The 57,671-nt window shown below is 72.0% G+C and carries 47 protein-coding genes and 2 tRNA genes (1 of these 49 running past the window's edge); 29 read left to right on the top strand and 20 right to left on the bottom strand.

The genetic code is table 11. From position 1 onward, the window contains the following. Positions 1 to 514, top strand: partial view of a ScbR family autoregulator-binding transcription factor gene (locus tag DEJ32_RS10370; RefSeq protein ID WP_110901226.1) — the 3' portion only. It extends 134 nt beyond the left edge of the window; 514 of the gene's 648 nt are visible here — the last part of the coding sequence; the start codon falls outside the window, past its left edge; the stop codon is at positions 512 to 514. 151 nt (positions 515 to 665) lie between these two features. Here DEJ32_RS10370 and DEJ32_RS10365 read toward each other — a convergent pair whose 3' ends face one another. Together DEJ32_RS10365 and DEJ32_RS10360 are read right to left on the bottom strand one after the other, a co-directional pair. After that, positions 666 to 1,931 carry an AI-2E family transporter gene (locus DEJ32_RS10365; protein WP_110901225.1) on the bottom strand — a complete coding sequence of 422 codons (1,266 nt, stop codon included), beginning with the start codon at positions 1,929 to 1,931 and terminating at the stop codon, positions 666 to 668. A gap of 84 nt (positions 1,932 to 2,015) precedes the next feature. Further along, on the bottom strand, positions 2,016 to 2,444 hold the full coding sequence (locus DEJ32_RS10360; RefSeq protein ID WP_181420648.1) for a BLUF domain-containing protein: 429 nt from the start codon (positions 2,442 to 2,444) through the stop codon (positions 2,016 to 2,018). 82 nt (positions 2,445 to 2,526) lie between these two features. On the opposite strand from DEJ32_RS10360, the gene DEJ32_RS10355 reads away from it, so the two are divergent. From DEJ32_RS10355 to DEJ32_RS10345, 3 genes are read left to right on the top strand one after another with little or no spacing between them, the layout of a single operon-like run. Then, positions 2,527 to 3,237 (top strand): MSMEG_4193 family putative phosphomutase, encoded by a 711-nt coding sequence (locus tag DEJ32_RS10355; protein ID WP_110825997.1) that lies wholly within the window; start codon positions 2,527 to 2,529, stop codon positions 3,235 to 3,237. A gap of 33 nt (positions 3,238 to 3,270) precedes the next feature. Beyond that, on the top strand, positions 3,271 to 3,804 hold the full coding sequence (locus DEJ32_RS10350) for a DUF3090 domain-containing protein (RefSeq protein ID WP_110891047.1): 534 nt from the start codon (positions 3,271 to 3,273) through the stop codon (positions 3,802 to 3,804). Beyond that, positions 3,801 to 4,631 (top strand): SCO1664 family protein, encoded by an 831-nt coding sequence (locus DEJ32_RS10345; RefSeq protein ID WP_110901223.1) that lies wholly within the window; start codon positions 3,801 to 3,803, stop codon positions 4,629 to 4,631. Before DEJ32_RS10350 ends, DEJ32_RS10345 begins: the two co-directional genes overlap by 4 nt. Positions 4,632 to 4,701: 70 nt before the next feature. Here DEJ32_RS10345 and DEJ32_RS10340 read toward each other — a convergent pair whose 3' ends face one another. The 3 genes from DEJ32_RS10340 to DEJ32_RS10330 form a co-directional block, all read right to left on the bottom strand. Beyond that, positions 4,702 to 6,747 (bottom strand): VWA domain-containing protein, encoded by a 2,046-nt coding sequence (locus tag DEJ32_RS10340; RefSeq protein WP_110901222.1) that lies wholly within the window; start codon positions 6,745 to 6,747, stop codon positions 4,702 to 4,704. A 32-nt stretch (positions 6,748 to 6,779) separates the two neighbouring features. Continuing rightward, complete coding sequence (locus DEJ32_RS10335; protein WP_110901221.1) at positions 6,780 to 8,168, bottom strand: magnesium chelatase; 1,389 nt, start codon at positions 8,166 to 8,168, stop codon at positions 6,780 to 6,782. A 71-nt stretch (positions 8,169 to 8,239) separates the two neighbouring features. Then, a complete protein-coding gene (locus DEJ32_RS10330) occupies positions 8,240 to 9,439 on the bottom strand; it encodes a cobalamin-independent methionine synthase II family protein (protein ID WP_258368993.1) in 1,200 nt (399 codons plus the stop codon). Between the two features lie 293 nt (positions 9,440 to 9,732). Here DEJ32_RS10330 and DEJ32_RS10325 point away from each other — a divergent pair, with 293 nt between their 5' ends. From DEJ32_RS10325 to DEJ32_RS10260, 14 genes are all read left to right on the top strand, one after another. Then, a complete protein-coding gene (locus DEJ32_RS10325) occupies positions 9,733 to 11,214 on the top strand; it encodes an MFS transporter (RefSeq protein WP_110826002.1) in 1,482 nt (493 codons plus the stop codon). A 226-nt stretch (positions 11,215 to 11,440) separates the two neighbouring features. Then, positions 11,441 to 12,127, top strand: a complete 687-nt coding sequence (locus tag DEJ32_RS10320) for a GntR family transcriptional regulator (protein WP_181420647.1) — start codon at positions 11,441 to 11,443, stop codon at positions 12,125 to 12,127. A gap of 317 nt (positions 12,128 to 12,444) precedes the next feature. After that, positions 12,445 to 12,533, top strand: a tRNA-Ser gene (locus DEJ32_RS10315). A 381-nt stretch (positions 12,534 to 12,914) separates the two neighbouring features. Continuing rightward, positions 12,915 to 13,892, top strand: a complete 978-nt coding sequence (gene pstC / locus DEJ32_RS10310) for a phosphate ABC transporter permease subunit PstC (RefSeq protein WP_220033018.1) — start codon at positions 12,915 to 12,917, stop codon at positions 13,890 to 13,892. Between the two features lie 2 nt (positions 13,893 to 13,894). Next, positions 13,895 to 15,256, top strand: coding sequence for a phosphate ABC transporter permease PstA (gene pstA, locus DEJ32_RS10305; RefSeq protein ID WP_258368992.1), 1,362 nt, complete (start codon positions 13,895 to 13,897; stop codon positions 15,254 to 15,256). Beyond that, positions 15,253 to 16,938: a phosphate ABC transporter substrate-binding protein PstS gene (pstS, locus tag DEJ32_RS10300; RefSeq protein ID WP_258368991.1), complete on the top strand. Its 1,686-nt coding sequence runs from the start codon at positions 15,253 to 15,255 to the stop codon at positions 16,936 to 16,938. The genes pstA and pstS overlap by 4 nt, the downstream gene beginning before the upstream one ends. Then, positions 16,935 to 19,526, top strand: coding sequence for a hypothetical protein (locus tag DEJ32_RS10295; RefSeq protein WP_110901218.1), 2,592 nt, complete (start codon positions 16,935 to 16,937; stop codon positions 19,524 to 19,526). The genes pstS and DEJ32_RS10295 overlap by 4 nt, the downstream gene beginning before the upstream one ends. Before the next feature lie 67 nt (positions 19,527 to 19,593). Further along, a complete protein-coding gene (locus tag DEJ32_RS10290; protein WP_110901217.1) occupies positions 19,594 to 21,651 on the top strand; it encodes an Ig-like domain repeat protein in 2,058 nt (685 codons plus the stop codon). Between the two features lie 67 nt (positions 21,652 to 21,718). Further along, the gene (locus DEJ32_RS10285; protein WP_110901216.1) at positions 21,719 to 22,732 is read left to right on the top strand and encodes a sortase; all 1,014 of its coding nucleotides are present in this window, start codon (positions 21,719 to 21,721) and stop codon (positions 22,730 to 22,732) included. 17 nt (positions 22,733 to 22,749) lie between these two features. Beyond that, positions 22,750 to 23,613 carry a phosphate ABC transporter ATP-binding protein gene (locus DEJ32_RS10280; protein ID WP_110901215.1) on the top strand — a complete coding sequence of 288 codons (864 nt, stop codon included), beginning with the start codon at positions 22,750 to 22,752 and terminating at the stop codon, positions 23,611 to 23,613. Between the two features lie 54 nt (positions 23,614 to 23,667). Further along, positions 23,668 to 24,678 carry a glycosyl hydrolase family 18 protein gene (locus DEJ32_RS10275; protein ID WP_110901214.1) on the top strand — a complete coding sequence of 337 codons (1,011 nt, stop codon included), beginning with the start codon at positions 23,668 to 23,670 and terminating at the stop codon, positions 24,676 to 24,678. A gap of 72 nt (positions 24,679 to 24,750) precedes the next feature. Beyond that, positions 24,751 to 25,743 (top strand): AAA family ATPase, encoded by a 993-nt coding sequence (locus DEJ32_RS10270; RefSeq protein WP_375342317.1) that lies wholly within the window; start codon positions 24,751 to 24,753, stop codon positions 25,741 to 25,743. Then, complete coding sequence (locus tag DEJ32_RS10265) at positions 25,743 to 27,077, top strand: DUF58 domain-containing protein (protein ID WP_110901213.1); 1,335 nt, start codon at positions 25,743 to 25,745, stop codon at positions 27,075 to 27,077. The genes DEJ32_RS10270 and DEJ32_RS10265 overlap by 1 nt, the downstream gene beginning before the upstream one ends. Positions 27,078 to 27,108: 31 nt before the next feature. Then, positions 27,109 to 29,454 carry a DUF3488 and transglutaminase-like domain-containing protein gene (locus DEJ32_RS10260; RefSeq protein WP_110901212.1) on the top strand — a complete coding sequence of 782 codons (2,346 nt, stop codon included), beginning with the start codon at positions 27,109 to 27,111 and terminating at the stop codon, positions 29,452 to 29,454. Here the strand turns inward: DEJ32_RS10260 and DEJ32_RS16395 are convergent. From DEJ32_RS16395 to DEJ32_RS10230, 6 genes are all read right to left on the bottom strand, one after another. Further along, complete coding sequence (locus tag DEJ32_RS16395) at positions 29,438 to 30,070, bottom strand: TetR/AcrR family transcriptional regulator (protein WP_110901211.1); 633 nt, start codon at positions 30,068 to 30,070, stop codon at positions 29,438 to 29,440. The genes DEJ32_RS10260 and DEJ32_RS16395 overlap by 17 nt on opposite strands. A gap of 245 nt (positions 30,071 to 30,315) precedes the next feature. Next, the gene (locus DEJ32_RS10250) at positions 30,316 to 31,119 is read right to left on the bottom strand and encodes a trimeric intracellular cation channel family protein (RefSeq protein ID WP_110901281.1); all 804 of its coding nucleotides are present in this window, start codon (positions 31,117 to 31,119) and stop codon (positions 30,316 to 30,318) included. Positions 31,120 to 31,421: 302 nt separating this feature from the next. Then, positions 31,422 to 33,818, bottom strand: a complete 2,397-nt coding sequence (locus DEJ32_RS10245) for a bifunctional UDP-sugar hydrolase/5'-nucleotidase (protein WP_110901210.1) — start codon at positions 33,816 to 33,818, stop codon at positions 31,422 to 31,424. A gap of 156 nt (positions 33,819 to 33,974) precedes the next feature. Further along, positions 33,975 to 35,789, bottom strand: a complete 1,815-nt coding sequence (locus DEJ32_RS10240; RefSeq protein WP_110901209.1) for a thiamine pyrophosphate-requiring protein — start codon at positions 35,787 to 35,789, stop codon at positions 33,975 to 33,977. Positions 35,790 to 35,910: 121 nt separating this feature from the next. Next, a complete protein-coding gene (locus DEJ32_RS10235; RefSeq protein ID WP_110891031.1) occupies positions 35,911 to 36,834 on the bottom strand; it encodes a sugar phosphate isomerase/epimerase in 924 nt (307 codons plus the stop codon). Next, positions 36,831 to 38,048: a Gfo/Idh/MocA family protein gene (locus DEJ32_RS10230; protein WP_110901208.1), complete on the bottom strand. Its 1,218-nt coding sequence runs from the start codon at positions 38,046 to 38,048 to the stop codon at positions 36,831 to 36,833. Before DEJ32_RS10230 ends, DEJ32_RS10235 begins: the two co-directional genes overlap by 4 nt. A gap of 97 nt (positions 38,049 to 38,145) precedes the next feature. Here DEJ32_RS10230 and DEJ32_RS10225 point away from each other — a divergent pair, with 97 nt between their 5' ends. The 4 genes from DEJ32_RS10225 (at position 38,146) to DEJ32_RS10210 (ending at position 42,148) form a co-directional block, all read left to right on the top strand. Then, positions 38,146 to 39,567 carry a glucose-6-phosphate dehydrogenase gene (locus DEJ32_RS10225; RefSeq protein ID WP_110901207.1) on the top strand — a complete coding sequence of 474 codons (1,422 nt, stop codon included), beginning with the start codon at positions 38,146 to 38,148 and terminating at the stop codon, positions 39,565 to 39,567. A gap of 39 nt (positions 39,568 to 39,606) precedes the next feature. After that, the gene (locus DEJ32_RS10220; protein ID WP_110901206.1) at positions 39,607 to 40,392 is read left to right on the top strand and encodes a dienelactone hydrolase family protein; all 786 of its coding nucleotides are present in this window, start codon (positions 39,607 to 39,609) and stop codon (positions 40,390 to 40,392) included. A gap of 94 nt (positions 40,393 to 40,486) precedes the next feature. Next, positions 40,487 to 40,559 (top strand) — tRNA-Arg (locus DEJ32_RS10215). Positions 40,560 to 40,669: 110 nt separating this feature from the next. Further along, positions 40,670 to 42,148: an aminotransferase class I/II-fold pyridoxal phosphate-dependent enzyme gene (locus DEJ32_RS10210; RefSeq protein ID WP_110901205.1), complete on the top strand. Its 1,479-nt coding sequence runs from the start codon at positions 40,670 to 40,672 to the stop codon at positions 42,146 to 42,148. A 69-nt stretch (positions 42,149 to 42,217) separates the two neighbouring features. On the opposite strand, the gene DEJ32_RS10205 is transcribed toward DEJ32_RS10210, so the two are convergent. The 7 genes from DEJ32_RS10205 to DEJ32_RS10175 all read right to left on the bottom strand — a co-directional run bounded on the left by DEJ32_RS10205 (position 42,218) and on the right by DEJ32_RS10175 (position 49,326). After that, a complete protein-coding gene (locus DEJ32_RS10205; protein ID WP_110901204.1) occupies positions 42,218 to 42,835 on the bottom strand; it encodes a pyridoxal 5'-phosphate synthase in 618 nt (205 codons plus the stop codon). Next, positions 42,832 to 43,620: a creatininase family protein gene (locus DEJ32_RS10200; protein WP_110901203.1), complete on the bottom strand. Its 789-nt coding sequence runs from the start codon at positions 43,618 to 43,620 to the stop codon at positions 42,832 to 42,834. The genes DEJ32_RS10205 and DEJ32_RS10200 overlap by 4 nt, the downstream gene beginning before the upstream one ends. Beyond that, the gene (locus tag DEJ32_RS10195; protein WP_110901202.1) at positions 43,617 to 44,996 is read right to left on the bottom strand and encodes an FAD-binding oxidoreductase; all 1,380 of its coding nucleotides are present in this window, start codon (positions 44,994 to 44,996) and stop codon (positions 43,617 to 43,619) included. The genes DEJ32_RS10200 and DEJ32_RS10195 overlap by 4 nt, the downstream gene beginning before the upstream one ends. Before the next feature lie 100 nt (positions 44,997 to 45,096). After that, a complete protein-coding gene (locus tag DEJ32_RS10190) occupies positions 45,097 to 46,287 on the bottom strand; it encodes an ABC transporter substrate-binding protein (RefSeq protein WP_110901201.1) in 1,191 nt (396 codons plus the stop codon). Positions 46,288 to 46,364: 77 nt separating this feature from the next. Further along, the gene (locus DEJ32_RS10185) at positions 46,365 to 47,234 is read right to left on the bottom strand and encodes an ABC transporter permease (RefSeq protein ID WP_110901200.1); all 870 of its coding nucleotides are present in this window, start codon (positions 47,232 to 47,234) and stop codon (positions 46,365 to 46,367) included. Next, positions 47,234 to 48,001 carry an ABC transporter ATP-binding protein gene (locus DEJ32_RS10180; protein WP_220033017.1) on the bottom strand — a complete coding sequence of 256 codons (768 nt, stop codon included), beginning with the start codon at positions 47,999 to 48,001 and terminating at the stop codon, positions 47,234 to 47,236. Before DEJ32_RS10180 ends, DEJ32_RS10185 begins: the two co-directional genes overlap by 1 nt. Before the next feature lie 35 nt (positions 48,002 to 48,036). Next, positions 48,037 to 49,326 carry an amidohydrolase family protein gene (locus DEJ32_RS10175; protein WP_110901199.1) on the bottom strand — a complete coding sequence of 430 codons (1,290 nt, stop codon included), beginning with the start codon at positions 49,324 to 49,326 and terminating at the stop codon, positions 48,037 to 48,039. 153 nt (positions 49,327 to 49,479) lie between these two features. On the opposite strand from DEJ32_RS10175, the gene DEJ32_RS10170 reads away from it, so the two are divergent. Both DEJ32_RS10170 and DEJ32_RS10165 read left to right on the top strand, forming a co-directional pair. Beyond that, the gene (locus DEJ32_RS10170; protein WP_110901198.1) at positions 49,480 to 50,136 is read left to right on the top strand and encodes a helix-turn-helix domain-containing protein; all 657 of its coding nucleotides are present in this window, start codon (positions 49,480 to 49,482) and stop codon (positions 50,134 to 50,136) included. Then, positions 50,133 to 51,125, top strand: a complete 993-nt coding sequence (locus DEJ32_RS10165; protein WP_258368990.1) for a PDR/VanB family oxidoreductase — start codon at positions 50,133 to 50,135, stop codon at positions 51,123 to 51,125. Before DEJ32_RS10170 ends, DEJ32_RS10165 begins: the two co-directional genes overlap by 4 nt. Before the next feature lie 79 nt (positions 51,126 to 51,204). On the opposite strand, the gene DEJ32_RS10160 is transcribed toward DEJ32_RS10165, so the two are convergent. Then, positions 51,205 to 52,602: an amidohydrolase family protein gene (locus DEJ32_RS10160; RefSeq protein ID WP_110901197.1), complete on the bottom strand. Its 1,398-nt coding sequence runs from the start codon at positions 52,600 to 52,602 to the stop codon at positions 51,205 to 51,207. Positions 52,603 to 52,802: 200 nt separating this feature from the next. Here DEJ32_RS10160 and DEJ32_RS10155 point away from each other — a divergent pair, with 200 nt between their 5' ends. From DEJ32_RS10155 to DEJ32_RS10135, 5 genes are all read left to right on the top strand, one after another. Further along, the gene (locus DEJ32_RS10155; protein ID WP_146234134.1) at positions 52,803 to 53,585 is read left to right on the top strand and encodes a hypothetical protein; all 783 of its coding nucleotides are present in this window, start codon (positions 52,803 to 52,805) and stop codon (positions 53,583 to 53,585) included. Between the two features lie 79 nt (positions 53,586 to 53,664). Continuing rightward, positions 53,665 to 54,162: an SdpA family antimicrobial peptide system protein gene (locus DEJ32_RS10150; RefSeq protein ID WP_181420646.1), complete on the top strand. Its 498-nt coding sequence runs from the start codon at positions 53,665 to 53,667 to the stop codon at positions 54,160 to 54,162. Next, positions 54,156 to 55,088 carry an HTTM domain-containing protein gene (locus DEJ32_RS10145; RefSeq protein ID WP_181420645.1) on the top strand — a complete coding sequence of 311 codons (933 nt, stop codon included), beginning with the start codon at positions 54,156 to 54,158 and terminating at the stop codon, positions 55,086 to 55,088. The genes DEJ32_RS10150 and DEJ32_RS10145 overlap by 7 nt, the downstream gene beginning before the upstream one ends. Next, positions 55,085 to 55,549: a hypothetical protein gene (locus DEJ32_RS10140; protein ID WP_110891016.1), complete on the top strand. Its 465-nt coding sequence runs from the start codon at positions 55,085 to 55,087 to the stop codon at positions 55,547 to 55,549. Before DEJ32_RS10145 ends, DEJ32_RS10140 begins: the two co-directional genes overlap by 4 nt. A gap of 189 nt (positions 55,550 to 55,738) precedes the next feature. Beyond that, positions 55,739 to 57,031 carry an amidohydrolase family protein gene (locus DEJ32_RS10135; RefSeq protein ID WP_110901193.1) on the top strand — a complete coding sequence of 431 codons (1,293 nt, stop codon included), beginning with the start codon at positions 55,739 to 55,741 and terminating at the stop codon, positions 57,029 to 57,031. 39 nt (positions 57,032 to 57,070) lie between these two features. Here DEJ32_RS10135 and DEJ32_RS10130 read toward each other — a convergent pair whose 3' ends face one another. Beyond that, positions 57,071 to 57,295: a PLDc N-terminal domain-containing protein gene (locus DEJ32_RS10130; protein ID WP_110901192.1), complete on the bottom strand. Its 225-nt coding sequence runs from the start codon at positions 57,293 to 57,295 to the stop codon at positions 57,071 to 57,073. Positions 57,296 to 57,671 lie beyond the last annotated feature (376 nt).

The following is a 57,671-nucleotide window of genomic DNA, read 5'->3' as shown; positions in this document are numbered from 1 at the left end:
CAGCCAGGGCGCGATCCACTTCCACTTCCGGACGAAGCAGGCGATCGCGCTCGGCGTGATCCACGAACAGAACGCCCGGACCTTCGCCGCCGTCACGTTCGCCGACCCCTCACCGCTCGGCGGACTCGTCGTGGCGTCGCGGACGATCGCCGGGCTCCTGCTCGAGGACCCCGTGGTGCGTGCCGGCATCCGGCTCTCGCTCGAGAACCGCGTTTTCTCCGGCGCCACCTCCGCCTTCTACGACCAGTGGATCGCGAGCGTCGTCGACGTCTTCCGGCTCGCCGTCGCCGCGGGCGAGGTCGACTCGACCGTCAGCGCCGATGCGCTCGGCGCCACCGTCGTGCCGTGGTTCACCGGCGTGCAGCTCGTCTCGGACGTCCGTGCTGCCCGGACGGACCTGCTCCCGGCGGTCGGGACGATGTGGCGCGTGCTCGCCCACGCCTGCGTGGCCCCGGCCCACCGCGCCCGCCTGCTGGCGGTCGTCGACCGCTCGTTCGCCTGCCCGCCGGTCTGACACCGACGCCTCGGGCGCGACCACCGCGACCGACGGCACGCATCGTGCAGCCGCGAGAGTGAGCACCACGGGCGAGCGCGCGGAAGCACCGGAGGCCCGGACCGGCCCCGGCGGGCTGGTCCGGGCCTCCTGTCCGGAGCCGGTGGCGGCGTCAGTCCGCCTTGGCGGCCTTCGCGGCCTGCTTCGCGCGGGCCTTCTCCGCCTTCTCGCGGCGTTCCGTGCGGGCCTTCTGTGCCTTCTCGCGACGCTTCGCGCGCTTGTTCGCGCGCTCGTGGTCCTCGACGTCCTCGGAACGCTTCTGACGCCACGGCTCGGCGGCCAGGTCCGGGCCGTCCCAGACCTTCACCGCACCCCACGCGGCGGCGAGGAGCGGCACCGAGATGATCGCCCCGGTGATGCCGGCCAGCACGGTGCCGGCGGTCAGGCCGATCAGGATGACCAGACCGTGCAGGCGGAGCGTCTTGCCCATGAGCACCGGCTGGAGGAAGTTGCCCTCGAGCTGGTTGACGACCACGACGATGCCGACCACGAACAGCGCCTGGACCGGACCGAGCGCGACGAGGGCGACCAGCGCGGCCAGGATGCCCGCCGCGGTGGCGCCGACGATCGGGATGAACGCCGTGATGAACACGATGACGGCCAGGGGCAGGGCGAGGGGGACACCGACGATGGCGATGCCCACCCCGATGCCGATCGCGTCGACGGCCGCGACGGTGGCGGTGCCACGGACGTAGCCGCCCAGGGTGGAGACGACGCGGTCACCGACGCGGCGGGCGCGGGTGTATGAGGCGCCGGTGAAGGGACGGAGCAGGAACTCCCAGATGCGGGGCCCGTCCTTGAGGAAGAAGAACAACACGACGATCATCAGCACGAGGCCGGTGAGGAAGTTCGCGGTGGCGGAGGCACCGGCGAGTGCGCCCGAGCCGAACTGCGCGCTCGTGACGAAGTCCGTCGCGGTCTTCACCGCGTCGTCCACCTGCGAGTCGGAGACCGCGAACGGCAGGGTCGTGCTGAAGTCCTGCAGCTGCTGGAACCCCTGCACGGCGGACTTCTGCAGGCTCGACCACTGGTTCTCGACGGCGACGACGATCAGGTAGCCGAGCAGTCCGAGCACGACGAGGACACCGAGGAGCACCGTCAGCGTCGCGAAGACGGACGGGAAGCCGTGCCGACGGAGCCAGGACACGACCGGGTGCATGGCCGAGGCGATGATGAGCGCGAGGAGCACCGGGATCGTGACGACGCTGAGCACCTGGCTCGCGTACACGATGCCCGCGACGATGACCAGGATGATGATGACCTGGAGGCACCGGGTCGCGAGCTTGCCGAACGAATCGGACCACGCGGCCCGCGCGCCGGTCAACGGCTCCGTCGGGGGAGTCGCGGGCGGGGCTGGGGTGGCACGGAAGAACGGCATGTCGCCGACCGTACAGACAGAACGGTGAGCGCGCCGCGGTGGAGCGCGTCGCGGTGGACAGTGCAGACCTGTGGACGGGAGGCGTCAGTCCTCGACCAGGTCCCGGTCGCGGAACCACTTCAGGAGCCAGGCGGCGCCGGTGCGGTCGAAGGACGGCGCGAACTCGAGCGTGCCGGACAGGAAGGGGCTGAAGCCCTCCTCGGCCGCGATGTCGGCGTCGTCGAGGCCGCGGTACGCGATCGACCAGCCGTCGAACCGGCGGTGCTCGATGTCCTCACGGATCAACGACCGGATCGTGTGGTGGCGCGGGTCCCGCTCGATCGCGGCGAACCGGTCGTCCACGCTCCACGCCGGGCCCTCCAGGAGCTGCATGAACCGGCCGCCCTTGACGACGAGCAGCCCGGAGACGCCGAGCGCCTCGTTGCGCAGGCGTGCACCGGCGAGCATCTCGGCGAGCTCGTCCTCTCGGAACTCGTGCGTCGCGACGCTCATGTAGACGATGGAGACCAGCACACCTCGATTCTCGCGGGTCCGCGGATCGCGCGCACGTGCCTGTCCGCTGGTCGCACCGTCGGGCGCGCCTAGGATCGTCCCCATGGCGACCGTCCTCCTCGTCCGGCACGGGCGCACCACCGCGAACGCGACCGGACTCCTCGCGGGCCGGACCGCCGGCGTCGCCCTCGACTCCGTCGGCAAGCGCCAGGCAGCTGCGACCGCCGAGCGGATCGCCGCGGTGCCCCTCGCCGCGGTCGTGTCCAGTCCGCTGGAGCGCTGCCGACAGACGGCCCGCGCGATCACGGCGTTCCAGCCGGGCGAGCCGCAGCAGCTCGTCGAGCGGGGCATCATCGAGGCGGACTACGGCGACTGGCAGAACCGGGCGATCAGCGACCTGGCGAAGGAGCCGCTCTGGCGGGTGGTGCAGGCGAACCCGAGTGCCGTGGTCTTCCCGGGCGGGGAGTCGATGCAGACCATGCAGTCCCGAGCGGTCGCGGCGGTCCGGCGCCTCGACGCGCAGATCGAGGCCGAGCACGGCGCGCACGCGGTCTGGGTCGCGGTGAGCCACGGCGACATCATCAAGTCCGTCCTCGCCGACGCGCTCGGCATGCACCTCGACCTCTTCCAGCGCATCGCCGTCGGGCCGGCCTCGGTGTCGATCGTCCGGTACGGCGAGCAGCGGCCCGAGGTCGTCGCGACGAACACCGAGTCGGGTGACCTCTCGTGGTTGGCACGGGCAGCGGCGCCGACGGGGGACGCACCGGTCGGCGGCGGCGCGGGGCACGAGGACACCGAGCGACCGACTCCCTGAACGGACGGAGGCGGTCGCTCCTACAATGCGGGTATGCCCCCCATCGTCCACGGCTTCGACTGGCCGGACAGACTCGTCGTCGGAACGATCGGGCTCCCGGGCGAGCGGTCGTTCTACATCCAGGCCCGCGACGGCCGCCGCGTCGTGAGCGTCGCCATCGAGAAGGAACAGTCGGCCGTCCTCGCCGACAAGATCGACGAACTCCTCGACGAGGTCGCGACGGTGGAGGACAACCGCTTCAGCGTCCCCGACGCCGCACCCGCCGAACTCCGCGACGGCGACCCCCTCGACCAACCGGTCGAGCCCGAGTTCCGCGCCGGTGCCCTGAGCCTCGGGTTCGACCCCGCGACCGCGCAGGTGGTCATCGAGGCCTACCCGATCGAGGAGGACCTCGAGGTCTTCACCGAGACCACCGGCGACGGCGACGAGGTCGAAGCGGTCGTCGAACTCCCCGAGCCGACCGAACTCCTGCAGGTGAAGATCCCGGTCGGCACCGCCCGTGCGTTCGTCGAGCGGACCCGTGAAGTCGTCGCAGCCGGTCGGCCGAACCCGCCCGAACTCGGATGACGGTCCAGCGCGGCCGCGGTGACGGCTCCACCGGCCTCGACGCCGCCAGCGCCGCGGTGCCGAGCGCTCCGGGGGAGCTCCGGATCACCGGACGCATCCGCGAAGCGTCGAACGCCACCTTCATCGCCCGGCTCGACGGCGAAAACGTCGTGTACAAGCCGATCGAAGGCGAGAAGCCGCTGTGGGACTTCCCGGACGGCACGCTCGCCGGCCGCGAGGTGTCCGCCTACCTGGTCTCCGAGGCCCTCGGGTGGAACGTCGTCCCGCCGACCTGGCTCGGGGACGGCCCCTTCGGTCCCGGCATGGTCCAGCGGTGGCAGGACATCGACCCGGCGCAGGACGCCGTCGACCTGCTCCCGAGCGAGGAGGCCGCGGCCGCGATCGCCGAGGGGACCATGCGCGAGGTGCTCGACGCCGTCGACGAGAACGAGCAGGCGGTCACCCTGGTGCACGAGGACACGGCCGTGCTCCGGCGGATGGCGGTCTTCGACGTCGTCACGAACAACGCGGACCGCAAGGGCGGCCACGTCCTCGCGATGCCGGACGGCCACCGCTTCGGCGTCGACCACGGTCTGACCTTCCACGCCGACCACAAGCTCCGGACCGTGCTCTGGGGATGGATCGGCGAGCCCCTCACCGACGACGAGGTCGCCGGGCTCCAGCGGCTGTCCGAGGCGCTGCGCGGCGAGCTCGGCGAGACCCTCCGGGAGCACCTGACGGACGACGAGCTCGCCGCCCTCCGTGGTCGGTGCGCTGCGCTCGCCGCGGTGCGGGCGTTCCCGCCGCCGGCCGGGTCCGGGCCGGCCGTGCCCTGGCCCGTCTTCTGACGCTGGCCGGTCGCCGGCCGGGAGGCGCGCCTCCCGGCCGGCAGCCGGCACCCGTCGGTCCCGTCGCCGCTCAGGCGAAGCGCCCGAAGGCGCTGCCCCACAGCCCGTCGTCGCCGGAGGCCGAGCCGGACCCGCGCCTGGCCCCCAGGTAGGAGCCGACCACCGCGACGCCGAGGTCCTCGTTCTCCGGAGCGGTCACCGTGCCGTCGACGCGGCGGGCCATGCCGTCGACGAAGCGTGCCAGACCGGGGTCGTCGCCGAGGCGGAAGAACGTCGTCTTCGCGCCGAGACGGTGGGCGTTCTCCAACTCGCGGACGCTCAGGGCGATGGTCACCGGGTCCGGCGGGTAGCTGAAGTACACCTGCCCGTTCGGCTCGAGGTGCGACGTCGGCTCGCCGTCCGTGACGATGAGCAGGACCGGCTGCGCGTTCGGGTGCTTCCGGAAGTGCCGGTTCGCGAGCAGCAGGGCGTGGTGCAGGTTCGTCCCCTTGTCCCACATCGCGTCGAGGCCGACGAGCTGTTCGACGTCCATCACCTCGGCTTCGCGGCCGAAGGCGATGAGCTGCAGGTCGTCCCCGCGGAACCTGGTGGAGATGAGCGTGTGCAGGGCCAGTGCGGTCCGCTTCATCGGGACCCACCGGTCCTCCATCGCCATCGAGAACGAGGTGTCGACGAGCAGCGCGACGGCGGCCTGCGTGCGGGCCTCCGTCTCCTGCACCTCGACGTCCTCGATCTGCAGGCGCACACTCGCACCGGTCCGCGCTCCGTCGCCCGCGGTCCTGGTCAGGGCGTTCGTGATCGAGCGCGTGACGTCCCACGGCTCGGTGTCGCCGAACTCCCACGGACGCGTCGAGCCCGAACGGTCACCGGCGGCTCCGGCCCGGCGCAGGTCACGCGCGCCCTGCCGACCGGACATCCGCTCGGCGACGTCCTTGAGCAGGCTCTTCCCGAGCTGCCGCATGGCCCTGGGGGTGAGCCGGAGTTGCCCGTCCGCGCCACGGCGCATCGATCCGGAGTTCCGGAGTGCTTTCTCGAGCTGCTGCAGGGTGCGGGCGTCCACGGCGGCCTGGTCGCCGAGCTGCTGCGCGAGGGCGTACAGGTCCAGGTCGTCGAGTTCGGAGCCCGGACCGACCTGGGCCAGCTGGTCGGCGAGGGCGTCGAGGTCCGCGATGTCCTGGAAGACCCCGGTGCCGTCGCCGAGCCCGAGGCCCTGCTCGCCGTCCATCCCCTCGGACCCGCCCCAGTCCTCGCCGGGGCGGAGGGCGCGGAGGTTCTCGTCCAGCTGGGAGAGCGCGCCCATCAGGGCTGGCGAGCCGAACGCCTGCTCGGCGAGGGCGTCGAGTTCGTCGCGCTGCTCCTGTGTCATCGAGTTCCGCATCCGCTGGGCGGCGGCGGCCCGGGCAGCGAAGTCGTCGAGGAGCTCGTCGACGTTCTGCGGGTTGCTCGGGAACTGGGCACCGTGCTGCGCCATGAACGCGTCGAACTGCTCCGAGGTGTCCTCGCCCCGACGGTGGGCGTCGAGCAACTCGTTGAGGTCCTGCATCATCTGCGCGACCGCGGCCCGGTCCTCGTCGGTGGCGTTCTCGAGCGCCTGCTTCATGCCCGCGAAGCGCTGGTCGAGCATCTCGCGGCCGAGCAGGTCCTTGATCTGCTCGTACTTCTGGCGTGCCGCGGGGCTCTTCCAGTCGTAGCTGCTGAGCTCGCGCACCGCGGCCGCGGGTGACGCCGGCAGGCTGTCGAGCTGCATCTCGGCGAGTGCCCGGTCGCCGTCGTCCATCGCGGTGTCGCGCGCGAGTTGTCCGCGCTCGGCGAGGACGGCCTCGTCGAGGAGCTGTCGGACCTCCTGCAACGTGCCGTCGAGGTTGTTCCGGCTGGTGAGCTCCCGGCGCTTCTCGGCGACGAGCCGGGCGAGGTCGTCGAGCCCGCGCTGCGTGCGGCCACCGCGGCGGAGGAACTCCCGCATCGCGCGCTCGGGGGAGGTGCCGGCCATGACGTCCTCGCCGATGGCGTCGAGCGCCTCGGCGAGGTCGACTGGCGGTGCGAGGGGGTCCGGCCCGCCCTCGTACCGGCCGTAGCGGCTGTCCCGCCCGAGCCGACGGTTCGGCCGGCTAGCCACGGGACACCCCGCCGCTGTTCGGGCCCACGACGTCAGATCCCATACGCTGCTTCGCCTCCGCCGGACTCTTTGCTGATGCGCCGGGCGAGGAACAGCCCCTCGAGCGCCAACTCCACGGCGCCCGCCCGCTCGCCGTCGTTCGTGGCCCCGACGCGTTCACCGATCTGGTCGTACAGGTCCGACTCGCCGAGCGACGGCAGACCGGCGAGGAAGTCCCGTGCACTGACCTGCTCGCCCGTGGTGACCATCGTGCCGGCCTCGAGCGCGTCGACGAGGACACCGAAGTCGAGTCCGCGGAAGCGCGAGCGGACGGTCTCGGCGGTGGCGGTGCGGAGCAGGTGTTCGAGCACCTCGTCGGCGCGGTCCTCTTCCCCGGACTCGAACTCGATCTTGCCGCCGAGCACGTCGACCGCGGTCTCGAGGTCGATCGGACGGGCGACCGCCTCGGGCTCGCCCTGTCGGGCGGCGCGGTGCACGGCCGCCGCCGACACGGTCTCCGCCCCGGCGATCGAGAAGCGGGCGCTGACGCCGCTGCGCTGGTCGACGGCGCTCGACTCCCGGAGCGCCCGGGTGAAGCGGGCGAGGATCTCGATGAGCGGGTCCGGGACGTCGGCGGTGAGCTGCGCCTCCTGCCGGATCACCGCGATCTCGTCCTCGAGTTCGATCGGGTAGTGCGTGCGGATCTCCGCACCGAAGCGGTCCTTGAGCGGCGTGATGATCCGCCCGCGGTTCGTGTAGTCCTCGGGGTTCGCGCTCGCGACGATGAGCACGTCGAGGGGTAGCCGGAGGACGTACCCGCGGATCTGGACGTCCCGCTCCTCCATCACGTTGAGCATCGCGACCTGGATGCGCTCGGCGAGGTCGGGCAACTCGTTGATCGCGACGATGCCCCGGTGTCCGCGCGGGATGAGACCGAAGTGGATGGTCTCGGGGTCGCCCAGGCTGCGGCCCTCCGCGACCTTCATCGGGTCGACGTCGCCGATGAGGTCCGCGACGGAGGTGTCCGGCGTCGCCAGCTTCTCGACGTAGCGCTCGGCGCGGTGCACCCACGAGATCGGCAGCGCGTCGCCGAGGTCCTCCGCGCGACGGATGCTCGCCGTGGTGATCGGTTCGTACGGGTGCTCGCCGAGCTCGGACCCGGCGATGACCGGCGTCCACTCGTCCATCAGGCCGTTCATCGTGCGGAGCAGTCGGGTCTTGCCCTGGCCGCGCTCGCCGAGCAGGACGACGTCGTGCCCGGCGATGAGGGCGCGCTCGAGCTGCGGGATGACGGTGGTCCGGAAGCCGTGCAGGCCGGGCCAGGGGTCGCGGCCCTCGCGGAGGGCGGTCAGCAGGTTGTCGCGGATCTCGGCGCGGACCGACTTCTGGACGTGCCCAGCAGCGCGGAGCTCGCCGACCGTGGAGATGTCAGGTCGGTTCACGGGCGCCACGGTACGCCTGCCCGCCGACGCTGGCGACCCTCCGGCCGCGGGCCGCGTCCGCCGGAGCGGGGTCAGCCGAACAGGCGGCGCGACGCGATCTCGGCGCCCTCGGTGAGCGCGCGCAGCTTCGCCCACGCGACGTCCGACGCGACGAACTCGTAGCTCGCGAAGGTCGCCAGTCCGCAGTCCGTGCCGGCGACGACACGGGTGGGGTCGCCCACCGCCTCGGCGGCCTCGACGATGCGGTTCGCGACGAGTTGCGGGTGTTCGAGGTAGTTCGTCGTCACGTCGATGACGCCCGGCACGAGCACGGCGTCCTCGGGCAGCGGCAGGTCGCGGAACGCCGGGAACTCGTGCGCGTGCCGCGGGTTGCCGAACGGGATGCTGAAGGACCCGACTTCTGCCCGGTACAGGTGCGGGAGCAGCACGTCGACCGGCACGTCGTCCTGGTGCGGACCCTGCCAGTTGCCGTAGCAGACGTGCAGTCGGGTCTGCTCCTTCGGGATGTTCCGCAGGGCGTGGTTGAGGGCGTCGACGTGCAGGTCCACCGCCGCGAGGAACTCGTCGAGGGTCGCGTCGCCGAAGTGGATCACGCGCTCCATCGCCAGGTCCGGGGCGTCGAGCTGGAGCACGTGGCCGCGGGCGACGATCTCCTCGTACTCGACCCGGAGCTGCTCGGCGAGGGCGAACACGTACTCGCGGTGGTCGGCGTAGTGCGGGTTGGCGTCGTCGAGCAGCAGGGTCGTGGCGACGATGCCGGGCGTCGCGGCGGAGATGAAGGTCCCCTCAGGAACACGTCCGGCCGCGGCGTTCCGCGCCAGTTCGCGCTCGAACCCGTCCAGGTCCTCGCGGATCCCGGTCCGTTCCGCGTCGTACTGCAGCAGGCCCTGCGCCACCGGGGTGTCCCACACACGGGCGAACTCGGCACCCTCGTCGATCTGTCGCGCCTGGAACGCGGCGTACCCGGGGAACTTCACCGAGTCGAGCGTCGGCTTGCGGTGGCCGGTCCCGCCGAAGCCGGTCAGTCGTTCGCGGATGTAGGTCGAGAACCCGACGCGGGGGACCTCGCCGTCGTTCACGACGTCGAGCCCGGCATCGAGCTGCGCGTCCACGGTCGCGGCGAGCACGGCGGCCGTCTCCTCGCGGAGTGCCCGCTCGTCGAAGGGTTTCCCCTGGTCACGGGCCACCAGGAGGGCGGTCAGCTCCGGCGTCCGGGGGAGCGAACCGGTGTGGGTCGTGAGGATGCGGTCGGTCGAGTTCTGCAGCGGCACGCGACCACGCTACTGGCCGGGAGGCTCGTGGCGGGGTCCGCCACGGGCCTCCCGGCCGGCGGTCCGAGCGATCCGGGAGTTGTGAGGATCCCTAGCATCCTGGAGGATGAGGGCAGAGCGGCGGAGCCTGATCGACATAGGGGGATCCGGCTCCGCCCCGCTCGACCCCCCCTCCTGCCGGTCGACGGGCGCGGTCGATCCGCACGTCCTGGCCGAGAACCCGGGCGGTGGCGCAGGCGTACGGTCCTGCCTTGCGGCAGGCCGAGGGCGTCCGCCGCGGGAGGAGCATGCGCATGACGAGCGCCAGCGGAACGAGGGACGGCACGGTCACGAGCCTGGTCCCGGCGAGGATGGACCGGCTCCCGTGGACCAAGTTCCACTGGAGCGTCGTGGTCGGCCTCGGGGTGTCGTGGATCCTGGACGGACTCGAGATCCAGATCGTCTCCAACGCCGGCTTCAAGGCGGACCTGGGATTGTCGAACCAGGACGTGACGTCGCTCGGCAGTGTCTACCTGGTCGGCCAGGTCGTCGGTGCCCTGGTCTTCGGACGCATGTCCGACCGGCTCGGTCGACGCAAGCTCTTCATCCTGACGCTCGCGATCTACCTCATCGGGTCGGGCGTCGCGGGCCTGGCGCAGGACTTCTGGTTCCTCGCGGTGTTCCGCTTCGTCGCCGGGCTCGGGATCGGTGGCGAGTACGCGGCGATCAACTCTGCGATCGACGAGCTGATCCCGTCGAAGTACCGCGGGCACGTCGACATCGCCATCAACGGCACCTACTGGGGCGGCGCGGCACTCGGCGCGGCCGCGAACATCTACCTGCTCGACACCGCGCACTTCGCCGAGGACGTCGGATGGCGGATCGGGTTCTTCCTCGGCCCGGTGCTCGGCATCGCGATCATCTTCCTGCGTCGGCACATCCCCGAGAGTCCCCGGTGGCTGATGACCCACGGCAAGGAGCAGGAGGCGGAGGAGACCGTCTCGCGCATCGAGGCCGAGGTCGAGCGGGAGTCGGGGCGGAAGCTCGAAGTGGTGCCGCAGTCGAAGGCGATGACCGTGACGCCGATGGACCGAGTCGGGTTCCTCACCATCGCCCGCGTGCTGCTCAAGCAGTACCCGACCCGCACGCTGGTCGGCGCGACCATGATGATCACGCAGGCGTTCCTGTACAACGCGATCTTCTTCACGTACGCGTTGGTGTTGACGAACTTCTTCGACATGGAGACCGCGCAGACCAGCCTGTACTTCTTCCCGTTCGCGATCGGCAACCTGCTCGGTCCGCTCATCCTCGGTCGGTTCTTCGACACCTGGGGCCGGCGACAGATGATCTTCCTGACGTACCTGGTGTCCGGGCTCGTGCTCGCGACATCCGCGTTCCTGTTCCGCGCCGACGCCATCAGTGCCACCGTGCAGGTCGCGTTCTGGTGCGTGTCGTTCTTTTTCGCGTCGGCCGGAGCGTCGAGCGCCTACCTGACGGTGAGCGAGATCTTCCCGCTCGAACTCCGGTCGCAGGCGATCTCGTACTTCTTCGCCCTCGCGCAGGTCTTCGGCGCGATCGCTCCGCTGGTCTACGGCGCCTTCATCGGGGACGGGTCGTCGCGCGAGCCGCTCTTCTGGGGCTACCTGCTCGGGTCCGGGGTGATGGTCCTCGGCGGCGTCGTGGCACTCGTGTTCGGGGTCGACGCCGCGCGGAAGGGACTCGAGGACATCACGCAGCCGCTGTCCGTCCTGACCGCGAAGGACGGGGCGGGGGCGTCGTCCTCGCGAAACTCCTGATGCAACATGTTTAGCGGTGAGCGTCACGTCCTGTGATCCTCGTGGCCACGGCCCGTCCTGGAGGGCCGTGGTCACGGAGGCGCCATGCGGAACGCGAGAACGACGAATGGACGACGGGCGACGGCCGAACGGGCCGTCGCCCTCCACATGCAACTGAACAGGGCCGTTGTCCACCGTGCCGTCGGGGTGGTGTCCCGTCAGGGCCGCCATGCGTGACGGTGACGTGATGACCGGCCTCCTGCGCCCCGATCGTGATGTCGCCCATCCCGGCGACCCCATCGCCGTCCCGCGCAACCTGCTGCGCGACGCCGTCTTCGCGCGGATGCTCCGGAGCATCCTGCGCGGTGACTACCGGCGCGGCCAGCGCCTCCGGCTCGATGCGCTGGCGGACGACATGCAGGTCTCGCGGACGCCCGTCCGTGAAGCCCTCGTCCCGCTGGAGGCCATGCGGCTCGTGGTCGTCCAGCGGTACGTCGGCGTCGTCATCGCGCCGTGGACCGTCGGGCAGATGGTGGAGCGCACGCGCATCGCCCGGTCGATGCTCGTCGACCCGCCGACCAGCTGTGCGCCCACCGACGAGCCGTTCGACGCCGTGGTCCTGCGCGACTGCCAGTCCGAGGCGGGGGCGTTCGTCGAACTCGCCGTGTGGGTGCTCCGCCGCTCGGGAGCACCGGTGAGCGCGGACTGGCTCCGGTCGCAGCAGCCGGTGCTCGACGTCTTCCACACGGACGACATCGCCCGCGCGAACGGCATCGACGTCGCCGCGGACTGGACCAGTCGCATGCACCTGGTCAAGGCGGCCCGTGCCGCTGCCCTGGCCGACGACGTCCTCCGGTGTGCGGCCCGCTTGATCGAGCTCGCCGAACTCCTCATCGCCCTGCCCGAACGGTTCCGGAGCGCGGAGTCCGCCTAGCGCCGCCGGGCACGCGGTCGCTGCTGCGTGCTGGCAGAGACGACGTCGCTCCCCGGGCGGGCACCGGGCGAACGGGGACGCCGGGCCCAGGCCACGGGGAGCGACGTCTGGGTGCTGTGTCGTAGCGACAGGGCACGGATGCCCCGGAATGTGATCGCCACGTCCCGACGAGACTATGCAGCGGGGTACACGCTGGCAAGCCCCCGTCGTCCCCACTTCGGGGGACCGACCGCGCCGGGGTCGGGTGGAGCGCTGCCGGGCCGTTTCGTCCCGGCCCTCGTCCTCCTGTATGGTGGTCTGAGTGCCGTCAGGCACCTGGAGACGTCGCATAGTCAGGCCGAGTGCACCACCCTGCTAAGGTGGAGTCCCCTCTAGGGGACCGAGGGTTCAAATCCCTCCGTCTCCGCACTCCTCGAAGCCCCGGTTCCGCAGCAGCGGACCGGGGCTTCGTCGTCGGCCGAGCTCCTCGGTGCGCGGGCTACGACGCGGATCAAGTTAGCACCCGGAACGAAACTGCCTCCTGACCAGGGCTTTGCCGCGGACCTGCAGGACGCCCGCGTTCGGCGTACCCCGGGGGACAGATCCTGACCCCCGATCCGGGGACTGTTGCATCGGAGATTCCCCAGAATCCGCTAGGAGTCCCCTGTTGTTCATTTCCGGGTCACGGATCGGTTGATCTCGGGAGGGCTGCGGTTCGCCATCCGACTGCCACTGTGATGCCGCCGAACCGGAGAGCAGCACTCCGTCGGTCGCCCGAGCAGCTGCCCCGGAATCCCGAAGGATCACGTTGTCCACAGATTCGCCCCGTCTCCTCACGGTCGTGCGGGACCCGTCGGACGTCAGGTTCCGGATCATCGCCCGAGCTGGCGGGGTCGCGGTCCTCACGATCATGTCGCTGGTCGGCCTGTTCCTGGCGTTCCGCGCCTCCGAGGCCCTCCGCGTCGCCGGTTTCAGCTTCCTCACCACGCAGGCCTGGGACCCGGATGCCCACCGCTTCGGCATCGCGGCCGTCCTGGTCGGCACGATCCTCATCGCCTGTGTCGCGATCGCCCTCGCCGTCCCGCTGTCCCTCGGTACCGCGCTCTACATCACCGAGTACGCACCGACCCGTGTGCGGAAGTTCTTCATCGGGCTGGTCGACCTGATGGCCGCGATCCCGAGCGTCGTCTACGGCCTGTGGGGGTTCTTCTTCCTGCAGGGGCAGATCACCCCGGTGTCGCGGTGGATCTCGCAGTGGTTCGGGTGGATCCCGCTGTTCCGCGTCGAGGGGATCGACCTGAACGACCCGCTCGCGTCCTCGACCGTCTACACGGCGTCGACCTTCATCGCCGGCATCGTCGTCGGGCTGATGATCACCCCGATCGTCACCTCGATCATGCGCGAGGTCTTCTCGCAGGCACCGCTCGGCGAGCGGGAGGGGGCGCTCGCCCTCGGGTCGACGAAGTGGGGCATGATCCGCTCGGTCGTGCTGCCCTTCGGCCGCGGCGGGATCATCGGCGGCACGATGCTCGGACTGGGCCGTGCGCTGGGGGAGACCATCGCGGTCTACATGATCATCTCGCCGGTGTTCGTCATCCAGCCGCACGTCCTGCAGGCCGGCGCGAGCTCGGTGTCGTCGCTCATCGCCCTCCGCTACGGCGACGCGACCCCGTTCGGGATGTCCGCCCTGATGGCGGCCGGCCTGACCCTCTTCCTGATGACCCTCTGCATCAACTTCGCCGCGTCCGCGGTCGTCGCCCGTTCACGGTCCGGAGCGAGCAGCTAGCCATGACCGAGATCACCCAGGCGCCGTCGGGCGCCACGACGCCCCTGCCCGCCATGACCCGCCGCACAGCGGTCCCGACCAGCCCGCCGACCGCTGCGGGCCCGTCCGGTGCCGGAGCCGGCACCGTCGTGCCGCTGGCGGAACGGGCCTCCGAGCCGGACCGCGGTCCCGAGGACCGCCGCGTCGGCGGGGTGCGCATCAGCGACCTGCTCTGCCACGTCGGCGCGGGCCTGGCCTCCCTCGCCGTCACGGTCGTGGTCTTCACCGACCTGGCACCGGTGTCCGGTCCGATCGCGTTCGCCGCCGTCGCGTACGTGATGTTCCTCGTGTTCTACGCGCTGCTGGTCGCGACGACCGAGAACGCCGCCGTGGTGCGGGACCGCGTGGTGTCGGCGGCCGTCCACACCCTGGCGTTCGTCGTCGTCGCCACACTCGTCTTCGTCGTCGGGTTCAGCGTCGTCCGGGCCACCAGGGCCCTGCCGCACGCGAACTTCTACACGCAGGACATGGCACTCACCGGGCCGCTCGACCCGATGACCTCCGGCGGCGTACTGCACGCCATCGCCGGGTCGCTCATCCAGATCTCGATCGCGCTCCTCATCACCGTCCCGCTCGGGATCACGACCGCGCTGTTCCTCACCGAGGTGCCGGGGCCGTTCGCCCGGTTCGTCCGGACCATCGTCGAGGCGATGACGGCCCTCCCGTCGATCGTCGCCGGGCTGTTCATCTACGCCAGCGTCATCGTCGGACTCGGCGTCGACAAGTCCGGCTTCGCGGCGTCGCTCGCGATCAGCGTGATGATGCTGCCGATCATGATCCGGTCCGCCGACGTCGTGCTCCGCCTGGTCCCGTCGACCCTCAAGGAGGCGTCGATCGGACTGGGTGCGGGGCAGTGGCAGACCGTCTGGCGCGTCGTCCTCCCGACCTCGCGGTCCGGCCTCGTCACCGCGGTAATCCTGGCGACGGCACGCGGGATCGGCGAGACGAGCCCGGTGCTGCTCACCGCCGGGTACGCGCCGGACCTCAACATCGACCCGACGAACGGCCCGATGATCTCACTGCCCCTGGCGATCTTCGAGTTCGTCAAGTCGCCGGAGCCGAACATGATCGCCCGCGGCTTCGGCGCCGCCGCGGTGCTCATGTCCCTCGTGCTCGTGCTGTTCGTCATCGCCCGCGTGATCGGTGCGCAGACCGTCGCGACCCGGGAACGCCGCAACGACCGCATCCGTGCCGCCGGTCGACTGGTCCGCCGCGGTCTGGCCGCCGTCGCACCCGCCGTCCGTTCCGCCCGCCGGTTCGTCGACCGCCACGTGGACAGCCTCAACTCCCGCCTGACCGACTCCTCCCCGAAGGACCCCTCGTGACCACCCGCAGAAGGCGCACGATCGGTGCGCTCCTGGCCGCCGCCGTGCTGGCCCTCACCACCCTGCCCACCACCGCCGCGAGCGCGGCCGAGAACTACGTGCCCATCTCGGGTGCCGGTTCCTCGTGGAGCTCCGTCGCCATCCAGCAGTGGGCGGTGAACGTGCAGCAGTACGGCATGAAGGTCCGGTACGCGAGCACGGGTTCGTCCGACGGCCGCAACCAGTTCAAGGCCGGCACGGTGGACTTCGCGGTGTCGGAGATCCCGTACGGCATCAAGGACGGCGGGGTCACGGACGACCCGCCCACCGTCGGGTACGGCTACATGCCGGTCGTCGCGGGCGGCACGTCGTTCATGTACAACCTCAGCTCGGGCGGCAAACAGATCACGAACCTGCGGCTGTCCGGTCCGGTGCTCGCGGGGGTGTTCACGGGGAAGATCACGAGCTGGGACGACCCGGCGATCAAGGCGGACAACCCCGGCCTCGAACTCCCGAAGCGCCCGGTCGTGCCCGTCGTCCGTTCCGACGGCTCCGGTTCGACCGCGCAGTTCACCACCTGGCTGAGCAAGAAGTACCCGTCCGAGTGGGACGCGTACTGCAAGCAGGCCGGACGGCCGCTGCCGTGCGGCGTGACGTCGAACTACCCGACCGTCCCCGGCAAGGGCTTCATCGCCCAGCCGAACTCGCAGGGTGTCTCCGGCTACGTGGCGCAGAAGGCGAACGTCGGCACGATCACGTACGTCGAGTACTCCTACGCGCTGAAGACCGGGTACCCGGTCGCGAAGGTGCTCAACAAGGCGGGCTACTACGTCGAGCCCACCGCCTCGAACGTCGCGGTCGGGCTCCTCGGGGCGAAGATCAACGAGGACAAGAACTCGTCGGCGTACCTCACCCAGGTGCTCGACGGCGTCTACGACAACGCGGACGCGCGCACCTACCCGCTGTCGTCGTACTCCTACATGGTCATCCCGACGACCACCGACGCCAGCCTGACCCCGGCGAAGGGCAAGACCCTCGCCGCGTTCGACTACTACTTCCTGTGCGAGGGGCAGCAGCAGGCCGAGGTCCTCGGCTACTCGCCGCTGCCGATCAACCTGGTGCAGGCCGGTCTCGAGCAGGTGCGCCGGATCCCCGGTGCGGTCGCGAAGGACGTCGACATCCGGAAGTGCAACAACCCGACGTTCTCGGCGGACGGCACGAACACGCTGGCGGCCAAGGCCCCGCAGCCCCCGGCCTGCGACAAGCTCGGTGCGGAGCAGTGCACCGTGGGCACCGGCGGCGCGAAGGCCACCGAGACGCCGAGGCAGACCCAGGGCGGCTCGTCGAAGGGCGGGGGAGCGACGGGTACGTCCGGCTCCGGCGAGGGCGCCACGGCGACGTCGGGAGGCTCCTTCTCCGGAGCCTCCGGCTCCGGCGGTGAGGCCCTGTCCGGCGGTGGCAGCGGCGGTCCCGGCGGCACCGGTGTCGCAGCGAACGCGGTCGGCAACGGCTCCCCGGTGCAGTGCGACGCCGACAGCGGTGTCTGCCAGAACGTCGCGGCGCTCCCGGTGTCCGTCGACGCGCTGCACGGGTGGAGCTCGCGCCAGACGCTCATGCTCGTCGCCGTCGCGGCCCTGCTCGCCCTCGTGCTGCTGCCGCCGTTCATCGGCGTGCTCGTCTCCCGACGGAGGGTCCGCAAGTGAAGAACCAGCACCTCGTCCGGCTCGGCTCCGCCGCGCTCGCCTTCGGCATCATCACGACGACGGTCGCCGGGTCCCTGCTCGTCGTGACCGCGCCCGCCTCGGCCACCGCCCCGACGGATAGTTCCGCTATGACCCTGACGTGGGAGGAGGCCCAGGCGTCGCTCGGCGGCGGTCAGGCTCCGGGCACCGGCACGCCCGACCCGGACGCCGAGACCTTCTCGGGGATGACCTTCCGGGTGAGCCAGACGGAGGAGCTCACCGACCAGGGCATCACGGTCAGCTGGAGCGGAGCGAAGACGACCTCGCCGAGCGAGTACGCGACCGACTACGTGCAGATCATGCAGTGCTGGGGCGACGACCCGGCCGGTCCCTCCCCGCAGCAGTGCGTGTGGGGTGCGCCGTCGGCCGCTGTCAGCAGCCGGACCGGCGTCGGCGCCGCCAAGCGGGACCTCGTCCGCGGCGACGACCCCGTGCAGGACACCACCCTCGTCGGCGAGCAGGCCGACCCGGACCTCATGCTCGAACCGCCCGCCGAGAACCCGTTCCTCAAGGCGTACCGGATGCCGTTCCGCGCGGTCGACGGGACCCTGGCGAAGACCTCCACGGAGCTGTCCAAGCAGTTCGACGCGAACACCTCGAACGAGGTCACCGCCGGTCGCACGGCGGGTGACGGCACGGGGCAGGTCGTCTTCGAGACGCAGTCCGGGCTCGAGGCGCCGCAGCTCGGGTGCGGCCAGGAGGTCGCCGGCACGAGCACGCCCCGGTCCTGCTGGCTCGTGGTCGTCCCGCGCGGCTCGCACAACCTCGACGGCAGCACCGCCGACTCGACGGCCGCCGGTCGCGTGACCGGGTCCCCGTTGTCGGCCTCCGCGTGGCGCAACCGCTTGGTGTTCCCGCTCGGGTTCCAGTCCGTCGCGCAGTCCTGCCCGATCGGCAACGCCGAGGAGCGCCTGGTCGGGTCGGAGACCGCCACCGAGGCCGTCACCGCCTGGCAACCGGCGCTCTGCGGCCTCGGGACCACCTACGGGTTCTCCCAGATCGGCGACGGCGAGGCCGCGAACCAGATCGTCTCGGAGGTGGACGGCTCCTCCCGTCTCGCCCTCGTGACCAGTCCGCTCGCGAAGGCCGTCGCGGCGGAGAACACCATCCGGTACGCGCCCGTCGCGCAGTCCGCCGTCGTGGTCGCGTTCACCATCGACTACCGCCTGTACCCGGACGCGCCCGCGAAGGTGCGTGACGGCCTCCAGGCCCTCGACCTGACGCTCGACGCCCGCCTCGTCGCGAAGCTGCTGACGCAGTCGTACCAGGCCGACGTCCCCGGTCGTGGCAGCGGGAACACGACCCTGCAGGGGAACGCGGCCAGCCTCGTCACCGACCCGGAGTTCCTCGCGCTCAACCCGACGTTCGTCGGGTCGAAGAGCGACACCGCCCCGGCCGGGCTCATGGTCGCGCTCGGCAACGCCGACGCGAACGGCCGGGTGTGGTCGTGGCTCCGCTCCGACCCGGTGGCGGCCGCGTTCCTCGACGGCCGTCCCGACGAGTGGGGGATGCGGATCAACCCGGCGTACCGGTCGCTGGCGCTCGCCACCGACACGAGTGTGGACAGCTTCCCGAAGGCCGACCTGACCATCGCGAAGGGCGGTGACCCCGACGAGACCGGCTACGGCACGCTCGACATGCGTCCCTACATGAACGACATGCACGAGGGGGCGTACCGCACCCTCAAGGCCGACCCGAACGAGAAGAGCTCCTGGAACCCGTTCGGGCAGCCGAAGGGCTACACCTCGCTCGGTGCCCAGGTACCCGGCAGCCGGTTCGTCCTGACGATCACGGACGCCGCGTCGGCCGCGCGCTACGGCCTGCCGACCGCGAAGCTCGTGAACGGAGCCGGCGAGGCGGTCGCACCGACACCCGAGTCGGTCGCCGCAGGCGTCGCCACGATGCGCGCGTCGACCGTCCCCGGGGTCGTCGTCGCGGACCCGGCAGACCGCACCCCCGGCGCCTACCCGCTGTCGATGCTCAGCTACGCCGCCGTCAACGTCTGCGCCGCGACGCCCGAGGAACGCCGCGCCTACGCGGGGTTCATCGGCTACGCGGCGGGCAAGGGGCAGGTCCAGGGCGAACGGCAGGGCGAACTGCCCGCCGGGTACGTGCCGCTGCCCGCCGCCATGACGACCCAGGCGGAGACCGTCGCAGCCGACCTCGTCGACACCCGTGCCGTCGCCGCCGCCTGCCCCGAGGCCGCCCCGGCCGCTCCGGGGACCGGCGGAACGCCGGAGGCGGAGGCCCCACCGGCCTCCGCACCGGAGGACCAGTCGCTGCCCGTCGGGTCGACCGACACCGGCTCGACGTCCACCGGTCCGGTGTCCGCTCCCGAGGTCCCGGCCCTCCAGGAGCCGTCGTCGAACGACGTCGACCAGGCCGCCGCCGCGGACGGACCCGACCACCGCACCACGGACCAGCCCCTGGCCGCGACCCGCATGGGACTCGCCGCCGCACTCGGGGCCGGCGTGCCGGCCCTCGGCATCGGTCCGTTCCTGATCCGCCGCGGACGGAGGCTGGCGATGCTGGCCGCCGCCCACGTGTGACCCCGTTCCACCCCATCGACTGCTGCCACCTGGGCCGCGTCGGAACCCACGAAAGGAACCACCAGCCATGAAGGCGAACACCTTCTGCAAGATCGGCGTCACGTTCGGGGCGACCGCCCTGATCGTCGGTGCCCTCGCCGTGCCGGCCGCCCAGGCGGACCCGGCCGGCAACGCGTTCGGCACCCTCGTCGGACTCGGCTCGGACACCACGCAGGACGTCATGAACGGCGTGGCGACGGCCGTCGGCGGCGGACAGATCGCCTCCTACGACGCGGCGAACGCCGGTCCCTCGGTGGTCACCCGTGCCGGCGGCAAGGCGATCCCGCGCGTGTCCGGATCCGGTGCCGGTCGTGACGCGCTCCTCGTCGCCATCGGTGCGATCGCCAGCAAGTCCGGCGTCGCGCTGGCCGACGGCACGAGCACGACGGTCGACTCCTCGGTGGTCGGTCAGCTCGACTTCGCCCGGTCCTCGAGCGGCCCGTCGAGCACCGCGTCCGACGGCGTCGTCGCGTACGTCCCGTTCGCCCGCGACGCCGTCGACGTGGCGTACGCCCCCGGCAGCAAGCTCGCGAAGGTCCCCTTCTTCGTCGGCGACGGCACCCAGGCGAAGACCGCCCCGACCCTGTGGAACGTGTACCGCGGCGACGTCACCCACGCCTACTTCAGGGCCGACGGCTCGTACGACTCGGTCGGCTCGTCCGCCACCGGCCCCGACGGCACCACGGCCGTGAAGATCAAGCCGCTCCTGCCGAAGTTCGGCTCGGGCACCCGCAGCTACTTCCTCGGCAAGCTCGGCCTCACCGACGCCTCCGGCTTCACCTCGACCAGCCCGTTCGTGTCCGACACGGTGGCCGGTGAGCCGATCGAGGAGCACAACGGCCAGGCGATCGTCGACAGCACCACCGGGGGAACGCTCGCCCTCGCCCCGTTCTCGGTCAGCCAGTGGGTTGCGCAGGCGAACGGCGTCGGCTCGGTCAAGGACCGTCGCCACGGCGTGGTGCTCGCGCCGCTGAGCGTCGTCGACGGCAAGCAGGCCCCGGCCACCACCGGCAGCGGCTCGTCGTACGCGACCAACCCCGCGTACGCCGGCTTCGTCCGCGACGTCTACAACATCGTGCCGTCCCGCCTGGCCGACGACCCGTCGAGCGCGATCGCGAAGACCTTCGTGGGCAAGGACTCGCTCGTCTGCAAGCAGACCGCCACGATCGCCGCCTACGGCTTCCTCCCGGAGCCCGCCACCACGCCGGCGACCACCTGCGGCTACGACCAGCTGCGCTCGGTCACCGCGTCCCCGAGCACCACGAAGCTCACCGTCCCGGCGACGGCCACGGCGGGCAAGGCCGTCACCGCATCGGTCTCCGTCGACTCGTTCGGCGCGGGCGGTGGCACGGTCAAGGTGTTCAAGGGCACCACGGTCGTGGGCATCGGCACGATCGCGCGCGGCGCCACGACCGGCACCGCCTCGGTCACCCTGCCCGCCGGATCGGCCTCGGTCACGGCGCTGTTCGTCCCGGCGCTCGCCGGTGTCGCGTCCAGCAGCTCCGCGCCGTCCACCGTCGACGTCGCCCCTGCGACCGCCGTGGCACTGACCGCCCCGAAGCTCACGGTCGGCAAGACCGCGAAGGTGGCCGTCACGGTCACCGGCGCGGACGCAGCCGGCGGCACGGTCACGCTGAAGAACGGCAAGGAGACCCTCGGCACCGCCCAGGTGGCCGCTGCCGGCACCGCGACCGTCTCGTTCGTCCCGAAGGCGGCCTCGTACAAGCTCAGCGCGGTCTACGTCGGGAAGGCGTCGGGCACGACCGTGACGAGCCCGACCGTGTCCGCCGCGGCGGCCAAGGGCACCGCGACCGTCACGGTCAGCGCGATCAAGTCGGTCAAGGCCTCGGCCAAGGCGAAGGTCGCCGTCCGGGTCTCCGGCGCCGGCTCGGTGCCGACCGGGACCGTCACCGTCAAGGAGGGCAGCAAGAAGCTCGCCTCCGGCACCGTGTCGAGCAAGGACGGCCGCGTGACCGTCACCCTGCCGAAGCTGAAGGCCGGCACCCACAAGCTGACCGTGTCCTACGGCGGCAGCACGACCTGGAACAGCGCCAGCAAGGCCGCGACCCTCAAGGTCACCAAGTAACACCCCCTGCCCGGTCGGCCGCACCGCGGCCGGCCGGGCCCCTCCCACCACTGCGATGGACGAGACCATGACCAGCACCCCCTCCCGACGGGACCGGCCGGCCCGACGGCTGCCCGTCCTGCGCCGGCCGACCTCCCGACGCACGGTCCGCCGACCTGCCGTCCGCCGCCCGACCAGCGGGTGGTCGACGGAGCCCGTCGGTCCCGCCGCCCGGGCACTCCCGGTACTCGGCCGGCCCGAGCGGTGGCGGTTCGGCGGGTCCGCGCTCGTCGTGGTCGGGTTGCTGCTGGTCGGGTTCGCGTTGCAGTTCATCGCCGTCTCGCAGGTCTCGTACGTCCGCGACCAGCAGCTCGCCGTCGACGCCTACCGGTTCGAGCTCGCGAACGCGACCGCCCCCGTGGGGCAGACCGGGCCCGACGGCCGTCTCGTCGCGGACGGCACCCCGGTCGCCCTCCTCCGGGTCCCCGCGATCGGCCTGCGCTCGGTCGTCCTCCAGGGCACCACGTCGGACGTCACGCGGTCCGGCCCGGGTCACCGGCGGGACACCCCGCTCCCCGGACAGGCGGGGGCGAGTGTCGTGTACGGACGCCAGACGGCCTACGGCGGCCCGTTCGGCCGCATCGCCGAGCTGCGCCGCGGCGACACCCTCACCGCCACCACCGGCCAGGGCACCGCCCGGTACCGCGTGACCGACGTGCGCCGGACCGGCGACCCCGTCCCGGCCCCGATGGCGGTCGGTGACGGTCGGCTGACACTCGTCTCCGGTGCCGGGCTGCCGTTCCTGCCGCACTCCGTCGTCCGCGTCGACGCCGAGCTGGTGTCCGACCCGGCGCCGACCCCCAACCCGGCCTTCGGCTACTCCAGCCTCGAACCCCGCGAGCTCACGATGGCCGGCGACGGGACGGTCTGGCCGTTCGTGGTGCTCGGGCTCATCGTGCTCGCCGCGATGGTCGCGCTCTTCACGGTCGGGATGCGCCTGTGGGGCCACCGGCAGACCGTCGTGGTGGCCGTCCCCGTGGTGCTCGCCGTCGGACTGTTCGCGGCCTCGCAGCTCACCCTCCTGCTCCCCAACCTGATGTGACCGGAAAGGCCACCACCATGACCGACACCGCCACCACGGTCGACGAGTTCGACAGCTGGTTCGCCGCCGGCACCGACACCCCGACCGAGCTCATCCCGACGCTCACCCCGGCAACCCTCGATGCCCGTGACGTGTCCGCCTGGTTCGGCGACCACAAGGTCCTCGACCGGGTCTCGCTGACCATGCCGGCCGGTCGGGTCACCGCGCTCATCGGGCCGTCCGGGTGCGGCAAGAGCACGTTCCTCCGGACGCTCAACCGCATGCACGAACTCGTCCCCACGGCGTCGCTCGCGGGCGAGGTGCTGCTCGATGACGTCGACATCTACGACGCCTCCCGCCGCATCACCGAGGCACGACGCCAGATCGGCATGGTGTTCCAGAAGCCGAACCCGTTCCCCGCGATGAGCATCGCCGACAACGTCCTCGCCGGCCTCACCCTCACCGGGGTCAAGCTCGACAAGAACGCGAAGACCGACCTGGTCGAGGAGACCCTGACGAAGGCCGGGCTCTGGAACGAGGTCAAGGACCGCCTCCGGCAGGCGGGCGGCGGGCTCTCCGGCGGCCAGCAGCAGCGCCTCTGCATCGCCCGGTCGCTGGCGGTCCGGCCGCGGGTCCTCCTGATGGACGAACCGTGCTCCGCCCTCGACCCGACGTCGACGCGCCGCATCGAGCAGACCATCACCGAACTGGCGCGGGACGTCACCGTCGTCATCGTCACGCACAACATGCAGCAGGCCCAGCGTGTCTCCGACCGGTGCGCCTTCTTCCTGGCCGAGGCCGGCACCCCGGGCGCGATCGTCGAGCACGGTCCGACCGACGCGATGTTCGGTGCGCCGCAGGACCCGCGCACCGCCGACTACGTCAACGGCCGGTTCGGGTAGGCGGAGCGCGCCACCGCCGGGCGGCACGTCCCGACCGCACGGTACAGTCGGCGCGTGCAGCGACGATCAGTGGTGGTGACGGCCGGCGTGCTCGCGGTGGGCCTCGTGCTCGGCGGCGGTGCCACGGCGGGTGCGGTGACGACCGAGGCGTACATCGGCCCCGGTCCGCACGCGGTGTCCCGTGTCGCGGACGCCGGACAGCGGGCGACCACGATCGGCGTGGACGGCGTCACCCTCCGGGACGACGGGAAGGCCCTCGCCGCGGCACCCGACGGCCTGGCGCGTCTCGCCGGCACGGCACACGCGGCCGGTGCCCGGTCGGAGCTGCTCGTGAGCAACTTCTCGGAGACCCTGGGCGACTTCTCGCCCGAGACGGGCACGGCCCTGCTCGCCGACGCGACGAACCGCGACCGCGTGGCCCGCGCGCTCGCCCGGACGGCGCAGCGCGACGGCTTCGACGGCGTGCAGATCGACCTCGAGTCCCTGCGGGAGCAGGACCGACCGGGCCTCGTCGCGTTCATCGACGCGGTACGGGCGGCGGTCCGCGAGCGACTGGGCCCGAGCGCGAGGACGTCCATCGCCGTGATGGCCTCGACGGACCGGGCGGGCTACCGCGACACCGGCTACGACCTGCGGGAGATCGCCCGCCGTGTCGACCGGGTCGTGCTCATGACCTACGACCAGCACGGGCCGTGGAGCGGACCGGGGACGATCGGTGCGCTCCCGTGGACACGGCAGGTCGTCCGGGCGGCGCAGTCCGCCGGCGTCCCGCGCGGTCACATCGACCTGGGTGTCGCCGGGTACGGGTACGTGTGGGGACCCGGGGCCGTGGAGCGCTCGTTGACCGTGGCAAACGCGGCCCGGCTGGCGGGGGACCGGGCACGGTGGTCGGCGCGCAACGGCGAGTGGTCGGCGACGCTGGCGGACGGTCGGGAGCTGCACTGGTCCGACGCCCGCTCCTACCGGGTGCGCCAGGACCTGGCCCGCGAGCTCTCGCTGCACGGCGTCGCGATGTGGTCCTTGGACTCCATGCCGCTGCCGGAGGACCGTCCGCGCAACCGGTGACACATCCTCCGCTGGCTGTCACCGTGCCGGGGTAGCATCGCCGCACATCGACCCCGTGGCGAGGAGACCTGCGTGCCGGACCTGACCCACCGAACCGTCCCGATCGACGTGATCCAGGAAGCCGGGGCGGCCATCGCCTCGTCGGTCGCGACCGTGGTGGACGGCAAGCCCGACGCGATCCGCACGGCCCTCACCGTCATGCTCGCCGAGGGCCACCTGCTCGTCGAGGACGTCCCCGGCGTCGGCAAGACCGTGCTCGCGAAGGCGCTCGGGGCGTCCGTCGGGGGGTCGGTCAACCGCATCCAGTTCACGTCCGACATGCTCCCGTCCGACGTCACCGGCGTGAACATCTACGACCAGTCGTCCGGCACCTTCCGGTTCTCACCCGGGCCGGTCTTCGCGAACGTCGTCATCGGCGACGAGATCAACCGCACCAGTCCGAAGACCCAGTCGGCCCTGCTCGAGGCCATGGCGGAGTCGCAGGTGACCGTCGACGGCGTCACCCGGCCGCTCGAGTCCCCGTTCATGATCGTCGCCACGCAGAACCCGGTCGACATGGAGGGCACCTACCCACTGCCGGAGGCCCAGCGGGACCGCTTCATGGCCCGCATCGCGATGGGGTACCCGAGCGCCCGCGCGGAACGGCGGATGCTGTCGGCCCGGGGCGCGCACGACCCGCTCGGCGACCTGCGCCCGGTCGTCGACGTCGACACCCTGCGGTCGATGATCGCCGCCGTCCGCACCGTGCACGTCGCCGCGGACGTCGAGGCGTACATCGTCGAGATCGTCCGCGTCACCCGCACGCACCCCGACCTGCTGCTCGGCGCGAGCCCCCGTGCGACCCTGCACCTGGCGCAGGCCGCCCGCGCCGCTGCGGCCCTCGCCGGACGCCCGTTCGTCACCCCGGACGACGTCGCGGCGCTCGCACCGGTCGTCCTCGCCCACCGACTCGTCCCGGTCGCCCGCGGACTCGGGGGCGCGGCCGAGGACACCGCCCGCGAGATAGTCGTCCGCATCGTCGCCGACACCGCGGTGCCCTTCACCGCCACGCCCGTCCGGTCCTGATGGCGGACCAGCGTCCCCTCGCCGGGCGGCTCGCGCGTCGCACCGGCGCGACGCGCTCGGTGCTGTCCCGGTACGGACGGCGGGGGCTCGGGATGCTGCGGCGCACGCCGTTCCCCCGCCCGACGCTCCGCGGCTGGACCGTGACGGTGGCCGGCATCGGCCTCGTCCTCGCCGGACTGGCGACGTCGATGAGCGTCGCCGTGACCGCCGGGCTGCTCCTCGTCGTCCTCGTCGTGCTCGGTGTCGTGACCGCACTCGCCGTGGCGGCGCCGCTCCGGGCCTCCCGGTCGGCGCCACGTGCGGTCGTGCAGGTCGGCGAGGTCTACCGGGAGCGGGTCACCCTCCGCGGGTCCGGCATGCGGTTCGCACCACGGTCGACGCTGCTCGTCACCGAGCAGCTCGACGACCTGTTCGTCAGCACGGCGGAGCCGACGTCGCTCCTGGCCGTCGGGCCGGCGACACCGCCGGCCGTGCTCGAGGTCGAGGCCCTCGCGATCTCCCGGGGGCGCGGTCTCGTCGGGCCGGTGACGGTCCGTGTCGAGGACCCCTTCGGCCTGCTGCGGATCGACCGGCCCGTCGTGTCCGCGGAGGAGGTCGTCATCGTGCCCGGGTCCGTCCCGCTCGCGGCGCTCGACTCCGCTGCACTCGCCGGGGCCGTGTCCGCCGACGAGGGGCGGGTCGGGCAGGGCGGGTCCGCCGACGACAGCGAACTGCGCCCCTACCGGCCCGGCGACCCGATCCGCCGGGTGCACTGGGGGCAGAGCGCCAAGCGGGGCGGCCTGCACGTGCGCCAGACCACCCAGGCCCAACCGCCCGAGGCGGTCGTCGCGCTGGACGTGCGACGCGAGTCGTACCAGCAGCTCGGTCGGGACGACCTGGCCGAACTCGCCGACCTCGGTGGCGACCAGGCCTTCGAGCACGCCGTCGTGGTGGCGGCCAGCGTCGCCCGGGCGCTGTCGGCGCGGACCTCGCGCGTGGCCCTCGTGACCGACGGACCCGGCGGGGACGTCCGGCACAGCGGCGACGCCGGCGGGCTGTCCGAGGTCCTCGTCGGGCTCGCGGACGTCTCCGTGCGGAGCGGTGCCCGTGACGTGCCCGAGGTGCTGCACGGCGTCCGGGGCCGGGACGTGCACGGGATGACGGCCGTGGTGACGGGACACTGCACCCTCGACCAGGCCGCGGAGCTCGTGTCCGCCACGAACGGGTCGAGCCGGGGCCTGCTCGTCACGGTGGTGCCGCCGGACCCGGCCGTGCGGGGCGTCCTCGACCGGGCCGGATGGCGTGTCCTCGTCGTCCCGGTGCCGGGCAGCGCGACGGCGGGACGCACCCGGTGACCGCCGACCCGACCGCGGACGGACAGCACGCATGACCGCCACCACCCCGAGCCGACCGCGGCCCCACGTCGACGTCCGCGAGGTCCTCGCCCGCGACGACCGCCTGCCGGACCGTCCCGACGCCCGCGTCGTCGCACTGGCCCCGGTGCCGGTGCTCGTCGCCGCCCTCGCGATCCGTCCGCTCGTGCAGGGGACCGCGTGGTGGGTGTCCGGCGTGCTCGTCGCCGTCGTGCTCGTCGCCGTCGTGCTCGCGTTCCGGTCCCGCCCGCGGGGCGTCCGCTTCGTCGCGCTCGTCGCCACGCTCATCGTCACCTCGTGCGGGGTCGCGCTGCTCAACGGCTCGGCACCGCTCAGCTGGCTCGACCAGAGCGGTGCGCTCGGACAGACGCTCGCGGCCATCCGGCTCAACCCCGCGCCGCTGCCGCAGACCGACGCGATCCGCCTGGTCGTCACCGTCGCGATCGCGTGGGTCGCCGGCGCGTCGCTGTTCCTGGCCGCGATCGCCCCGACGGCGGCGCTCGCTGCCGTGCCCGCGCTCGTGATCCTGCTCGTGCCGGGGATCATCACGGGGGAGACTCCGTCCGCGTGGATCGTGGTCCTCACCGCGCTCGCCTTCCTCGCGCTCCTCTGGACCTCCGTCCGTCCGGTGCAGCGGGTGCTCCCGGCCGCCGTGGTCGGTGCGATGGGGCTCGTCGTCGCGGTCGGGCTGCCGACCCTCGTGCCGCTCGACTCGGGGTGGCTCTCCGGCGTCACCGGCTCGGTCCGCTCGCCGATCCAGCCGGGCCGTCCGGGGACGCTGCTCGAGCTCGGGCAGGACCTCCGCCGCCCGAGCGAGCTCGAGGTGTTCCGGTACCGGTCGGCCGACGGGCAGCCGCAGTACCTGAAGCTCGCCGACCTCGACGAGTTCGGGACCGGGGACTGGGTCCCGACCGTGACGGACGCCAGCACCGCCGACACCGCCGACCAGTCCCGGTGGGCGGTCGGCGTGAACCCGCGGCTCGCCGGCCGCACCGACGTGACGGTCCGCATCACCGGGCTGTCGAGCAACTACCTGCCCCTGCCTGCGGGCGCGATGTCGGTCGAGTCGCAGTCGACCAACCTGGACCTCACGCAGTGGCGCTGGTCGGGCGACACGAACACGGTCCGGTCCGCCGGGCCGGCGACCACGCGCGGCGCCACGTACGAGGCGTACGGCGCATCGGTGTCGGCGAACGCCTACCTCGACGCCGTGGCCGCGTCGGGGCGGCTCGGCCAGGCGGACGGCCGCGGCTTCCGCACCCCGTCCGCGGCGCAGCTCCGGACCGACACCGCGCTCCCGGACGACCTGCCGGCGGTGATCGCCGACACCGCCGCCCGGGTCGAGGGTTCGACGACGGGCGACTACGAGCGGGCGCGGGCGCTCGAGCAGTGGTTCCGCAGCGGGCTGTTCGAGTACTCGGAGACGGCCCCCGTCGAGCGCGGGTACGACGGCGACAGCATGGACGTCGTCGCGACCTTCCTGCGGGAGCGATCGGGCTACTGCGTGCACTTCGCCTCCGCGATGGCGGTCATGGCCCGCACGCTCGGCATCCCGTCCCGCATCGCGGTGGGGTACCGGGCCGGCGGCGCGAAGGAGGACGGCGAGTACACGGTGTCGAACCGGCAGCTGCACTCGTGGCCGGAGCTGTACATCCGCGGGGCCGGCTGGGTCGCGTTCGAGCCCACACCGGCGTCGGACGCCGCCGCGCAGGCCGAGTCCACCCCGACGTCGACGCCGTCGGCCGCCCCCTCCGAGACGCCGCTGCCTGCTCCTGGCGAGACCACCGCCCCCTCGGCCTCACCGAGCGCCGAGCCGAGTGCGGGGGCCGGGGCGGACGCGACCGGCGGGACGGGCGGTGGGGGAGCCTCCCGGGCCTGGGGCGTGCTCGTCGGACTGCTCGTCGCACTCGTGCTCCTCGTCGCGCCGGGCCTGCTGCGGGCGGTCCGTCGTCGCCGTCGGACGGCCGCGGTGTCCGCCGGCCGCGACCCGGCCGTGACCGCGTGGCGGGAACTCCTCGACGACCTCGACGACCACGGGTTCGCCCCGGTGTCCGCGCCGCCGGGCGACGCCGCCGCCGCCGCGCGGACGGCACGGGCGGTGCTCGGACGGCTCCGTGCGACCGTCCCGTCCGCGGTGGTCCCGCACCTGGAGACGGTCGTCGACGCGGTCGACCGGGAACGGTACGCGGCGGGTGGTGCGGCCGACCCGCAGGCGCTCGTGACGGCACTCCGGGAGGCCCGGACCGTGCTGGACGCGGCCGTGTCCCGCCGGCAGGTGCTGCGGTCGCGGCTGCTCCCGCCGAGCCTGCTGCCCTCGTCGGCGTGGACGCACGGACGACCGGTCAACGCGGCCGGATGACCGCCTCGACGAGGGCGGCGACGACGTCGCCCGGGTTGGCGTCGTCGAGCGCGGGGGCGTCGAACACGGTCCCGGAGTTGGCTGCGACGAGCAGCGTGGCGAAGGTGTCGAGCGGCATGCCGGGGTCGAGCTCCGGGTGCGCGGCGAACCACCGGTGGACGAGTTCGCGGACGCCGTCGTGCAGGTGTCGACGCTGTCGGACGAACTCGGGCATGAACTCGGGGTGGCGGATCGCGTAGCCCCTCAGTTCGGAGAGCAGGGCGAACTGGGCGCTCTGGTCGTGCCGGCCGAACGCGGCGCGGACGACGTCCCCGACGTCCGCGGCCTCGATGTCGACCCGGACGAGCTCCTGCAGCGATCGGAGCACGAGGTTCGTGGCCCGTTGCATGACCTGCCCGACCAGGTCCTCCTTCGACGAGAAGTTCGAGTAGACGGCGCCCTTGCTGAACCCGGCGGCGGCGGCGATGTCGTCGAGCCGGGCTTCGTGCACGCCCTGCTCGGCGAAGGCCCGGGCGCCGGCGGTGAGCAGGCGCTCCCGGACCTCGGCGCGTGGCGTGCGCGGGACCGACCTCGTGCGGTCGGGGCCGGGAGTGTGCGGTTCGGGTGCGTCGGTCATCGGATCCTGTTCCGGGACTCTGCTGGTCGGTGCCGGGGCACCGCCGGTGGTGACGGCGGTGGGTGCGGGTGGGGGAGCCGCGCCGTGCGTCGGTCGCCGCGCGGGCGGCAGCCCCTCGTGCCCGCACGTCCCGGACGGGACCGCCGTCTTCGGGTCACGTCGGTGCGACGACCGGGTGTGCGGCCGGGTCGATACCCGGCGGTCTCGAGTGTACGACGGCGCCGCCGCGGATCCCAGTGCCGGTCTCAGTCCGCGGCGGGGTCCGCGGGATGCGGCGCTTCGCCGTCGGTGTGCACGCTGCCCGCGCCGGCTCGTCGACCGGGACGGCGGAGTAGCCGGACGGCCTCGGGGCGGACGAACCGACGACCACGCCCGCGCCCGCGGCGCAGCAGGGAGGCCAGCCGGGACTGCGGCTGCCAGTCGCGACCGTTCGGCAGGCCCCACCCGCGCCGGACCGCGCCCCACCGGAGGACGAGCGAGAGCAGGATCGCGACCAGGATGCCGATCGACGGCGAGCCGAGGTACGAGGCGACCACCATCACGGCGGACGCGGCGACCGCAACCGTCGCGTACAGGGCGTTCCCGCCGAAGACCGCCGGCACACGGCGCAGGAGCATGTCGCGCATGGCCCCGCCCCCCACCGCGGTGACGGTGCCCATGATGATCGCGGCGGGCCACTCCAGTCCGGCGTCGAAGGTCCGCTGCACGCCGACCACCGCCCAGAATCCGATGACGGCGGCGTCGAGCACGGTGAAGAGCCGGTCCCAGGTGCGTTCGGAGAAGGAGACGAAGAACGCCGCGAGGGCGCCGGCGACCGCGACCGGCAGGTAGAGCGGGTCGGTCAGGGCGACGGGCGGCCCGTTCTGCAGCAGGACGTCCCGCAGCAGCCCACCGCCGAGGCCGGACACGAAGCCGACCACGAGGAACCCGAACAGGTCGAAGTCCATCGTCCGTGCGATCGACCCGCCGAGCAGCGCGGACGCGAAGACCCCGGTGAGGTCGAGCACGTTCGTCACGGCGGCGAGGCCGTCCACGGTCAGCACGTTCATGGAGACCATCCAACCGCAGGTGCGCCGCCCACCGGACGGAGAGGGGGTGCCCTCCGCCGTTTCCCTGGAGGCGGAGGACACCCGCACCGCGGGGTCTCGACGGACGGAACCACCGTCCGGCGACCCGGCGCGATGCATCGCGATGCGACGGGAGCAGCGTACCGCGGCGCGGTGCGGAAACCGACCCGGGGACCCCGGGACGGCGACCGGCGGACCCGGGACCGCGCCTCCTGGCCGAGCAGACGGGACGGGCCCTCCCGCCGGTCGGTGGGAGGGCCCGTCGGACGTGGCCGGGAGGCCCGTCAGCGGTCGGCGTGCACCGTCGCGTCGTGCGCGGCCCGCTTGCGGCGGGCGAGCACCAGGGCGGTCGCGCCCGCGAGGAGCAGGAGCACCGCGGCGAGTGCGGGACCTGCGACCTCGGCGCCCGTGTAGGCCAGCGGTCCACCGTCGGCGTCGTCGGAGCCGCCACCGGCGATCGGCACCGCGACGAGGCCGCCGTCCGGGTCGGTCGGGACGGGTGCGGCCGGCGTGGTCGGGTCCGCGGGGACCGTCGGGTCGGTGCCGGGGACCGGCACCGGCTCCTCACCGGGTGCCGGGGCGACGAGCACCGGCACGGTCACGGCCAGCGTGATCCGCTGTCCGCTCGGCAGCTCGACGACGAGGGGCTCGTCCGAGGTCTCGACCGCGGCGGCCGCGGGGCGTGCGCGCTCGGTCGGGGTGGTGGGCTCGCCCGGCATCGCGGCGCCGGGCTCCGGGACGGTGAAGGTCAGCGAGGCGCGGCCCTGCTCGTCGGTCGTGTCGACCACCGTGGTGTCGATCGGGGCGGACGCGAGTTCCGTGCCGCCGGCCGACACCGAGACCGTGCCGCTCTGGTCACCGGCGTTGCTGAAGACGAGCGACGAGAGGTCGACGGTCACCTCGTCGCCGGGCTGGAAGCCGCCCTCGGGTTCGGGCGTCGTGGTGACGCCGACGGCGCGCTGGTCGACCGCGACCTCGACGGCCGGGTGGGCCTGGAAGTACTCGACCTGGGCCTCCAGGTCGACCTTGCCGCTGTCCTGCTTGACCGCGGCCTGCTTGAAGGCGCCGAAGTTGTCGCCGCCACCGGCGAGGAAGGAGTTGACCGTCACCTTGTAGGTGGTGTCGGCGCCGATCGGGTCCCCGTCGAGGGTCATCGAGGTGATCCGCGACCCTGCCGCAGCCTGCGCGTCGTAGGTGTACGAGAACCCCTCGGACGCGCCCAGCTTGAGGAACGGACGGCTCGCGGTCGTCGGCTGCCACTGCTGTTCGAGTGCCTGCCGGATCTGCTCGCCCGTCAGGTCGAGGACGACGAGGGTGTTGGCGAACGACTGGACGGCCGCCGCCTCCTTGTACGTCACGGCGCCCGCGGCGATGTCGTCGCGGAGTCCGCCGGGGTTCATGAACGCGATCTGCGAGCCCTGACGCTGGGTCTGGGCACGCTGGACCTCGGCGACGAAGTTCCCGAGCAGCGACTCGCCACCGCGGTTCTCGGAGCCGTTCGTCTGCACGGCGCGTTCGAGGTCACGGTCGACGGTGCCGAGCTCCACGGCACCGAGCTCGTCGGCCTCCGCCACGGCGGCGTCCACCGTGGCCTGCACCGCGGCGCTCTTCGGGTACGCGCCCTCGTCGACGAGCTTCAGGTTCTCCGCCTTCGTCGCCGTCACGGTGCCGTCCGCGGCGACCGTGAGCTGCACGTGACCGAGGTTGAAGCCGTACGACCCGGTCTGGATGACCGGGCGGGTGGCGGTGCCGTCCCCGACCGGCACCTGGTGCACGTAGGTCTGGTGCGTGTGCGCGGACAGGATCGCGGAGACCTCCGGGCTCACGCCGCGCACCGCGCGGGCGAAGTCGGAGGCGCCGTCGAGGTCGGTCGCCGCGCTGGACTCCGCACCGTCGTGCACGAGGAGCACGAGGACGTCGGCCTCGTCGTTGGACGGGTCGCCGTCCGTGAGCTGCGTCGCGACCTTGTTCACCTCGGTCGTGATGTCACCCATCTCGAGGCCCTCGATGCCGTCGGGGCTGACGAGGCCCTGGCCGACCAGGTCGACGGTGGCACCGATGAAGCCGACCCGCTTGCCGCTGATCTCCTGGATCGAGTACGGGTCGAACGCGGGCTCGCCGGTCGCGCTGTCGAGGATGTTCGCGGAGACGTAGTCCCACTGCGCGTTGCGCGCACCGTCGTCACCGATCACGCGGTCGCGGAGGTCGGCCTGGCCCTTGTCGAGTTCGTGGTTCCCGATGGCGCTGACCGACAGGTCCATCTGGTTGAGGACGTCGATCGTGGGCTGGTCCTGCTGGATGAAGGACTCGAACGTCGAACCGCCGATGTTGTCGCCCGAGCTGACGAAGGCGGACGTCGACCGGTCGGGCCCGCGGAGCTGGTCGAGGGCGCCGGCCAGGGTCGCAGCGCCGGCGGCGTCCCCGTCGCGCGGGGTCGGCTTGCCCGCCGTCTGCGAGATCGACCGCACGATGCGGCCGTGGAAGTCGTTGACGTTGTACAGGTCGATCGTGGTGTCACCGGCGGCGGCCACGGTGACGGGTGCGGTCGCGCCGGCGGGGGCCTCGGCCGCGGTGGCCGGAGCGCCCAGGGCGACGAGGACGCCCGCGGTGGCGAGGGCGGTACCGGCGACGATGCCGCGCCTCCGCCTGGGAGTGGGTTCGGGGAAGTGGGACGGGCTCATCGGTGTGAGGACTCCTGGTGTGGTGGTTCTGCCCCCGGGTGGGGGACACGACCTCACGAACCTACGAGGACCCACAGCCGACACGCCAGGACGGCGTCGCCTCCGTAACACGGTGTTCAACTGTGGGGCACGACCCGCCCCGTGCGACCGCGGTCGTCAGTCGCGGCCGAGGGCGCCCTTCGCACGCTGGACGACCTCCGCCGCCATCGCCTTCGCGGAGTCCTTCACCACGTCGAACTCGACCGGGTCGCCCTTGAGCAGGCTCTTCGCGGTGTTGACGGCGTACTCCGCGGTGATGTGCGGCGGCAGCGGGGGCACACTCCGGCTCACGTACGCGTCGATGAGGGTCACGCCCGGGAACGCGAACGCCCGCTCCACGGCCGCGTCGACCTCGTCGTCGCTGTGCACGGCGATGCCCTGGAAGCCCAGGAGTTCGGCGTACCCGGCGTAGTCCATCGTCTCGACGTCCTGCGAGCCGCGCCACATCGGGTTGCCGTCCTCGGTGCGCATCTCCCACGAGACCTGGCCGAGGTCGTCGTTGTGCATCACCACGATGACGAGCTGCTTGTCCTCCCACCGGTCCATGTACTTCTTCACGGTGATGAGCTCGTTCATGCCGAGCATCTGGAACGCGCCGTCACCGATCGTGCACACGGCCGGGCGGTCCGGGAATGCGAACTTCGCGGTGACGGCGTACGGCATCGCGGCGAGCATCGTCGCGAGCCGACCGGACATGTCCCCGTGCATGCCGCGGCGGAGCCGGATGTGGTGGCCGTACCAGTCGGCGGTGGTGCCGGCGTCGCAGGTGACCGTCACGCCCTCCGGCAGCCGCTCGTTGACGGCGTGGATCACCAGGCGCGGGTTGACGCCGTCGCTGTACGACACCTCGGCCTGGCGGCCCATCTCGGCCTCCCACTCGCGCATCTCGTCGGCGAGCTGCTCCTGCCATCCCAGGTCGGTCTTCTGCTCGAGGAGCGGGAGCACGGCGTCGAGCGTGGCCCCGACGTCGCCCCACATGTTGAGTTCGTTCGGGTAGCGCAGGCCGAGCTGCTCCGGCTTGATGTCGACCTGGATCCCGCGCGCCTGCCCCACCGCGGGCAGGTACTCGCCGTACGGGTAGTTCGTGCCGAGGAGCACGATCGTGTCGCACTCCTTGATCTGCGTCAGGCTGGGGCGGGAGCCGAGGAGCCCGACCTGCTGCGTGTGGTACGGCACGTCGGACGGCACGACGTCCTTGCCGCGAAGCGCCGTGATGATGCCGGCGCCGGCCTTCTCGGCGGCCGCGAGGACCTGGTCCGTCGCACCTCGGGCACCGGCGCCGACCAGGAAGGTCACCTTCTCCCCGGCGTTGATGATGTCCGCCATCTTCCGGATGTCCTCCGCCGGCGGTGTGATGCGCGTCGACGCGGGGACGTCGCTCGACCGGGACACCCAGTGCTCCGCGCCGGGCTCCGACCACGTCATCGCCTGCACGTCGTGGGGGAGCACGACCACGGCGGGTTGCTTGCGGAGCATCGCGGTGCGGAACGCGGTGTCGATGACGACCCCGGCGGCGTCCGGCGATGCGATCGTCTGCACGTAGCAGGCGACGTCGGCGAACACGCGCTCGAGGTTCGACTCCTGCTGCGTGAACGTGCCGACCGCGGCGAGACCCTGCTGCCCGACGATCGCGACGACGGGCTGGTTGTCCATCTGGGCGTCGTACAGGCCGTTGAGCATGTGGAACGCACCGGGGCTCGAGGTCGCGATGCAGACGCCGACCTCGCCGGTGAACTTCGCGTGCGCGGTCGCCATGAGCGCGGCGATCTCCTCGTGCGTGGGGCGGATGTACTCGACGCCCTCGCCCTTGCCGTCGGCCTTGCCGAGCGCGCCGTCGAACTCGCCGATGCCGTCACCCGGGTAGCCGTACACCCGGGTCACGCCCCAGGCCTTGATCCGGTCGAGGACGAACTCACTCACGTTCTGGCTCATGGGACCAGGGTGCTCGCGGTGTGTCCGTGCGTTCCCAGCACCCGGTCACCGGACGGGAGGCCCGGGTCACGCGACTGACGTCGGTCCCGCGATCCGGGCCTCCCGTCCGGCGGCGACGCCGCTACTCGGCGGCGATGAGCGGCCGGAGCGTCCGGTGGGCGATCCGGAGACCTTCGAGGACCTTCACGTCCTCGCCGCCCCAGAGCGGGTCCTCGTGCTCGACGGACAGCGTGCCGTCGAACCCGGCCTCGTAGAGCCGGTCGACCACGCGGGGCCAGTCGACGACCCCGCGGCCGGGGACCCGGAACCGCCACCAGCCCATCTCCCACGGGTCCTCGCCCTTGTCGACCTTGCCGAAGAAGCCGTACTCGTTCCGCCTGCCGGGGAAGAGCTCGACGTCCTTCGCCTGCGCGTGCACGATGTGCTCGGCGAACGGCAGGATCGTCTCGACCGGGTCGATGCCGATCCAGGTGAGGTGCGACGGGTCCCAGTTCAGCCCGAAGCCGAGTCCGGTGACCCACTCCCAGAGCTCGGGCGAGTACGCGATGTTGCCCGGGTAGCCGTCCGGGTGCCAGCCCTCCATGACGCAGTTCTCGATGACGAGCCGCACCCCGCGCTCGCCGGCGTAGTCGACGAGCTCGGGCAGGACGCGGTCGCCCTCGGCCATGTTCTCGCGCACCGACTTCGTCATGTCGCGGCCGACGAAGGTACCGACGTACGGCACGCCGAGCAGCTGCGCGGCGTCGACCGCGTGCCTGAGGTGGGTGCGGACCTCCTCGCGGCGGGCGGGGTCCTGGTGCAGGTTGTTCTCGTAGTAGGCCAGCGCGCTGATCTCGAGGCCGGTGCGGTCGAGCAACTCCCGGGTCGCCCGTGCGTCCTCGTCGGTGAAGGTGGCGACGGGCAGGTGCGCCGCCTCGAAGTCGCGTCCGCCGGTGCCGGGCCAGACGGCGACCTCGAGCCGCTCGTAGCCCTCGGCACTCGCGAACTCCGCGATGTGTGCCAGGTCCCACCCGGGCAGGCACGCGGTCAGCATCCCCAGCTTCATCGGATCTCCCTCCAGGCGGCGTCGCCGGCGCTGGCGACCACGGTGTCGATGATGCGCGCCGAGCGGGCCCCGTCCGCGAAGGTCGGCAGACCCTCCGGTGCGGCACCGGTCGTGACGGCGGTGTAGGTGTCGGCGACGAACGCGGCGAACGCGTCGACGTAGCCCTGCGGGTGTCCGGACGGCACGACCGCCAGACGCCGCTGGTCGGGCGAGCCCTGGGACGGGTCCCGGACGACGATCTGCGCCCCGGTCTCGTTGCCGAACCAGGCGGTCTCGGGCTGCTCCTGGTCGAACGCGGCCGACCCGAGCGTGCCGTCGACCTCGAACCACAGGCGGTTCTTCCGGCCAGCGGACACCTGCGAGATGACGACGTTGCCGATGCGCCCGGCGCCGGTGCGGAACGTCGCGACCGCGGTGTCCTCGGTCGTCACCTCGGCCCGTTCGGCAGCGTCGGCGATCGGGTCGGGGTCGGGTGTGCCGGAGAACGACATGCCTGAGGCAGCCGGACGGGTCGGGTGGACGATGTCGGTGACGGCGCTGACCGAGGCGAACTGCTCACCGGTGACGAACTCGACGAGGTCGCACCAGTGCGAGCCGATGTCGGCGAAGGCCCGGGAGAGCCCCCCAGCGCCGGAGTCGACCCGCCACGAGGACGCGTCCGAGTCGAGCATCCAGTCCTGCAGGTAGTGGCCGTGCACGGCGAGGACGCGGCCGAGCTCCCCGGCGCCGATGCGCGAGCGGATCTCCCGCACCATCGGGTGGTAGCGGTACACGAACGGGACCGTCGCGACGACCCCGGCGTCGGCGGCGGCCTGCTCCAGTTCGGCGGCCTGCGCGGCGGAGACGGCGAGCGGCTTCTCGCACACGACGTTGATGCCGGCGCGGACGAGCGCGAGCGTCTGGGGGTGGTGCTGGTCGTTCGGCGTGCAGACGTGCACGACGTCCGGGCGGTCGGCGATCACCGCGTCCAGGTCGTCGTAGCCGCGGTCGAGCCCGAGCTGCGCGGCGACCTGTGCGGAGCGCTCCCGGTTCCGGCCGAGGACACCCAGCACCTCGGCGCCGGCGGCCCGTGCGGCACGGACGTGCACGGCCGCGATCATCCCGGTGCCGACCACGGCGACCCGGAGACGCCCGCCCTGCCGGGACGCGGGCCGCGGCGGCCCGGCCAGCTGCTGGTCCACGTCGGGTGCGTGGACGGTGCCCTCTGTCGTCATGGTGCTCCCTCGCGCCGTGTCGACGCTCCTGTGCGTCGGCACCACCGTAGCGGGCTGACCCGGCCGTGTTCGGGAGCCGGTGAGTACGGTCTGGGGCATGGCGAGCCTCCAGACCACACTGCTCATCCTCGGAGCCAGCGGCGACCTGTCCAAGCGGTTGCTGCTCCCCGGCCTCGCGACGCTGCTCGACGTCAAGGACGACTGGGACGTCCAGCTGGTCGGCGCCGGCGTCGAGGACCTGTCCGACGCCGACTGGAAGCACCTCGTGCACCAGGCCTTCGAGAACGCCCAGGCGTCGAAGAACGAGGAGGACGAGGGCGCGACCGGCGATGGGCGACTGTCCCCGCGCCTCCAGGCCGTCGTCGACGGTTCGTCCTACCGCACGGCCGACGTCACGGACGCAGACGACCTGCGGACCCTGCTCGGTGACTGCCGGCACGACCCGGCGATCTACTTCGCGCTGCCGCCGGCCGTCACCGAGAAGAGCTGCGAACAGCTCGCCCACATCGACCTGCCGGCCCGGACGCGGCTCGCCCTCGAGAAGCCGTTCGGCACCGACGCCGAGAGTGCCGGGCACCTCAACGACCTGCTGCACTCCTTCCTGCCCGAGGAACGCATCCACCGGGTGGACCACTTCCTCGGCCGGTCGACCGTCCTCAACCTGCTCGGGCTGCGCTTCGCCAACCGCATCATCGAGCCGCTGCTGTCCTCGCAGCACGTCGCGCGCGTCGACATCGTCTACGACGAGACCCTCGGCCTGGAGGGTCGCGCCCGGTACTACGACAAGGCCGGCGCGCTCGTCGACATGATCCAGAGCCACCTGCTGCAGGTGATGGCCGTCGTCGCGATGGAGGCCCCGGCCTCGATCGACGCCGACGACCTCCGCACGCAGAAGGAGCTCGTGCTCCGCGCCGTCCGGCCGTGGGGTGGCGACGTCGCGGCCGCGGGCAAGCGCGCGCGGTACACGGCCGGTTCGGTGGGGGACCGGTCGTTGCCGTCCTACGTGGACGAGGAGGGCGTGGACCCCGCCCTCGGCACCGAGACCCTGGCGCAGCTGAAGCTCGAGATCGCCAACTGGCGCTGGGCCGGGGTGCCGTTCACCCTGCGGTCCGGCAAGGCCCTGGGGAAGCAGCGCCGCGAGATCCTCATCACGTTCAAGGACTCGCCGCACGTCCCGAACGGCCTCACCGGAGCGGTGCTGCCGGACCGGCTCTGCATCTGGATCGCCCCGGACGAGATGCAGCTCGAGCTCAACGTCAACGGCCCGGGCGACCCGTACACGGTCGACCACACCGCGCTGACGACGACGTTCAACCCCGGACGGCTGAGTGCCTACGGCGAGGTGCTCGCCGGCGTCCTGGAGGGGGACGCGACGCTGTCGGTACGCGGGGACAGCGCCGTGCAGGGGTGGAAGGTCGTCGAGCCGTTCCTCGCCGCCTGGCGGGCCGGGACGACCCCGCTCGATGAGTACGCCGCCGGGTCGGGCGGGCCGGACAGCTGGGACAACGTCGACAGCTGACGGGACGGTCCCCGGGACGGGAGCGTAACGTCCGCAGGCGTGACCACGATCGACGCGATACTGCAGACCGTTCCCGAACCCGCCGGTGCCGACATCCGTGTCGAGACCGTGCACTACGACTCCGACGGCACCGACCTGGAGGGCGTGCTCGCGAAGGACGCCGCCGTCGCCGGCCCCCGTCCGGCGGTGCTCGTCGTCCACGACTGGCACGGCGTCAACGAACACGTCGAGGCACGCGTGACCATGCTCGCCCGCCTCGGCTACGTCGCCTTCGGCGCGGACGTCTACGGCGCGGGCATCCGCCCCGGCGACGACACCGCCGCCGAGGTCGCCGGCCGGTTCTACGGCGACAACGCCCTGTTCCGCACGCGCCTGCGCGCCGGACTCGACCGCCTGCTCGCGGACCCGGACGTCGACGCCACGAAGGTCGTCGTCATGGGCTACTGCTTCGGCGGGACCGGCGCACTCGAACTCGCCCGCACCGGTGCTGAGCTGGTCGGCGCGGTGGCGTTCCACGGCGGCCTGCTCACCCACGACCCCTCTGACGCGCACGACATCCGCGCGAAGCTCCTCGTGCTCACCGGCGGCGCCGACCCGGTCGTCCCGGACGAGGCCGTGCACGCCTGGCAGGACGAGATGCGCGGCGCTCCGGAGGTGGACTGGCAGGTCGTGACCTACGCGGACGCCATGCACGCGTTCGCCGTCCCCGGGACGAACGCACCCGACCACGGTGCGCAGTACCAGGAGCGCGCCGACCGTCGCTCGTGGCAGGCCCTGCAGGTGTTCCTCGCCGAGGTCTTCGACGAGGAACCGACGCTCGCCTGACCGCCAGCGACACGCCGAGCGCGCGGGTGGACGGTGCTCGATTGGCGCTGCGACCGGAGCTGTTGTAGAGTCTTCCACGGCTCGCAAGGGCCACGCGCTCGTAGCTCAATGGATAGAGCATCTGACTACGGATCAGAAGGTTGGGGGTTCGAGTCCCTTCGAGCGCACAGTACCGCAACACCACGAAGGCCCCGGAGACCACCTCCGGGGCCTTCGTTGTCCTCCGGGGCACGCGAGGCTGGATCATCCACCACGGCCGCCGGACTACACGGGGACCATGCCTGACGATCTCGACCAGACGGCCGCTCCGTTCCTCGACGCGCTGCGGGACCACCACGCCATGAACCGGTACAGCTTCTCGCCGCCCGGACACCGGCAGGGCCGCGGGGTCGACACCGAGACGCTGTCGGTGCTCGGGTCGGACCCGTTCCGCAACGACGTGCTCGCCAGTGGTGGCCTCGACGACCGGACGTCGTCGAACGGCTACCTCGCGACCGCAGAGGCCCTGATGGCAGACGCCGTGGGCGCGGACAAGGTCTTCTTCTCGACCTGCGGCAGCTCGCTGTCGGTCAAGGCGGCGATGCTCTCGGTCGGCGGAGTGGACGGCGGGATCGTCATCGGCCGGGATGCGCACAAGTCGGTCACGGCCGGCCTGGTGTTCTCCGGGCTGCAGCCCTACTGGGTCGAACCCCGGATCGACGCCGACCAGGGGATCTCGCACCCGCCGTCGCCCGAGGACTACGCCGCGGTCTGGGACGCCCACCCGGACGCGGCCGCTGCGCTGGTCGTCAGTCCCACCCCGTACGGCACCTGCGCCGACATCGAGGGCATCGCCGCGGTCTGTCACGAGCGCGGCAAGCCCCTCATCGTCGACGAGGCGTGGGGTGCGCACCTGCCGTTCTCCGAACACCTGCCCTCCTGGGCGATGAGTGCGGGCGCCGACGTGTGCGTCACGAGCGTGCACAAGATGGGCCTCGGCTTCGAGCAGGGCTCCGTCCTGCACCTCCGGGGCGACCTCGTCGACCACGACCACCTCTGGGCCTGCGCCGACATGCTCATGACCACCAGCCCGAACGTGCTCGTCTACGCCGCGATGGACGGCTGGCGGCGACACATGGTGCAGGACGGTGCCGAGCGGATCGGGCGTGCGATCGAACTCGCCGACCGCACCCGGGAGCGCATCGACGCCATCGACGGGATCAGCGTGCTGCACGACGAGCTCCTGCACGCGGAGGCCTCGCACGAGCTCGACCCGATGCGCATGCTGCTCGACGTCCAGGCGCTCGGGATCAACGGGTACCACGCGCTCGACTGGATCCGGGAGCACCACCAGATCGACCTCGGGCTGTCCGACCACCGGCACCTGGGCGTCGACATCTCGATCGCCGACGACGAGTTCACGACCGATCGGCTCGTGCAGGCCCTCGAGGCCCTCGCTGCCGCGGCGCCCGGACTCGACCAGGACCCGCCGGTGCAGCTGCCCGGCCGCGCGGGCATCGTGCTCGAGTCGGTGGTGACACCGCGCGAGGCGTTCTTCGCCCCGGCCGAGTCCGTGCCGGCGGAGGAGGCGGCCGGACGGATCGCGGCCGAGCAGGCGACGCCCTACCCGCCCGGCATCCCCGCGTACGTGCCGGGGGAGCGGATCACCACCGAGGTCATCGAGTACCTGCGGAGTGGTCTGGAGGCGGGCATGGTCCTGCCGGACCCGACCGACGGCAGCCTCGGCACCATCCGCGTCATGCGCGACGTGCGGTAGCGGGCGGCCCGGCCACTCCGGCGACTCAGCCCGGCCAGCCCAGCGACTCACCCCGGCCAGCCCAGCGACTCAGCCCGGCCAGGCCTCGCGCCGCCACCCACCGTCCGCGGCGCGCTCGTACGCCAGCCGGTTGCTCGGCCCGTCCGTCGCACCCTGCCAGAACAGCAACCGCAGCGGCGTCAGCGCGTAGCCGCCCCACGTCGTCGGCGGCTCGAGTGGGCCGTCGCCACGCTCCTCGCCGAACGCCGTCCACCGCTCGCGCCGGAGCACGGCCGTCGCACCCGCCAGGTCGGCGTCGTTCACCCAGGCGAGCACCTGCAGGTACCGGGTCCGCGCGGCGTAGGCGAGCCGGGCCTCCCGGTCGGTGACCGGCGCGACGTCGCCGGTCACGACGAGCTGGCGGGCGGCCTCCGGCCAGACGATCGTCACGGAGGCCCGGGGGACGGCCGCCAGTTCGGCCGCCTTCCGGCTCCGGGTGTCGGTGTGGAAGTGCAGGCGCCGTCCGTCGAACCGGGACAGCAGGACGGTGCGGGCGGACGGGTAGCCGTCCAGCCCGATCGTGGACAGGGTCATCGTCGGGCCCGGTGCCGACCCGTCCACCGGGAGCCAGGCCGCGGCGAGCACGAGCGGGTCCGCGGGCGGCGGTCCGTCGACGGTCGCCGCGGCCTCGCCCGGCAGCACGGTCACCGGGGACCGGCGGGGTCGAAGCGGGCGATCTCGTGCAGCGAGGCCACCGCCTCGGCGAGGGAGTGCTCCCACAGGGCCGCGCCGTACGAGGCGGAGGCGCGGCTCGCGTCCCCGACGACACCGGGCGTGCCGAAGTCGTCCGACAACCACCCGAACGACACCGGACCGCCGTTGAACGCGATCTTCGAGAACCCGGCGATGTGTTCCGGCACCCAGCGCTCCGCGAGCGTCATGTCGACCAGGTCCGGGCGCAGGTGCAGGATCATCGACGTCTCCGCCGCACCGCCGTGGATGCCGAGGCCGAGTTCGTCCGCGTCCTCGCCGTCCGGACCCGGCACGCGGGCGAGCGTCGGCATGAGGAACGTCTTCAGGCCGTACCGCTTCCGGATCTCGCGGAGGGCGACCTGCAGCAGCGCGACGTTGCCGCCGTGCCCGTTCGCGAACACGAGCGTGCCGGCCCCGGTGCGGGCGACGGCGCGACCGATCTGCACGACAGTCTCGAACATCGTCGACGCGTCGAGCCACACGGTGCCCGGCGCCCAGCTGTGCTCGTCGGACTTCGTGAACGCCAGGGTGGGCAGCTGCCAGACGTCGAGCCCCTCGGCCGCGGCCTGCTCGACCGCCGCGCCGCCGATGTGGTCGGCGAGCAGGAAGTCGGTGAGCAGCGGCAGGTGCGGGCCGTGGTGCTCGACCGCTCCGGTCGGCTGGACGACGACGGTGTCCGCCGTGAACCCGGCGGCGACGGCCGGTCCGGACAACTCGGCGAGCTTCCGTGTGCCGCTCACTTGCCGAAGCCCGGGACGGCCGGCTGTGCCGACGCGGTCGACCCACCGGACTCGACGAGCGCCGGGTCGATGACGTGCCCGGGGTTGAGGAGCCCCTCGGGGTCGGTCTGCTGCTTCAGCGCGAGCAGCTCCTCCACCCCGTGGTCGACGTAGTACTGGTGCGGGCTGTGCACCCGGACGCCGAGGTCGCGGAGCAGCGGGTAGCCGGCGTAGACGTCCTCCGCCCCGGTGTACGGCGCGGTGAGCATGCCGATCGGGCCGAGGTGCGCCGCCTCGATGTGCAGCATCGCGCCCGGGTAGACGGCCTCGACCTCGGCGATCCGGTCGATGAGCGCCTCGCCGCCGACCTCGACGTGGAAGTACTCGGTGTCCGGGGTGTTCCGCTTCAGCCACCAGATCGGGTGGTTGTACGACAGCATCGACACCTTCGTGGTCTGCTGCAGCCCCTCACGCACGTCCTCGACGGTGCCGCCGGCGAAGGTGATGAGGTCCTGCGCCTCGTCGAGCGCCGCCGCGTCGATGATGCCGCGCAGGCTGGCCCGGTCGGCGGTGATGGCCGGGTCCATCGGCAGGGTGGCCGCGATCGCCGCGCGGTCGGCGCTGACGAGCCGCGGCACCGGGGTGAGGCCGCGCAGGGTGCGCACCGCGACGAGCGCCTGCTCGAACGTCGGGAAGGCCGCGTACACGGCACGCCAGTCCTGCAGCGGTTCGAGCCGGACGGTCGCCCGGGCGATGACGCCGGCCGTGCCGTACGTGTGCACGAAGGGCTGCGCCTCGTCACCCTCGACGTGCCGCAGACCCGGCTCGCCCGGCAGCGCGATGTCGAGCGCCGTGACGAAGCCCTGCCAGTTCGACCCGTGCGCGATCGACCCGGTGCCGCCGGAGCCGCCGGACAGGAAGCCGCCGATCGTCGACTGCGCGGTGGACGGGTACATCCAGAGCTGCTGCCCGGCGGCCGCGGCGGCCTGCTCGAGGGCGACCATCGACGTGCCGGCCTCGGCCGTGATCCAGCCGTCCCCGACCTCGACGACGGCACGGGCACGGGAGGTGTCGAGGACCAGGCCGCCGTGCAGCGGGATGCCCTGACCGTAGTTGCCGGTGCCCTTGCCCCGGGTGGTCACGGGGACGCCGTGCCGCACGGCGGCCTGCAGGGTGGCGGCTATCTCGTCGGCGCTCGCGGGGGAGGCGACGAGGTCGGCGAGCCCGAGCGGCAGTTGCTCGGTGAGGATCGGGCTCATGGTCGCCTCGTCGACGGAGGCGCGTGCGCGCGTCCGTTCGTCGGCGCTGACACCGCGCTCGCCGAGGAGGTCGACGAGCTCGGCGCGGAGCGCCTCGATGGTGGTGGGGGAGACGGAGACGGGGGTGACGATGGTCATGGCTGCTCCTGCTGCAAGGGAGGTGGGGGACCGACGGGAGGCCCGACACGCGTGCGGTGTCGCGCCTCCCGTCGGTGGATGGTCGGCCGGGCCGGACCGGCTAGAAGCCGAGCGAGATCGAGTCGTCGAGGAACTCGTTCGTGTACAGGTCGGAGGGCGCGAGGTCCTTCTTCATGTTCCCGCCGGAGCCGGAGAAGACGGGCGTGGCCTTCTCGATGAAGTCGGCCATGCGCTGCTCGTCCATGTCGCCCACGTACCCGTTGTCACCGTCCGTGGCGATGCCGCGCTTCTGCATCTGCTCGGCCGCGAACGCACCGACCTTCGAGTCGTACGTCCAGCCGTTGTTGTACTGCTGCACGAGCTGCGTGATGAGGTCGTTCGTCGCGGCGGGCGACTCCAGGTAGTCCACGTCGGCCTGCTGCATGACCGGCACCAGCTTCTCGAGGCACGGCTTCAGTTCGGACATCTGGTCCGAGCGGACGGACATCGTCTCGGGGTAGGGGTTCCAGCCGGTGCTCGAGATGAGAGCCGACTCGACCTCCTTGCCCCAGGCGGCGACCTGGTTCTTGTACACGTACGGCTCGGCGGTGGCGAAGCCCTGCTGGGCGTCCTTGCCGCCGGCTGAGACGAACTTGGACGGGGTGCCGTCGTAGCTGCCGTCGAGGACGCTCTTCGGCAGGATGCCGGACTGCTCGAGGTACGACATGTACGCGGCGTCGTTGAAGTAGCGGACCACGCCGTCGTTCTCCTCGAGCGCCTTGCCGAGGCTCTCGATGCTGTCGACGTCCGGGTAGGTCGCCGGGTCCCACATGATCGCCATCGGGGACTGGTCGTTCTCGGCGAAGACGGCCGTCGTGGGCAGCTCGCCGGAGAACATGACGGCTTCATCGGTGGACACGTAGCCGAGCGTGATCGACTTGTCCTGGTACATCTGCGAGCTGACCTTCGAGTAGCCGATGGCCGGGCCACCGGCACGGATCTCGAGCTTGACGCCGGTCGGCTTGCCGTTCGCGACCAGGTCGCCCGTGACGGTCTTGCCCGAGGCGTCGATCGCCGGGTTCGCGCCGAGCATCTGGTACAGGTGGCCGTGCTCGCCCTCCGGGTTCCAGTCGGTCTGCACGACCACGGTCGCGGGGCAGACGTCGGACAGGTCGACGGTCGGGCCGGTGGCGGCGCTCGTCGCAGCGGTGGTGGTGGCGCTCGTCGCCGAACCGCTCGCGCAGCCGGTGAGGGCGATCGCGGAGACGGTGAGGGCGGCGGTGACAGCGCCGAGTCGGGTGGTGGTGCGCATGGAGGCTCCGTTCGTGGTGCGGGTCTCGTGGTGCTGGGGCGGGTGCTGTGTGAGGGGGAGGGGAGACGGGGATCGGCTCAGCCGAAGTCGTGCCAGCGGCCGACCGCCAGACGACCGAGCAGGCCGAAGACGAGGAACACCGCGACGCCGTAGAGCGAGGCGATGATGATGGTCGCGTAGAGCTCGGGTCCCATCAGCCGCGAGGCCGTCACCTGGATGAGGACGCCGAGGCCGGGGTTGCCGCGCTGGAAGAACTGGTCGCCGACGATCGCACCGATGACGCTGAGGCCGGCCGAGGTGCGCAGGCCGACGAAGATCGACGGCAGGGCGGCGGGGACCTGCAGCTTCACGAGCTGGGCGAACCGGCCGGCACGCTGCAGGCGGAAGAGCTCGCGCTGCCCCTTGTCGGCCGACTGCAGACCGAAGAGCGTGTTCGACACCATCGGGAACAGGGCGATCATCACGGTGACGATGACGCGGCTCGTGAACTCGTACCCGAACAGGGCGCCGATGAGCGGCACGAGCGCGAGGATCGGCACGCACTGCAGCACGACCGCGTACGGGTAGAGCGAGTTCTCGAGCCACCTCGCCTGCGCCATCGCCATCGCCCAGAGGACACCGATGACGATGGCGAACAGCAGGCCGGTGAGCGAGACGACCGTCGTCCGGCCGAGTGCCGTCCACAGGTCGTGGCCGAAGGTCGAGGGTGCGCCGTTCATCCCGGTCGGGGCGACGATCGCCTTGAGCACGAGGTGCGGGTACGGCACGAGGAAGGCCAGGCCCCGCACGTGGTCGTAGTAGGCGGCCGCGGCGTACCAGACGCCGACGAGCACCGCGAGGACGACGACGGGCTGCCACCAGGTGACCGACCGACGGGCGCGCGGGGTGGAGCGACGGGCGGCGGTGCGCGCGGTGCGGGCGTCCGCGACCTCCTGCAGCGTGACCATCAGCGGTGTCCTTCCCGGAGTGCGTGCGAGACCTCGCCGACCAGTTCGGCGAACTCGGGCATGAAACGGATGTCGGGGTCACGGGGCATCGGAAACGGCACCGCGAAGCGCCCGACGATGCCGCCCGGACGGCCGGACATGACGACGACCTCGGTGGACAGGTAGACCGCCTCGGACACCGAGTGGGTGATGAAGAGCCCGGCGAACTGCTGCTCGACGAACAGGCGGAGCAGCTCGTCGTTCAGGCGCTCGCGGGTGATCTCGTCGAGGGCGCCGAACGGCTCGTCGAACAGGAACAGCTCCGGGTCGAGCGTCAGGGACCGGGCGAGTGACACGCGCATCCGCATGCCGCCGGAGAGCTGCTTCGGCAGGTTCGACTCGAAGCCGTTCAGCCCGACGAGGTCGATCGCGTGCGCCGCCTTCGCGGCCCGCTCGGCCTTCGGCACGTCCCCGAGTTCGGCGAGGAGCTCGACGTTGCCCTGCACGGTGCGCCACGGCAGGAGGGTGGCGTCCTGGAAGACGTACCCGATCCGGTCGGCGGCGACCCCGGCCGTCCCGTCCGAGGCGGTCTCGAGGCCGGACGCGATCCGCAGCAGCGTCGACTTGCCGCAGCCGGAGGGGCCGACGACGGAGACGAACTGGCCGCGGTCGACGGTGAGGTCGACGCCCTGCAGCGCGATCGTGCCGTTGGGGAAGGTCATCTCGACGTTCCGGAAGTCGAGCAGCGTGTCCGTCGCGGTGACGGGGGCTGGTGCGGTGGTGGTCACGGGTACCTCGTGTTCTCGTGCATGGTGGTGCGCGGTCAGGGAACGGGGACGGTTGCGGGCTCGGGCACGGGTGCCTGGGCGCGGGTGGGGGCGGCGACGCTGCGCTGCACCTCGGTGCGGGCGACGAGCCGCCCGCGGGACAGGACGATGCGGTCGGCCGGCGCGTTCGCGACCGCGTCGGTGACGCTGGTCGCGGCGACGGCGAGCAGGTCGGCGCGCGCCCCGACGACCGGGCCGGCGGCCGGGAGGCCCATCACGCTCCGGGCGGCGACGCTCACCATCGCGTACGCCTCGTCCGGCGTCAGGTGTCCGGCGGTGACGAGGAGGGACGCGGTCTCGAGCGCGTCGCTGCGGCCGACCGGGTTGAACGGGTCGCGGACGTTGTCGGCGCCGGCGGCCACCCGGACCCCGGCGGCGAGGAGTGCGCGGATCGCCGTCAGGCCGCGCGGCGTCGACACCGGGTGCTGCCAGCCCTGCAGGTAGAGGTTCGTGATCGGCAGCGTGATGACGCCGATGTCCGCGGCGGCCACGTCGGCGACGACCTCGGCCAGCCGCTCCGGGCCGAGCGTGCCGAGCCGGACGCAGTGGCCGGCGGAGTACTGGCGGTCGCGCGGCCAGTCGCGGACCGCCCGGGCGTAGTGGTCGAGCGTGACCGGCCCGTCGAGGCTCTCGTCGGCGTGCAGGTCGACCCCGAGGCCGCGGCGCCGGGCGATCGCGAGCAACCGGTCGACGTCGGCGAGCGGGTCCTCGGCGAGGTGCGGGGCGCCGCCGACCAGGTCGACGCCGAGGTCGAGCACCGCTTCGACGTGCTCGTCCGGCGCGAGCGGTCCGGCCAGGGCGACGAGCTCGATGTCCATGAGGTCGGCGAGTTCCTTGCGGACCTGCACGAGTGCCTCTGCTCCGCGGACGCTGTCGGCGACGCTCGCGGTGCCGCCGTCGCTCAGGACGTCGACGTGGGTGCGGATCGCGGTCGTCCCGGCTGCGAGCATGGCGAGCGCCTGCGTCCGCGCCCGGTCGGCGATCTCCGCGACCGACATGGTCGAGGCGTGTGCCGCCCAGGCCGCGATGGCGGACCCCAGGTCGCCGAGCGGCGGCCGGATCCGGTCCGCGCTGAGGGCCTTGTCGAGGTGGGCGTGCGGCTCGGCGGGAGCGGGGAGCAGCAGGCGTCCGCTCAGGTCGAGCGTGTCCGCGTCGCCGGCTGTGAGCGTGTCGGCCGGAGCCACCGCGCTGACCGTGTCGCCGTCGATCGCGACGTCCACGAGCCTGCCGTCCGGCAGCAGCGCGGAGCGGAGGAGGGCGACCCGACGGGGCAGTGACGACTCCATGGGACCCTCTCGATCGTGTGTGACAATGTTGATCGCATCAACATCTTCGATGCTAGGGCGACCGTGTTTCCCCCCGGTTTCGCGCCGGTTGCCGCCTGTGACGAGATGACGTGCACGGAACGCCCAGCCCCTCCCGTCCCCGATCGGAGCGCGATGCCCACCGAACTGACCGACACCGGACCGGCCACCGCTCCGACCCCCGCGGTCGAGCCCACGAGCGATCGCGTCGTCGACGAACAGGCCCGCCGGATCGGCGCGCACGTCCGGACGCTCCGCCGCGCGGCAGGGATGACGCTCGTGCAGCTCGCCGAGCGCACCGGCCTGTCGCACCCGTTCCTCAGCCAGGTCGAACGGGGTCACTCCCGCGCGAGCATGGTGTCGCTCGAGAAGATCGCCGGTGCGCTCGACACCACGCAGGTCGCCCTCCTCGCCGCCGGGGCACCGGTCCGCCAGGAGCCCGACGACCGACGGCCCGAGGTGCTCCGCGCCGGCGAGGGCGCCCGCGGCCCGTTCTCGAGCGGCGAGGCGCGGCTGCTCGTGCACGCCGGACCACACGCCTTCGAGCCGCTCGAGTGGAAGGGCGACAACACCGACCTCGGCGAGTACTTCGAGCACCACGAGGACGAGTTCGTGACGGTGCTCGCCGGTGCCGTCGTGCTCGACCTGCGCGGCCAGGACGTGCTGCGGCTCGGCCCCGGCGACTCGGCGTACTACCGCGGCGGGACCGGACACCGGTGGTGCAGTGCCGACGGCAGCGCGTTCCACCTCATCGTCGTCAAGGAGACGCCGCGGCCCGGAGTCGGCGCATGAGCGCGGGCATCAGCAACGGCGCGTACGGCACCGCCGTGCCGCAGACAGAGGCGCGACACCGGATGCGGATCGCGGCCCGGCGGCAGGTGGCTGCGGACGTCGTGACGCTCGACCTCGCCCCGCTCGACTCGGCGCCGCTGCCGGCATGGGAGCCCGGTGCCCACGTCGACCTCGGGGTGGCGCCCGGCGTCGAGCGACAGTACTCGCTCGTCACCACGACGGACGACGGACACTGGCGGGTGGCGGTCCTCCGCGAGGCGACCGGACGCGGTGGCTCGCTGGCCGTGCACGACCTGCTCCGCGTCGGCGACGACGTGACCGTGGGCGGCCCGCGGAACCACTTCGGCTTCGACCCCGGGCGTCCCGCGGTGTTCGTCGCCGGCGGGATCGGGATCACCCCGATCGTCGCGATGATCGCCGCGGCTGAGCGGGCCGGGACGCCGTGGGAGCTGCACTACGCCGGTCGGTCCCGCGACCGGATGGCGTTCGCCGACGAGCTCCTCGCGGCACACCCCGACCGGGTCACGCTCGCCGCCGCCGACGAGGCACCCCGGCTGGACGTGGTCGGGCTGCTCGCTGAGCCGCGCGACGCCGTCGTCTACTGCTGCGGCCCCCGCGGGCTGATGGACGCGGTCGAAACCGCCGCCGCGCACTGGCCGGCCGGCAGCGTCCGGGTCGAACGGTTCGAGCCCGTTGCGGACGTCGACGCCTCGGGGGAGGCGTTCGAGGTCGAGCTCACCCTGACCGGCACGACCGTCACCGTCCCCGCCGACCGGAGCCTGCTCGAGGTCGCGGAGGACGCCGGCGCGTTCGTGCTGTCGTCCTGCCGCGAGGGCACCTGCGGCACGTGCGAGACGCCCGTCCTCGAGGGGTCGGTCGACCACCGGGACACCGTGCTCAGTCCCGCGGAGCAGGCCGACGACCGCACGATGATGGTCTGCGTCAGCCGCGCGGCGGCCGGGTGCCCGCGCCTGGTGCTGGAGCTCTGACCGTCGGACGGGAGGCCCGGATCCGGCCGTGATCCGGGCCTCCCGTCCGGTGCTCGGTCGCTCCGTCAGGGGCGCTCGGTCAGGGGCGCTCCGTGTCGTCGAGCGGCGCGCCCGTGAGCGCCGACAGGCGCTCCAGCCCGGCCTGCTCGACGAGCTGGCGGGCCAACGGACGGGCGCGCGCCACCGCCTCGCGGACGTCGACGCGGGTGACGTCGAAGTCGGCGAGGCTCAGTTCGCCGTCGACCCAGACGTCCTTGACCTCGCGGCTGCCCGCGACGAACACGACCGCCTGGAACGGGTCGTGCACGTTGGCGAGGGTCGGGCTCTCGCCGTCGAACACGACGAGGTCGGCGCGCTTGCCGGGTTCGAGCGACCCGATCTCGTCTTCCATCCGCAGGGCCCGCGCGCCGCCGATCGTGCCCATCTCGAACGCCTCGCGCGCACTCATCGCGGTCGCCTGCAGGTCGCGGACGCGTGCCAGGAGCGCGGCGGTCTTCATCGCCTGCAGGAAGTCCTGCGAGTCGTTCGACGCGGGACCGTCGACGCCGATGCCCACCGGGATGCCGAGCGCGCGGAGTTCGGCGACCGGGGCGATGCCGCTCGCCAGGATGCCGTTCGCCACCGGGTTGTGCGCGACGCCGACGCCGTTCGCCGCGTAGGTCTCACGGTCCTGACGGTCCATCCACACGCTGTGCGCGGCGATGACCGGGACCTCGAACATGCCCGTCGCCTCGGCGTACCCGATCGCCGTCCTCCCCGTGCGCTGGCGGGCGGCGGTGACTTCCTCGCGCACCTCGTGGAAGTGCACGTGCACGCCGTGGCCGCCGGCGACCGCGTAGTCGACGTGCTCCTGCCACGTCGCGTCGGTGTACCGGCCGATCGACGAGACGCCGACTCGGAACGAGCTGTAGCGGCTCGCCTCGGCGGCCTCACGGAGCGCGTCGAACTCCTCCAGGATCGGGGTCGCACCGAAGTCCCGGTCGACGTCTCCGGAGCCGAACGACACGATCCCGCGAAGCCCCAGCTCCTCGAGCGCCTGCACGACCCCCGGTGTCGCCGGCTCGCCGGGGACCGGGTCCGAGCAGAACATGTCGTTCGCCGTCGTCACGCCGCTCCGGAGCATCTGGATGCCCTGCAGCATGGTGCCCGCGTACGCCTTCTCGCGCGTCATCACCGGGTTGACGCGTGAGATGAGGGCGTTCAACCACTCCCACAGCGTGTACTGCGAGCCGATCCCCGTGATGAGCCCCTCGCTGAAGTGCCCGTGCGTGTTCACGAAGCCGGGCGTGACGACGTCGTTCGCCCCGCCACGCACGGCCACCTCCGGGTGCGCCGCCGACAGCTCGGCGAAGGTGCCGACCGCGGCGACCCGGGTTCCGTCGAGGAGCACCGCACCGTCCCGGATCGCGGACGGTGTGGCGGAGGCGTCGGGGGCGGCGGTCAGCACCCACCCGCCCCGGATCAGGGTCTGGGTCATGGGGAGAACCTAGGGACCCCGTGTTTCGCGGGTGTTCCCGTCCGGTTTCCCACTGGTGCTGGCGGGCGCCGGCGGAACGACGCGGAGAACGGCTGAAGGGGTCACAGTCCTGCGGGAAGGAGGTCGTGTCCCGATCCGCAGGTGTTCTGAGCCCTAGTCATGGTTGACATACTGAATGTAAGACGACAAGTATCGACGCCATGACCAGATTCGCGGAGCACAGCCGATGCCGAACGTTGATGACAACCGGAGGAGTCGGGCTGGTCACTGCTGCGCTCATCGCCGGGACAGCGGTCCCAGCGATGGCTGTGCAGCCGACACAGAAGGCACTTCCAGTAGTTCAGGAGCAGCACGTCGGTACGGACGGCGACGCCCCCGGGTCCGTCGCTGCGCAGCGCGGTCGGCAGGTGTTCGAGAGCCTGTTCTTCCTGCAAGGCGGAGAACGCACACGGATGTTGCTCGAGAACACCGCCGTCTCCACGCTCACTGACAACGAGATCGAAGCCGTTCTGCTCCAGGTCAGCACGCCGACGTCCGTGGCGAAGGTTCGACAGATCGAGAAGCAACTGATCGAGCGCGATCCGGAGTACTTCACGGAGATCGGAGCGGCGGTCCTCTCTGGTGATCCTGTCCGGGTACAGCGGCAGCTGACCGGGGCCTACGACGAGATGTTGCGGACGCCGACGATGGCGCAGGCGGTCAAGTCGCTGGAGGCAGAGAGTACACATGTCCCGGGAGAAGTCGGAACGGACTGCGGCGTCGCCGTCGTCGTGGCACTAGGAGCCGTCATCGCAGTGACTGCGGTCGCGGCGGTGAACTACGCTCTCGCAGCCAACATCGCGCTCGGATTCAACGTCGCGGCCGGTGCGAACGTCGCGTACCAACACAACGCGGTCAAGAGCAAGTCGGCGGCGAACGCCGGCACCAGCGCGCGGTTCTCGGACGGGATCGTGGCAGCCGTCATCGAGCAGTTCGGCCACTGAGTTGCCACAGCTGACATGGGTGGGGGGACGATCGGTCCTGGTGTCGCGAGCGGCAGTCGTCACGGCGAGCATGGTGGGGTTGACGCTTGCCTTCTACGTGATGCAAGGAGCGGTGAGCTTCACGCCGGCTGTGGTGCCTCCGGCCCGGAACGAGATCGCCCATGTGACCCGGCAGATGGCGCCGCAAGGCTGGGCGTTCTTCACGAAGGACGCCCAGAGCGCCTACATCGTCCCCTTCGAGGTGTCCGGAGGAAGGCTTGTCGATCGATCCGTCGCCGTCGGTGCGTCCTCGAACTGGGCCTTCGGCTTCGATCGCACGGGCCGGTCGCAGGGAGCTGAGATCGCAACCTTCCTCCACGGCGTCGGACAACGAACATGGACGAACTGTGAGACCGAGGAAGATTGTGATGCGGTGGCTGAGGACGCGAAACCGCTGCGGGTGGAGAACCCGCACAAGGAGCCGACGCTCTGCGGCAAGGTCCTCCTCGTCGCAGAGAAGCCCGTTCCGTGGGAATGGAGGAATCTGCGGGCGAGGCCACTGCCCCAAGAGGCCGTCTTCCTGGATGTCGCATGCTGAACCGCCCCGGGCGCTACTGGCTCAGGCGGACATTGCGGCTACCGATGCCGTGGACCGCGACCCTCGGCGCGGCGCGGAGTCTGCTCTTCCTGAGTGCGGGACTGACGTACTTGCTCAGCCCGACCACGGTGCTCTTCACCCCGGTCGACGGGGCCTTGCCCGGTCGCTGCGCTGCCAGCGTGCATTGGATGGCCTGGCCGTGTTGGCTCCCGGAAGGGGTCGTCGCTGGTGGGCAGGCGACTGCCGGCGTGCTGTGTCTCATCGCTGCGTCTGGTTGGTTCCCAGCGCTGACTGCCGTCCCCATGGCCGTACTCCTCATCGCGCTGCCGCTGACGAGTGCGGCACCTGACGGCGGAGATCAGCTCGCGGGGATCCTGGGGTTACTACTGCTGCCGGTGAGTCTCACCGACTGGCGGCGGACCTCGTGGACGGCCGTACAGCCGGAGCGTGCTCTGGGCGCGCGCGTCCTCGTCGCGTACTCCGCCCTCGCGCTCGCGAAGCTGCAGATCGCGATTGTCTACCTCGTCGCCTGTCTCGGGAAGCTCAGCAGTGCAGAGTGGGTGAACGGCACTGCCCTCTTCTACTGGGTGCGGAACAACGTGTTCGGGGCACCGCCGCTCCTCCGGCCGGTGGCGGAATGGGTGACGATGCGCCCAGTGCTGGTCGCCGCTTCGTCCTGGGGAACGCTCGTGCTGGAGTTCAGTCTCGCGATCGCCGTGCTCCTGCCGACGCCGTTCCGATTGCGGATACTGCTGCCGATCGCACTCCTGTTCCATCTCGCCATCTGGCTGGTGCTCGGCGTGTCGAGCTTCGCGTTCGTGATGGGTGCCGCGCTGTTGATCTTGGTCGTCCCGGTCGGATGGTCACTCGTTCGACCGAGGATGTACCGGATCCGCTCGGGAAGAGAAAAGGAGACACCGGTATGACGGAGACGACGAACGGACCTGCCTGGATGAGGGTGCTCGGCGCTTTCCTCCTGCTCAGCTTCGGTGGCATGGTCGCCCTCATGGTCCTCCTCGTCCGTGAGATCGGAATCGGTCCCGCGACGTTGACGATGCTCCCCGCCGTGCTCGTACTCGGTGCCGGTTTCGTCCTCGTCACCGCCTCCGTGCGCGTGGACGTCGCTGACAGCGTCGACCTTCGGTTCTTCCCCCTCTGGCGTCGTCAGCTCGAGTACTCCGAGCTGGAATCCGTCAGGGTCGAAGAACAGAGTTGGTTCCGGTTCGGTGGTGTCGGCCTGCGGTGGAACGGCGCCGCGACGGGGCTCATCCTCGGGAACCGGCCGGCAGTCGTCCTGCGGACCCGGAGGAATCACGAATACGTGGTGCAGTGCAGTGATCCGGAGCGTGTCGCCGAACACATCCGAGCCCGTCTGGTCGCGCGCTGAGGATCGATCGAGCCGCTCCGTAGCCGGACGAGGACCTCGGTCATGCCGCTCGGCGCTGTGGAAGACGACCCCTCGTCTCACTGCTGAGAACGATCGGCAAGCTGTCTCAGCGATGAGACGAAGCCGCGGGATGACGAAGAGGTCCCTGTTCGACACCGTCCCGAAACACCGCGCTGCTACAAACGCTGCATGCTCACCGTCACCGGCGCACACCGTGTTCTCGTCGACCCCCGTACCGAGCGTGACGGCGACGTCGTGGTCGACGACGGCAGTGCGGTCGCGACGACGCTCGACGCCTCGGGATGTGTCGTCACCGCCGGCCTCGTCAACGCACACCACCACCTGCTGCAGACGGCGTTCCGGACCCTCCCCGGGACCCGCGGTGTACCGATGGCGGACTGGCTGCCCACGATGGCCGGTGCGTACGGCCGGGTGGGCCACGACCCGGAGCTCTACGGACTCGCCGCTGCCGTCGGAGCCGCGGAGGGCCTCCTGTCCGGGGTCACCACCATCGCCGACCACCACCTCAACTGGCCGGCGGACGCGACGGCGGACGACACGGTCGCGCTCGCTGCGGCCACGGTGGACGCCGTCCGCGGACTCGGCGGGCGGCTGGTGTTCGTCCGGGGGAGCGCCCGGGACGACCCCGAGCGGGCGGCCGCGTCGGCGGACGCGATCGTCACCGGACTGCTCCACCATGACGCGGTCGGTGGCGTCGTCCCCGACGGACGACTGCAGGTCGCGGTCGGTCCGGCTGGCGTGCACTCGGACGGCGAGGCGACGTTCCGTGCCCTCGGCGAGGTCGCCGCCCAGCACGGCCTGCGCCGACGCACGCAGGCGAACGAACAGGTCGACACCGCCATCGCCCTCGAGCGGTACGGACGACGCCCGCTCGACCTGCTCGAGCAGTGGGGGTGGCTCGCGCCCGACGTCACGATCGCCCACCTGTGCGACGTCACCGACGACGAGGTCGCCCGCCTCGCGGCTGCCGGGGCGACCGCCACACACGCGCCGGGGTGCGACGTGCCGATGGGGTGGGGGATCGCGCCGGTCGCGCGGCTCCTCGCCGCGGGCGTCCCGGTCGGCCTGGGCACCAGCGGTGGTGGCAGCAACGACGCCGGGCACCTGCTCGCGGACGCCCGCCTGGCGATGCAGGTCTCCGCGCTCGTCGGGCCGCAGCTGCCCGCCCGACAGGTGCTCGGCACGGCGACCGAGGGGTCCGCCGTCGGTCTCGGGCGGCCGGAACTCGGACACCTCGGTGCCGGGTCGGCCGGGGACCTCTGCGTCTGGGACGTCTCCGGCGTCGCGGATGCCGGGGTCGCCGACCCGGTCGCCGGCCTCCTGTGGGCGTGCCCGGGGCGGCGGCCCCGCCACGTCGTCGTCGGTGGCCGCGTGGTCGTGCGGGACGGGAGACTCGTCACGGCTGACGAGGGCGAGCTGGCGGCTCGCCTGCGCGAGCGGTTGGCACGGACACCTGCGTGAGCCGCCGCGCGGGGCGCTCGGTCCGGTTGGTGGCTTCGGTCAGTGCGCGCGGTTCAGCCGGTCCGCGAGCCGCCCGAGTGCCCAGTTGAGCAGGAAGCCGAGCGCGCCGAGGACCGGGAGCACGACGACGACGACCGTCCAGACGACCTTCGCCAGCTGACTCCGCGTCCGGTCACGCCACAGGACCACCAGCGCCCCGACCTCGAGCAGCATGATCACGAGCAGCACCGCGGCGTGCGTTCCGACAGCCAGGTTCCCGAACACGTCCCACCTCCGCTGGAGGGCTCGGTCGCACTCCGCTCCCGGAGTGTAGCGGCGTCGGGAACGGCGGACGAGCCTCCCGTCGCTCCTCCCCGTGGTTCCGTGATTCGCGCATCTCGACGGTCGAGGTGCGCGAGTTCCGGAACCGGGAGGGACGGTGGCGGGGTGTCGTGGAACCCGGGCTTCCTGTCCGGGGATGCGAGAACGCCGTCCCGCTTGTGCGGGACGGCGTTCTGGTGGTGCGTCAGATCGGGTGTTACTTGATCTGGGCGGTGATGGTGGCGGTGCCGACGAGCAGGCCGCGCTTGACGGCGTCGGTCTTGAAGGTCTGGTTCAGCAGGTCCGCGGCGTCCTGGGAGATGTGGACGGTGGTGCCGGT

Source organism: Curtobacterium sp. MCPF17_046 (genome assembly GCF_003224295.1).
GTDB lineage: Bacteria > Actinomycetota > Actinomycetes > Actinomycetales > Microbacteriaceae > Curtobacterium.
This window is presented reverse-complemented; position numbering and strand designations above follow the sequence as displayed.

Coding starts and splice junctions, on each gene's coding strand:
- DEJ32_RS10365 (WP_110901225.1), bottom strand. CDS start 1,931: ATGCCGTTCTTCCGTGCCACCCCAGCCCCGCCCGCGACTCCCCCGACG.
- DEJ32_RS10355 (WP_110825997.1), top strand. CDS start 2,527: ATGGCGACCGTCCTCCTCGTCCGGCACGGGCGCACCACCGCGAACGCG.
- DEJ32_RS10350 (WP_110891047.1), top strand. CDS start 3,271: ATGCCCCCCATCGTCCACGGCTTCGACTGGCCGGACAGACTCGTCGTC.
- DEJ32_RS10345 (WP_110901223.1), top strand. CDS start 3,801: ATGACGGTCCAGCGCGGCCGCGGTGACGGCTCCACCGGCCTCGACGCC.
- DEJ32_RS10325 (WP_110826002.1), top strand. CDS start 9,733: ATGACGAGCGCCAGCGGAACGAGGGACGGCACGGTCACGAGCCTGGTC.
- DEJ32_RS10320 (WP_181420647.1), top strand. CDS start 11,441: ATGACCGGCCTCCTGCGCCCCGATCGTGATGTCGCCCATCCCGGCGAC.
- pstA (WP_258368992.1), top strand. CDS start 13,895: ATGACCGAGATCACCCAGGCGCCGTCGGGCGCCACGACGCCCCTGCCC.
- DEJ32_RS10290 (WP_110901217.1), top strand. CDS start 19,594: ATGAAGGCGAACACCTTCTGCAAGATCGGCGTCACGTTCGGGGCGACC.
- DEJ32_RS10285 (WP_110901216.1), top strand. CDS start 21,719: ATGACCAGCACCCCCTCCCGACGGGACCGGCCGGCCCGACGGCTGCCC.
- DEJ32_RS10280 (WP_110901215.1), top strand. CDS start 22,750: ATGACCGACACCGCCACCACGGTCGACGAGTTCGACAGCTGGTTCGCC.
- DEJ32_RS10265 (WP_110901213.1), top strand. CDS start 25,743: ATGGCGGACCAGCGTCCCCTCGCCGGGCGGCTCGCGCGTCGCACCGGC.
- DEJ32_RS10260 (WP_110901212.1), top strand. CDS start 27,109: ATGACCGCCACCACCCCGAGCCGACCGCGGCCCCACGTCGACGTCCGC.
- DEJ32_RS16395 (WP_110901211.1), bottom strand. CDS start 30,070: ATGACCGACGCACCCGAACCGCACACTCCCGGCCCCGACCGCACGAGG.
- DEJ32_RS10250 (WP_110901281.1), bottom strand. CDS start 31,119: ATGAACGTGCTGACCGTGGACGGCCTCGCCGCCGTGACGAACGTGCTC.
- DEJ32_RS10245 (WP_110901210.1), bottom strand. CDS start 33,818: ATGAGCCCGTCCCACTTCCCCGAACCCACTCCCAGGCGGAGGCGCGGC.
- DEJ32_RS10240 (WP_110901209.1), bottom strand. CDS start 35,789: ATGAGCCAGAACGTGAGTGAGTTCGTCCTCGACCGGATCAAGGCCTGG.
- DEJ32_RS10235 (WP_110891031.1), bottom strand. CDS start 36,834: ATGAAGCTGGGGATGCTGACCGCGTGCCTGCCCGGGTGGGACCTGGCA.
- DEJ32_RS10230 (WP_110901208.1), bottom strand. CDS start 38,048: ATGACGACAGAGGGCACCGTCCACGCACCCGACGTGGACCAGCAGCTG.
- DEJ32_RS10225 (WP_110901207.1), top strand. CDS start 38,146: ATGGCGAGCCTCCAGACCACACTGCTCATCCTCGGAGCCAGCGGCGAC.
- DEJ32_RS10210 (WP_110901205.1), top strand. CDS start 40,670: ATGCCTGACGATCTCGACCAGACGGCCGCTCCGTTCCTCGACGCGCTG.
- DEJ32_RS10195 (WP_110901202.1), bottom strand. CDS start 44,996: ATGACCATCGTCACCCCCGTCTCCGTCTCCCCCACCACCATCGAGGCG.
- DEJ32_RS10190 (WP_110901201.1), bottom strand. CDS start 46,287: ATGCGCACCACCACCCGACTCGGCGCTGTCACCGCCGCCCTCACCGTC.
- DEJ32_RS10185 (WP_110901200.1), bottom strand. CDS start 47,234: ATGGTCACGCTGCAGGAGGTCGCGGACGCCCGCACCGCGCGCACCGCC.
- DEJ32_RS10175 (WP_110901199.1), bottom strand. CDS start 49,326: ATGGAGTCGTCACTGCCCCGTCGGGTCGCCCTCCTCCGCTCCGCGCTG.
- DEJ32_RS10170 (WP_110901198.1), top strand. CDS start 49,480: ATGCCCACCGAACTGACCGACACCGGACCGGCCACCGCTCCGACCCCC.
- DEJ32_RS10165 (WP_258368990.1), top strand. CDS start 50,133: ATGAGCGCGGGCATCAGCAACGGCGCGTACGGCACCGCCGTGCCGCAG.
- DEJ32_RS10160 (WP_110901197.1), bottom strand. CDS start 52,602: ATGACCCAGACCCTGATCCGGGGCGGGTGGGTGCTGACCGCCGCCCCC.
- DEJ32_RS10155 (WP_146234134.1), top strand. CDS start 52,803: ATGACCAGATTCGCGGAGCACAGCCGATGCCGAACGTTGATGACAACC.
- DEJ32_RS10145 (WP_181420645.1), top strand. CDS start 54,156: ATGCTGAACCGCCCCGGGCGCTACTGGCTCAGGCGGACATTGCGGCTA.
- DEJ32_RS10140 (WP_110891016.1), top strand. CDS start 55,085: ATGACGGAGACGACGAACGGACCTGCCTGGATGAGGGTGCTCGGCGCT.
- DEJ32_RS10135 (WP_110901193.1), top strand. CDS start 55,739: ATGCTCACCGTCACCGGCGCACACCGTGTTCTCGTCGACCCCCGTACC.